At 35.8% G+C, this 57,671-nt stretch carries 62 protein-coding genes, 2 tRNA genes and 1 riboswitch (1 of these 65 running past the window's edge); of the genes, 36 read left to right on the forward strand and 28 right to left on the reverse strand.

From position 1 onward, the window contains the following. Window positions 1-1,434, forward strand: coding sequence for a chromosomal replication initiator protein DnaA (gene dnaA, locus KFE94_00005; protein UTW66530.1), 1,434 nt, complete (start codon window positions 1-3; stop codon window positions 1,432-1,434). A gap of 71 nt (window positions 1,435-1,505) precedes the next feature. On the opposite strand, the gene KFE94_00010 is transcribed toward dnaA, so the two are convergent. The 6 genes from KFE94_00010 to KFE94_00035 all read right to left on the reverse strand — a co-directional run bounded on the left by KFE94_00010 (window position 1,506) and on the right by KFE94_00035 (window position 6,770). After that, complete coding sequence (locus tag KFE94_00010; protein ID UTW66531.1) at window positions 1,506-1,817, reverse strand: heavy-metal-associated domain-containing protein; 312 nt, start codon at window positions 1,815-1,817, stop codon at window positions 1,506-1,508. 10 nt (window positions 1,818-1,827) lie between these two features. Then, entirely contained in the window at window positions 1,828-2,190 is a 363-nt protein-coding gene (locus KFE94_00015) for a hypothetical protein (protein ID UTW66532.1), read from the reverse strand. Between the two features lie 9 nt (window positions 2,191-2,199). Next, window positions 2,200-3,174, reverse strand: coding sequence for a permease (locus KFE94_00020; protein ID UTW66533.1), 975 nt, complete (start codon window positions 3,172-3,174; stop codon window positions 2,200-2,202). A 9-nt stretch (window positions 3,175-3,183) separates the two neighbouring features. Then, on the reverse strand, window positions 3,184-3,423 hold the full coding sequence (locus KFE94_00025; protein ID UTW66534.1) for a thioredoxin family protein: 240 nt from the start codon (window positions 3,421-3,423) through the stop codon (window positions 3,184-3,186). Window positions 3,424-3,519: 96 nt separating this feature from the next. Continuing rightward, window positions 3,520-4,104, reverse strand: coding sequence for a sigma-70 family RNA polymerase sigma factor (locus KFE94_00030; protein ID UTW66535.1), 585 nt, complete (start codon window positions 4,102-4,104; stop codon window positions 3,520-3,522). 17 nt (window positions 4,105-4,121) lie between these two features. Then, complete coding sequence (locus KFE94_00035) at window positions 4,122-6,770, reverse strand: carboxypeptidase-like regulatory domain-containing protein (protein UTW66536.1); 2,649 nt, start codon at window positions 6,768-6,770, stop codon at window positions 4,122-4,124. A 95-nt stretch (window positions 6,771-6,865) separates the two neighbouring features. On the opposite strand from KFE94_00035, the gene KFE94_00040 reads away from it, so the two are divergent. From KFE94_00040 to KFE94_00050, 3 genes are all read left to right on the forward strand, one after another. Then, on the forward strand, window positions 6,866-9,424 hold the full coding sequence (locus tag KFE94_00040) for a T9SS type A sorting domain-containing protein (protein UTW66537.1): 2,559 nt from the start codon (window positions 6,866-6,868) through the stop codon (window positions 9,422-9,424). An 18-nt stretch (window positions 9,425-9,442) separates the two neighbouring features. After that, the gene (locus tag KFE94_00045; GenBank protein UTW66538.1) at window positions 9,443-11,314 is read left to right on the forward strand and encodes a RecQ family ATP-dependent DNA helicase; all 1,872 of its coding nucleotides are present in this window, start codon (window positions 9,443-9,445) and stop codon (window positions 11,312-11,314) included. 166 nt (window positions 11,315-11,480) lie between these two features. Continuing rightward, entirely contained in the window at window positions 11,481-11,846 is a 366-nt protein-coding gene (locus KFE94_00050) for a hypothetical protein (GenBank protein ID UTW66539.1), read from the forward strand. A 1-nt stretch (window position 11,847) separates the two neighbouring features. Here the strand turns inward: KFE94_00050 and moaA are convergent, their stop codons facing one another. The 15 genes from moaA to KFE94_00125 all read right to left on the reverse strand — a co-directional run bounded on the left by moaA (window position 11,848) and on the right by KFE94_00125 (window position 24,353). Beyond that, window positions 11,848-12,840, reverse strand: coding sequence for a GTP 3',8-cyclase MoaA (gene moaA / locus KFE94_00055; protein UTW68178.1), 993 nt, complete (start codon window positions 12,838-12,840; stop codon window positions 11,848-11,850). Then, window positions 12,830-13,744: a bifunctional molybdenum cofactor biosynthesis protein MoaC/MoaB gene (gene moaCB, locus KFE94_00060; GenBank protein ID UTW66540.1), complete on the reverse strand. Its 915-nt coding sequence runs from the start codon at window positions 13,742-13,744 to the stop codon at window positions 12,830-12,832. Before moaCB ends, moaA begins: the two co-directional genes overlap by 11 nt. 11 nt (window positions 13,745-13,755) lie before the next feature. Next, window positions 13,756-14,160: a GNAT family N-acetyltransferase gene (locus KFE94_00065; protein UTW66541.1), complete on the reverse strand. Its 405-nt coding sequence runs from the start codon at window positions 14,158-14,160 to the stop codon at window positions 13,756-13,758. Between the two features lie 71 nt (window positions 14,161-14,231). Beyond that, window positions 14,232-14,678, reverse strand: coding sequence for a molybdenum cofactor biosynthesis protein MoaE (locus KFE94_00070; GenBank protein UTW66542.1), 447 nt, complete (start codon window positions 14,676-14,678; stop codon window positions 14,232-14,234). A 17-nt stretch (window positions 14,679-14,695) separates the two neighbouring features. After that, window positions 14,696-14,935 carry a MoaD/ThiS family protein gene (locus tag KFE94_00075; protein ID UTW66543.1) on the reverse strand — a complete coding sequence of 80 codons (240 nt, stop codon included), beginning with the start codon at window positions 14,933-14,935 and terminating at the stop codon, window positions 14,696-14,698. Window positions 14,936-14,939: 4 nt separating this feature from the next. Next, entirely contained in the window at window positions 14,940-15,515 is a 576-nt protein-coding gene (locus tag KFE94_00080) for a molybdenum cofactor guanylyltransferase (GenBank protein ID UTW66544.1), read from the reverse strand. Continuing rightward, a complete protein-coding gene (locus KFE94_00085) occupies window positions 15,515-15,862 on the reverse strand; it encodes a LysR family transcriptional regulator (protein UTW66545.1) in 348 nt (115 codons plus the stop codon). Before KFE94_00085 ends, KFE94_00080 begins: the two co-directional genes overlap by 1 nt. 133 nt (window positions 15,863-15,995) lie before the next feature. Continuing rightward, the gene (locus tag KFE94_00090; protein UTW66546.1) at window positions 15,996-16,601 is read right to left on the reverse strand and encodes a hypothetical protein; all 606 of its coding nucleotides are present in this window, start codon (window positions 16,599-16,601) and stop codon (window positions 15,996-15,998) included. A 211-nt stretch (window positions 16,602-16,812) separates the two neighbouring features. After that, window positions 16,813-18,087 carry an NAD(P)/FAD-dependent oxidoreductase gene (locus tag KFE94_00095; protein UTW68179.1) on the reverse strand — a complete coding sequence of 425 codons (1,275 nt, stop codon included), beginning with the start codon at window positions 18,085-18,087 and terminating at the stop codon, window positions 16,813-16,815. Window positions 18,088-18,220: 133 nt separating this feature from the next. Then, the gene (gene nrfD, locus KFE94_00100; GenBank protein UTW66547.1) at window positions 18,221-19,432 is read right to left on the reverse strand and encodes a polysulfide reductase NrfD; all 1,212 of its coding nucleotides are present in this window, start codon (window positions 19,430-19,432) and stop codon (window positions 18,221-18,223) included. Window positions 19,433-19,457: 25 nt separating this feature from the next. Continuing rightward, window positions 19,458-20,441, reverse strand: a complete 984-nt coding sequence (locus KFE94_00105; GenBank protein ID UTW66548.1) for a 4Fe-4S dicluster domain-containing protein — start codon at window positions 20,439-20,441, stop codon at window positions 19,458-19,460. A 9-nt stretch (window positions 20,442-20,450) separates the two neighbouring features. Then, on the reverse strand, window positions 20,451-21,098 hold the full coding sequence (locus KFE94_00110; GenBank protein ID UTW66549.1) for a cytochrome C: 648 nt from the start codon (window positions 21,096-21,098) through the stop codon (window positions 20,451-20,453). A gap of 2 nt (window positions 21,099-21,100) precedes the next feature. Continuing rightward, window positions 21,101-21,781 carry a cytochrome C gene (locus KFE94_00115; GenBank protein ID UTW66550.1) on the reverse strand — a complete coding sequence of 227 codons (681 nt, stop codon included), beginning with the start codon at window positions 21,779-21,781 and terminating at the stop codon, window positions 21,101-21,103. Window positions 21,782-21,791: 10 nt separating this feature from the next. Next, window positions 21,792-24,110 (reverse strand): molybdopterin-dependent oxidoreductase, encoded by a 2,319-nt coding sequence (locus KFE94_00120; GenBank protein UTW66551.1) that lies wholly within the window; start codon window positions 24,108-24,110, stop codon window positions 21,792-21,794. Between the two features lie 15 nt (window positions 24,111-24,125). After that, on the reverse strand, window positions 24,126-24,353 hold the full coding sequence (locus KFE94_00125; protein ID UTW66552.1) for a chaperone NapD: 228 nt from the start codon (window positions 24,351-24,353) through the stop codon (window positions 24,126-24,128). Between the two features lie 457 nt (window positions 24,354-24,810). Here KFE94_00125 and KFE94_00130 point away from each other — a divergent pair, with 457 nt between their 5' ends. The 5 genes from KFE94_00130 to KFE94_00150 all read left to right on the forward strand — a co-directional run bounded on the left by KFE94_00130 (window position 24,811) and on the right by KFE94_00150 (window position 30,016). Beyond that, a complete protein-coding gene (locus KFE94_00130) occupies window positions 24,811-25,251 on the forward strand; it encodes a hypothetical protein (GenBank protein ID UTW66553.1) in 441 nt (146 codons plus the stop codon). Window positions 25,252-25,284: 33 nt separating this feature from the next. Beyond that, window positions 25,285-25,659, forward strand: a complete 375-nt coding sequence (locus KFE94_00135; GenBank protein UTW66554.1) for a TIGR03987 family protein — start codon at window positions 25,285-25,287, stop codon at window positions 25,657-25,659. 174 nt (window positions 25,660-25,833) lie between these two features. Further along, complete coding sequence (locus KFE94_00140) at window positions 25,834-26,169, forward strand: single-stranded DNA-binding protein (GenBank protein ID UTW66555.1); 336 nt, start codon at window positions 25,834-25,836, stop codon at window positions 26,167-26,169. Between the two features lie 180 nt (window positions 26,170-26,349). Further along, window positions 26,350-28,212 carry a tetratricopeptide repeat protein gene (locus KFE94_00145; GenBank protein ID UTW66556.1) on the forward strand — a complete coding sequence of 621 codons (1,863 nt, stop codon included), beginning with the start codon at window positions 26,350-26,352 and terminating at the stop codon, window positions 28,210-28,212. A gap of 10 nt (window positions 28,213-28,222) precedes the next feature. After that, window positions 28,223-30,016 (forward strand): tetratricopeptide repeat protein, encoded by a 1,794-nt coding sequence (locus KFE94_00150; GenBank protein ID UTW66557.1) that lies wholly within the window; start codon window positions 28,223-28,225, stop codon window positions 30,014-30,016. Here KFE94_00150 and KFE94_00155 read toward each other — a convergent pair. From KFE94_00155 to KFE94_00175, 5 genes are all read right to left on the reverse strand, one after another. After that, entirely contained in the window at window positions 30,013-30,990 is a 978-nt protein-coding gene (locus tag KFE94_00155) for a hypothetical protein (protein UTW66558.1), read from the reverse strand. The genes KFE94_00150 and KFE94_00155 overlap by 4 nt on opposite strands. 65 nt (window positions 30,991-31,055) lie before the next feature. Beyond that, complete coding sequence (locus KFE94_00160; GenBank protein UTW66559.1) at window positions 31,056-32,993, reverse strand: TonB-dependent receptor plug domain-containing protein; 1,938 nt, start codon at window positions 32,991-32,993, stop codon at window positions 31,056-31,058. 9 nt (window positions 32,994-33,002) lie between these two features. After that, window positions 33,003-34,004 carry a T9SS type A sorting domain-containing protein gene (locus KFE94_00165; protein UTW66560.1) on the reverse strand — a complete coding sequence of 334 codons (1,002 nt, stop codon included), beginning with the start codon at window positions 34,002-34,004 and terminating at the stop codon, window positions 33,003-33,005. 51 nt (window positions 34,005-34,055) lie between these two features. Beyond that, window positions 34,056-35,753, reverse strand: coding sequence for a DUF4465 domain-containing protein (locus tag KFE94_00170; GenBank protein UTW66561.1), 1,698 nt, complete (start codon window positions 35,751-35,753; stop codon window positions 34,056-34,058). Between the two features lie 187 nt (window positions 35,754-35,940). Next, a riboswitch (cobalamin riboswitch) is annotated at window positions 35,941-36,137 on the reverse strand. A gap of 134 nt (window positions 36,138-36,271) precedes the next feature. Beyond that, entirely contained in the window at window positions 36,272-37,024 is a 753-nt protein-coding gene (locus tag KFE94_00175) for a hypothetical protein (protein UTW66562.1), read from the reverse strand. Between the two features lie 216 nt (window positions 37,025-37,240). Here KFE94_00175 and KFE94_00180 point away from each other — a divergent pair, with 216 nt between their 5' ends. From KFE94_00180 to KFE94_00250, 15 genes are all read left to right on the forward strand, one after another. Then, window positions 37,241-37,945: an NRDE family protein gene (locus tag KFE94_00180; GenBank protein UTW66563.1), complete on the forward strand. Its 705-nt coding sequence runs from the start codon at window positions 37,241-37,243 to the stop codon at window positions 37,943-37,945. A 121-nt stretch (window positions 37,946-38,066) separates the two neighbouring features. Next, entirely contained in the window at window positions 38,067-39,761 is a 1,695-nt protein-coding gene (gene ftcD, locus KFE94_00185; protein UTW66564.1) for a glutamate formimidoyltransferase, read from the forward strand. A gap of 28 nt (window positions 39,762-39,789) precedes the next feature. Beyond that, window positions 39,790-40,377, forward strand: coding sequence for a DUF4136 domain-containing protein (locus tag KFE94_00190; GenBank protein ID UTW66565.1), 588 nt, complete (start codon window positions 39,790-39,792; stop codon window positions 40,375-40,377). A gap of 54 nt (window positions 40,378-40,431) precedes the next feature. Further along, a complete protein-coding gene (locus tag KFE94_00195; protein ID UTW66566.1) occupies window positions 40,432-40,992 on the forward strand; it encodes a DUF4251 domain-containing protein in 561 nt (186 codons plus the stop codon). Between the two features lie 92 nt (window positions 40,993-41,084). Next, a tRNA-Asp gene (locus KFE94_00200) sits at window positions 41,085-41,158 on the forward strand. Between the two features lie 46 nt (window positions 41,159-41,204). Continuing rightward, entirely contained in the window at window positions 41,205-41,462 is a 258-nt protein-coding gene (locus tag KFE94_00205; GenBank protein ID UTW66567.1) for a GIY-YIG nuclease family protein, read from the forward strand. A 216-nt stretch (window positions 41,463-41,678) separates the two neighbouring features. Beyond that, window positions 41,679-41,936, forward strand: coding sequence for a GIY-YIG nuclease family protein (locus tag KFE94_00210; protein ID UTW66568.1), 258 nt, complete (start codon window positions 41,679-41,681; stop codon window positions 41,934-41,936). 328 nt (window positions 41,937-42,264) lie between these two features. Beyond that, window positions 42,265-42,768 carry a hypothetical protein gene (locus KFE94_00215; GenBank protein UTW66569.1) on the forward strand — a complete coding sequence of 168 codons (504 nt, stop codon included), beginning with the start codon at window positions 42,265-42,267 and terminating at the stop codon, window positions 42,766-42,768. A 139-nt stretch (window positions 42,769-42,907) separates the two neighbouring features. Then, on the forward strand, window positions 42,908-43,222 hold the full coding sequence (locus tag KFE94_00220) for a hypothetical protein (GenBank protein UTW66570.1): 315 nt from the start codon (window positions 42,908-42,910) through the stop codon (window positions 43,220-43,222). A gap of 289 nt (window positions 43,223-43,511) precedes the next feature. Continuing rightward, entirely contained in the window at window positions 43,512-44,294 is a 783-nt protein-coding gene (locus tag KFE94_00225; protein ID UTW66571.1) for a hypothetical protein, read from the forward strand. Window positions 44,295-44,411: 117 nt separating this feature from the next. Continuing rightward, window positions 44,412-44,723, forward strand: coding sequence for a hypothetical protein (locus KFE94_00230; protein ID UTW66572.1), 312 nt, complete (start codon window positions 44,412-44,414; stop codon window positions 44,721-44,723). Further along, on the forward strand, window positions 44,720-45,106 hold the full coding sequence (locus tag KFE94_00235) for a hypothetical protein (GenBank protein ID UTW66573.1): 387 nt from the start codon (window positions 44,720-44,722) through the stop codon (window positions 45,104-45,106). Before KFE94_00230 ends, KFE94_00235 begins: the two co-directional genes overlap by 4 nt. Before the next feature lie 30 nt (window positions 45,107-45,136). After that, the gene (locus KFE94_00240; GenBank protein ID UTW66574.1) at window positions 45,137-45,589 is read left to right on the forward strand and encodes a hypothetical protein; all 453 of its coding nucleotides are present in this window, start codon (window positions 45,137-45,139) and stop codon (window positions 45,587-45,589) included. Between the two features lie 10 nt (window positions 45,590-45,599). Beyond that, on the forward strand, window positions 45,600-46,091 hold the full coding sequence (locus tag KFE94_00245) for a GNAT family N-acetyltransferase (GenBank protein ID UTW66575.1): 492 nt from the start codon (window positions 45,600-45,602) through the stop codon (window positions 46,089-46,091). Between the two features lie 60 nt (window positions 46,092-46,151). Continuing rightward, entirely contained in the window at window positions 46,152-46,298 is a 147-nt protein-coding gene (locus KFE94_00250) for a hypothetical protein (protein UTW66576.1), read from the forward strand. Window positions 46,299-46,476: 178 nt separating this feature from the next. Here the strand turns inward: KFE94_00250 and KFE94_00255 are convergent, their stop codons facing one another. Further along, a complete protein-coding gene (locus tag KFE94_00255; protein ID UTW66577.1) occupies window positions 46,477-46,821 on the reverse strand; it encodes a helix-turn-helix transcriptional regulator in 345 nt (114 codons plus the stop codon). A 118-nt stretch (window positions 46,822-46,939) separates the two neighbouring features. On the opposite strand from KFE94_00255, the gene KFE94_00260 reads away from it, so the two are divergent. The 3 genes from KFE94_00260 (at window position 46,940) to KFE94_00270 (ending at window position 48,980) form a co-directional block, all read left to right on the forward strand. Next, entirely contained in the window at window positions 46,940-47,467 is a 528-nt protein-coding gene (locus KFE94_00260) for a nuclear transport factor 2 family protein (GenBank protein UTW66578.1), read from the forward strand. Window positions 47,468-47,477: 10 nt separating this feature from the next. Continuing rightward, a complete protein-coding gene (locus KFE94_00265; protein ID UTW66579.1) occupies window positions 47,478-48,362 on the forward strand; it encodes an SDR family NAD(P)-dependent oxidoreductase in 885 nt (294 codons plus the stop codon). Between the two features lie 219 nt (window positions 48,363-48,581). Further along, window positions 48,582-48,980, forward strand: coding sequence for a hypothetical protein (locus tag KFE94_00270; GenBank protein ID UTW66580.1), 399 nt, complete (start codon window positions 48,582-48,584; stop codon window positions 48,978-48,980). Window positions 48,981-49,111: 131 nt separating this feature from the next. On the opposite strand, the gene KFE94_00275 is transcribed toward KFE94_00270, so the two are convergent. Next, window positions 49,112-51,142 (reverse strand): T9SS type A sorting domain-containing protein, encoded by a 2,031-nt coding sequence (locus tag KFE94_00275; GenBank protein ID UTW66581.1) that lies wholly within the window; start codon window positions 51,140-51,142, stop codon window positions 49,112-49,114. 209 nt (window positions 51,143-51,351) lie between these two features. Here KFE94_00275 and KFE94_00280 point away from each other — a divergent pair, with 209 nt between their 5' ends. The 9 genes from KFE94_00280 to KFE94_00320 all read left to right on the forward strand — a co-directional run. Continuing rightward, the gene (locus KFE94_00280; GenBank protein ID UTW66582.1) at window positions 51,352-52,089 is read left to right on the forward strand and encodes a DUF3667 domain-containing protein; all 738 of its coding nucleotides are present in this window, start codon (window positions 51,352-51,354) and stop codon (window positions 52,087-52,089) included. Window positions 52,090-52,166: 77 nt separating this feature from the next. Beyond that, the gene (locus KFE94_00285) at window positions 52,167-53,213 is read left to right on the forward strand and encodes a helix-turn-helix transcriptional regulator (protein ID UTW66583.1); all 1,047 of its coding nucleotides are present in this window, start codon (window positions 52,167-52,169) and stop codon (window positions 53,211-53,213) included. A gap of 118 nt (window positions 53,214-53,331) precedes the next feature. Beyond that, on the forward strand, window positions 53,332-54,981 hold the full coding sequence (locus KFE94_00290) for a beta-lactamase family protein (GenBank protein UTW66584.1): 1,650 nt from the start codon (window positions 53,332-53,334) through the stop codon (window positions 54,979-54,981). A 174-nt stretch (window positions 54,982-55,155) separates the two neighbouring features. Next, window positions 55,156-55,229: transfer RNA gene (locus KFE94_00295), tRNA-Asp, on the forward strand. 43 nt (window positions 55,230-55,272) lie between these two features. Then, window positions 55,273-55,530, forward strand: a complete 258-nt coding sequence (locus KFE94_00300) for a GIY-YIG nuclease family protein (GenBank protein UTW66585.1) — start codon at window positions 55,273-55,275, stop codon at window positions 55,528-55,530. Between the two features lie 100 nt (window positions 55,531-55,630). Further along, window positions 55,631-55,888 (forward strand): GIY-YIG nuclease family protein, encoded by a 258-nt coding sequence (locus KFE94_00305; protein ID UTW66586.1) that lies wholly within the window; start codon window positions 55,631-55,633, stop codon window positions 55,886-55,888. Between the two features lie 103 nt (window positions 55,889-55,991). After that, window positions 55,992-56,330, forward strand: coding sequence for a GIY-YIG nuclease family protein (locus tag KFE94_00310; GenBank protein ID UTW66587.1), 339 nt, complete (start codon window positions 55,992-55,994; stop codon window positions 56,328-56,330). Window positions 56,331-56,460: 130 nt separating this feature from the next. Further along, window positions 56,461-56,718, forward strand: coding sequence for a GIY-YIG nuclease family protein (locus KFE94_00315; protein ID UTW66588.1), 258 nt, complete (start codon window positions 56,461-56,463; stop codon window positions 56,716-56,718). 325 nt (window positions 56,719-57,043) lie between these two features. Next, window positions 57,044-57,671: the 5' portion of an SBBP repeat-containing protein gene (locus KFE94_00320; protein ID UTW66589.1), read on the forward strand. Its footprint extends 1,433 nt past the window's final position; the window shows 628 of its 2,061 coding nt (coding positions 1-628); its start codon is at window positions 57,044-57,046; the stop codon falls past the right edge of the window.

The raw sequence follows: 57,671 nt of genomic DNA on the forward strand, positions 1-57,671 counted from the left end.
ATGGGCAAAATTTATGAAGACGTTTGGAGCAAGTGTTTAGACATTATTCGGGACAACGTAAGTCCTCAAAGTTTTAAAACTTGGTTTGAACCTATTAAAGCGGTTAACTTAAAAGGCGACACATTAACAATTCAAGTTCCTAGTCCCTTTTTCTATGAGTGGCTGGAGGAGCATTATATTACTTTATTAAAGAAGACCATTAAAAAGGAGTTAGGTCCTCGTGGTACTTTAGATTATAGTATTATAATGGAGAACTCTGTGTCTTCCAGTAAGAAGCCAACTCAGGTAACCGTTCCTGCCAGTAACAGGTCAGCTGCACGCAATCCAGCGATCTCAGTTCCTATGGAAATAGGCGCACGTGGAATAAAAAATCCGTTTATTATTCCAGGTTTGAAAAAAGTAGTTGTGGATTCTCAATTAAATCACAATCTTTCTTTTGAGAATTACGTGGAAGGCGAGTGTAACCGTTTAGCACGTTCTGCAGGTTTTGCTGTAGCAAATAAACCGGGAGGAACTTCATTCAATCCATTATTTATATATGGTGGTGTTGGATTAGGTAAAACGCACCTGGCGCAGGCTATTGGTTTGGAGATTAAACACAATCATCCTGAAAAAACTGTACTGTATGTTTCTTCTGAGAAATTTACACAACAGTTTATCGAATCTGTAAGAAACAATACACACAATGATTTCATCCACTTCTATCAAATGATTGATGTGTTAATCATTGATGATGTACAGTTCTTTGCTGGTAAGGAAAAAACACAGGATGTATTCTTCCATATCTTCAACCACTTGCACCAATCAGGTAAACAATTGGTATTAACAGCGGATAAACCACCAATTGAAATGCAAGGTGTAGAGCAACGTTTATTATCTCGTTTTAAATGGGGATTAAATGCGGATTTACAATCTCCGGATTTAGAAACACGTATCGCAATTCTTCAAAAGAAAATGTATACCGAAGGTATTGAATTGCCAAAAGAAGTTGTGGAATACCTGGCTTACTCTATCAACACGAATGTTCGTGAGTTGGAAGGTGCTTTGATTTCTTTGATTGCGCAGTCTTCATTGAACAAAAAGTCAATCACATTAGATTTAGCTAAGCAAATGATTGACAAATTTGTGAAGAATACGGCACGTGAGGTTTCTATTGAGTATATCCAAAAAGTAGTTTGTGATTATTTCAATCTACCAATGGAATTATTGAAATCTAAAACCAGAAAACGTGAAGTTGTTCAGGCAAGACAAATTGCCATGTTCTTCTCTAAACAAATGACTAAAGCTTCTTTAGCAAGTATTGGAGCACATACCGGAGGAAAAGATCACGCAACAGTATTACATGCTTGTAAAACAGTAAACAACCTGATTGATACGGATAAACGTTTTAGAGGTTATATTGATGACTTACAAAAGAAAATTACTTTACAGTAATTTCTCTTCAAGATAAAAGAAAAGCCCGACCAAAATGGTCGGGCTTTTTTAGTTTATAACAATATGGATTACTACTCTACTTCTTCCAATATTTTATACGGAGTTTGATTTATTGCCGCTTTTATTTGTTCTTCTGTGCATTTACTTTCATCATAGAATACTGTAACCTGCTGATGTTTTAACTTGATATATCCTTCTACTTCTTCTAACGAGAAATTGATGATTCCTGAACAACAGGATTGTTTAAACCCTTGTAGACGATAGGTCTTTTGGACTATCTTATTTGAGACTTCTGTTTTTTCTTGAGTTTGGCTCATTCCTATTTCAGGAAATATACACCACATGGCTGTGGCCATAAAAGCTATTGTCTTTAAATTTTTCATTGATTTTAAATTAATTGAATACATATGGAAATATTAAGATGAGAATGGTGAGCACTGCTATACTCCACAAAAAGGCTTTTGACTGAAAAAATGACACAGTTTTTCTTTCAGTTTTATTGAGTTTGGAAAACTCTTCGTATGCATCCAACTCACAACACTCATTTTGTTTTTGAGGGAAATATGCCCGGTACAGGTTATAACTAATGGATAGTAAACTAAATGCTATTAAGTAGTTTTTTATACTCGATAACCATATCAATTGTGAGGCGGTTACACCTAACATTCCTGCCAAAGACATCAATGGCCCAATACAACAGGTACAAGCTGTGAGTGCTACAAAAACTGCACTCACAGATGATATAAATGATTTCATAATTGGGATTTAAAAAATGAGATTAAAGAAAAAACCGGATAAGATCATTCCTATACCGATCGTAGAAAAGAAGGCGATAATCAACTTTTTCTGCATGACCTTTTTAAGTAATAGTGCCTCAGGAAAAGACAAGCCAATGGATGCCATCATAAAAGCAATGGCAGTACCTAAAGGCACTCCCTTATCAACCAAAGATTCTATAATTGGTAACACGCCCACAGCATCAATGTATAAAGGGATTGCCAGTAAAACAGCTAGTGGAACCGCCAATGGATTTGACTTGGATATATAAGTTTCAAAAAACGACTCCGGAACATATCCATGAATAAAAGATCCAATTGCTAAACCAATAAAAATATATGGAACCAACTTTTTTAGTGTGGTTTTGGCTTCAGCATGAATTTCAGGTACATGTTCCACAAAAGATCTTTTGTCTTCAATATTCTCTACTTTATTTTCTCCCAATTGCTTAATCCATTCCGCTACATATTTGGACATTCCTAATTTTTCAAGAACAATTCCTCCTACCACACCTAACACAATTCCTGAAGTGACATATATGACTGTAATTTTCCAACCATATGATACCCAAAAGATCGCAATCGCAATTTCATTTACCAATGGTGAAGTAATCAAATACGATAAGGCAATCCCCAATGGAATTCTTGCCTGCATCATTCCTACAAAAAGAGGAATAGACGAACAAGAACAAAATGGTGTGACTGCCCCCAACAAAGCAGCTAAAACATTACCAAACCCAGATTTTTTGTTTCGCTCCAAATACAAACGAATCCTGTCCATCGGTAAATAGCTCGTTACTATTCCCATAAAATAGGTAACCAAAATGACCAGTACAATAATCTCAGTAAACCCCATTATAAAATAATGAAGTGCATTCCCAAACAAGCTCTGTTCTACAATTCCCAGTAAATCATAAACCAAATAATCAGCCATTTGAGAAAGTAACTCTGTGAACCTTTCCATAGATTTTGATTATATGATAGATAATAATTTTTCTTCTGTCCAGTACTTCTTATAGTCGTATACTTTACCGTTTACCACTATGGAAGGGAATATCATGGTACCATACACCATAGTATCTTCCAACTCAGACAATTCTTCAATTTTAACTTCTAAATTGTTCTTCTTTGCTATTCTCTCAATTTGAGATTTAATCGGAGATCCAACTGCGCAACAAGATGAGTGCAATATTTTTATTTCTGTTGTTTTCATGACTTTAAGATTTTCATTTGTAATGAAGTCTTAAATCAGACACAAAAGACACAGAATTTTAGAGTTATTTTTTCACCAGATACATAAGTGCATGTATCACAATGAATTATTTTTTATTTCTTTTGAGATTTTTTGAAGAGGTTCGCACGAATGTTTAATGGTACATCTGATAAAGTTTCCATTTTTATCGTATTCAATATCGCAACATTCAATAAATAAATTATGAAGTTTTTTTCGACCACGTTGTACACGCATTTTGGTTGCAGAAACGCCTAATCCTAACCGCTCAGCTATTTCTTTCTGTGGCACGCTATCAATATCGCTTAACATTAAAGGAGTTCCATATTCAGCGGGTAATAATTTTATCATTGGAATGATATAATCTGATACCATAATTTTTGAAAAAGCATCATCAACAGCCTCTAATGCATCATCGACTTCTACCACTATTCTACTCTTTTTATAATGATCGTATATGGTATTTCGGCTTACCTGAAAAAGCCATGCTTTGATATTTTCAATCTCAATAGACTTTTCATGAGACTCTACCAATTTTAGCATTACGTCCTGAACGATATCTTCCGCAACATGTTCATCGCCTACTTTCTTCAATACATACGCTTTCAAATAAGTATAGAACTCTTGGACCACATCACCAATATTGCAGCACTCCTCTTTCATACTACAAACTTAAGTAATCAATCAAAAGCAAAATTGGTCGTAATTCCAAATCGTACCGCCCAATTGGTAAACGGATCATCCAATGTATTAGTCACTACCTCTACCCTAAAGATTCTAAATAGATTGTTTAATGTATACCCAAACTCAGCATAATGCAGATCATTGTAATGCGTATAGAGATAGTTGGCAAATAGATTTTCTTTTAATCCGGTCATTCGCACAAAAAAGAGCTGAGTGAGTAATAACTTTCTAAACTCATAATTCAATAATACCGAAGCATATGCATCAGCTGTGCTGTTTCCATAATAAGATAACATTCTATACTGTGTAGCTGGATTTGAATTCACAAATGGTGACTCATTCCCCATAAAATGTACGAAATCAACAAAATCAACATGAGTGGTATCCCCCCTAAAATCTCGAATTCCTCCGTAAGCATTTATACGTAACCTTCTGGCTCCTCTCACTTTCATGTAATGCGTAATTCCTAAACTATAGTCGGAAAATCCACCTAAATCATTTTCGGAACGAATACCGTGCTGATATCTCAACCATAAAGTCGGTGAAGAATGATCTCTTAATCTCTTTTTACCGTTTCTTACATAGATTTTTTGCCAGGGCCTAAATTCCGTTTTAAAGTCCAGATTTAACAATTCCGATTTAGTCACATGGGTATAACCATTATATTCTTCGTTTTGAGGAATATTTGAAGTATATCCTCTATTATGATACTTGATAAAAGTAAAGTCAGTAGTATTTTCTAATTGTTGTCGTTCAGCATATTGAACAGATGCTTCTAGTTTCCATTTGGTTGTGAGGTTTTGCGCCCATCTAAACTTCACATACTGCTTCTGATACAGTTTCATAAAGTTATCTTGCATAAACAAAGAAGTAAATGAATTCAACAACGGACTAATTGGTTCATCACCGTTAATCTGCACATCCATTTTACCACCGCTCAATTCAAAAGAACCTCTCCTCAATCGCTCTCCGTATATGTATCTTAAATGCATTTGTCCCAATAACGTTGTTCTGGAAAAGCCATAATGCGTTTCTCCTGTTACTTGAAGCAAACTGGAATCCTGAAATTTATATCTATACCTTAGATTCGCTCCAACTAAAAAACCATCTACAGTGTTAAAACTTACAGGCACAGAGACATTTAAACTACTGGAATCATTAAATCTAAAAGTATGTCCTCCAAAAAACAGTTCCAAAGGGGAAAAAGTAGCTTTCTTGATCGAATCATTTTTTGCTTCTTCTATATCTGCAATCATGATACTATCTAGCTTTTGATAACCTCTTACTTCATGAGAATCTAATGGAACAGAACGCACTTGCGCCCAATAAGCAGAATCTTTTTTGTTGGCCATCGAATCAATAGTGAAATTATAATCAATGACTACATCTTTCTCTTCTTCAAATTCTTCATCTACCTGTTCTTCATACTCTTTCAGCATTTTCTTGAGCTGCTTCCGGGTCACCTTTGCACTTTTTTTAGTTGATCGTGTTGAATCTGATCCATTTTGCGCATTGGCTTGCGCATCCATTTCCTTATCCAGGCGTTCGATTTCTTTAGCTAAATCCTTGTCTATTTTTTCGTCTATAATCTCAATATCCCAATTCAAATCCGGATTTACTTCTACTACATAATCCCCTACCGTTGCCAAATAATTGTATTCAAAGTCCACTCCGAAATAAGACCCCGTGACGTCAAATTTCAATGTGACCGGAAGCCAAATTTTGGGTTTTATTGGCGCATAAACCCCTCGAATCCACACTTTAATACCTTCCTCATACGTCACGAAATTGATCCTGTAAATATTCCAGTCATTCTCAACCAGATACAGATATCCTTCCACCACGTTGTCTCCACTAGAACGAGGAATCACCTGAATTTTATTAATCGTATAACCACGATCTTCGAATGACTCGATATACTTAAATCGATAATAGCTAAAAGCTTTTTTAGAAAATGGAGATATCATTCCCGCTATCTCAGGTTGATAGAATGAACTGAATATAAAACTATTCTGTGCTGAGTTATTACTGGAGCCACTTGTTCTTGTAGAGATCACCTCTTGCTTGTAGGTGTTCGGTCTTTCGTATCTCACATTAGTTACTGTTTCAGAAATATATGCAGTAGTAGAATCAAATCCTTCTTCCGCTAATTTTTTACGAATAAAAAAAGGTGCATCTATGACTCTACCTGAGCCTTTCATATACACCTGAGCTGTATACCAGTTTAATTCTTGTAAATGTACGGGAGCTTTTGCTATGGCTTTTCGCATCAATGTATACGCAGGATCTTCCTTTCCAGCATATACCGTGGCTGATCTTAATTCCACACTCTTATCCTGCAATATCACATCCAGAGAAACAAATTCACTTCCAACGGTAACACGCTTAGAAATCGTTTGATACCCCAAATATTGAAACACCATATTATATGTTCCTGGAGCTAAAATAATTTCAAAGTATCCACTTTGATTGGTTGTTGTTCCTGACTGAATTTCGTTAATATAAATGGTTGCATAAGGTAATACTTCTCCTCTCGAATTTGATAAAGTTCCGTTGATACCTCCCGCAAACAAAGAGATAGAGCAGCAACATAAGATTGCAGTAAGCAGGATTTTGGTTTGTTTCAGGTAATGTACTTTTTCCAATGAATATTGATTGTGAATTGAATACGCAATGTACTTAAAAATGAATTATGTAAAAGCCATCTAGAATGCTATATTTACCGTTCAAAACAAAATCTATGCTACGATATATTTTACTATTTATTACCGGACTTTCAATTTTATCTGTGAATGCACAGGAAAAAGAAAAATCGGGTGATTTAACTATGGTTAAGGGGCAATACCTCGGGATTGCAAAACCTGATCAGATTTCGGTTCCTGAAAGCCATGTTCCTACTCCACAAGAATATTATGAAATTGAAAACTTTAAAGATAGAAATCGGGTAAGCCCGGTTGAACGTAATATGTATCCTAAGATTGATCCATTATGGAATCCGAATCAGGGAATTTCTACGCAAAGAGTTCCTACTTCATCATTGTTACAATCTTTTAATGGGATAGGTTATACCAATGTCAATCCACCTGATCCTTGTGTAGCAGCAGGAAATCAATATGTGATTCAAATGGTAAATGGTTCCGGTGGCGCAATCTATAATGTGTATGATAAATCAGGAAACTCTGTAACAGGAAACTTAAGCTTTGACAATATGTTCACTGGTTTTTCAGGTTTAGGTGATCCTATCGTAATGTATGATCAACTGGCAGAAAGATGGTTTTTAAGTGAATTCTCAGCTTCTGGTAATCGACTATTGGTTGCAATTTCGGTAACGAATGATCCCATGGGAAATTTCCATACGTATGTTTTCCAGGCAACCAACTTTCCTGATTATCCAAAGTATTCAGTATGGCCTGATGGATATTACTGTACTTCTAACGAAAATACCAGTGCCATTTATGCTTTCCAAAGAGACTCTATGTTGGTAGGAGCACCAGCAAATATGATTCGTCAATCGGTTGCGGATTTATCGGGTTTTGGATTCCAGACATTAACTCCAGTAACTTTTGATGGAGCATCTATGCCTGCTTCAGTAAGTCCTGCTACATTTTGGAGACATGTAGACGATGAAGCACATTATCCCGGAAATGCAGACCCATTCTCAGATTATCTGGAATATTGGGAGTTTACTCCAGATTTTGACAATATAAATAACTCTGTATTTGCAGGTACTAAAACCATTTCGGTCACCGATTTTGATTCTGATTTAAATGGTTATTTCTCTTTCTCTGCCATTACACAAAAAGGTTCTTCTGTTCAATTAGATCCTTTAAGAGAAGTTTTAATGAATCGAATGAATTACAGAAACTTTGGACTTTACGAAGCTATGGTGGCATGTCATGTTACTGATGTTGATGGTAATGACAGAGCGGGAATCAGATGGTATGAATTTAGAAAAACACCAACAACCGATTGGTCCTTGTATCAAGAAGGGACCTACTCTCCTACTTCTGAAAGTCGTTGGATGGCATCCATAGAAATCAACTCCAACGGATCTATTTGTTTAGCTTATTCTGTAGCTGGTACCAACACCTTTCCTTCATTGAGGTATACAGGTCGAAATGTTTCTGATTCCTCAGGCGTCATGACCTTACCGGAACAAACTATTGTGGATGGAACGGCTGCAAATCTGAGCAATCGTTATGGAGATTATGCCGCTATGACGATCGATCCTGCGGATGATTCTACATTTTGGTTTACCGGAGAATACAATGCTGCTTCCAGCTGGAGCACAAGAATTGCGCATATTCAACTATCGGATACTTGTTCCGGACTTACAGGAACTACTGTTCTTACCGGGGCCTTTACTTGCCCGGATGATGCTACTGGACAGGTTATGGTGCAAGCCATTGGTGGAAACACCCCAAATTACAGCTACAAATTAGATCAGGGAGTGTATCAAAACTCAAACATGTTTTCTCAACTAACACCAGGAAACCATTCGGTTTTTATTAAGAATGGCTCCTGCATCGCTGAGGTTCCGTTTAATTTGGTTGGTCCGGATACATTTGCTTTTCAAGAAACCATAATTCCGGTAACCTGTAATGGGAATACGGATGGGATTATTACTCTTACCGCTTCAGGTGGATCTGGGAACTTATTATTGAGTTCTGATAGTATCAATTGGGGTACCAGTAATATTTTCTCATCACTGGATACAGGATATTACACATTCTATGTAAGAGATGATAGCAATTGTATAGGTACTTCTCAACCCATTTATGTATCTGCTCCGGGTGATATCTCCATTGTTGATTCTATTGTTCCAACAACCACAAATGTGTCAAATGATGGCTCAATTGTCTTAAACGTTTCAGGAGGAAATCCGCCTTATGAATACAGTCTGGACAATATCACCTATCAAACGAGTAATATTTATACCGGACTAATTTCCGGTATTTATACGGTTTACGTGAAAGATACAAAGGGTTGTAAAGGGACTTCTCAAGTCAATCTAAAAGTGACATCAGTGAATACCATTACAATCAAAAAGGATATCTCCATTTATCCTAATCCTTCATCCGGAATCGTAAATGTGGTATTTACCAATATCACTACGGGACATCCTGTTCAATTTAGAATTACAGACGTATCCGGAAAAACGATTGCCGAAAAAACTATTCGTGCAACCAGATCCAGAACAAATGTTCCTTTTGATTTAAGCCAACATGCTAAAGGCGTTTATATTTTAAATATTTCTGATCAGAATAGCACACAAACCTTTAAAATTGTATTGGAATAATACATTGAAGGTTTACGCATGATAGATAAAGCACGGGAAGTACTTCAGAAATACTGGAATTACCCGGATTTTAGACCAGATCAAAATAGAGTCATCACGAGTATTTTAAGTGCTCGTGATACTATTGCTTTGCTTCCAACCGGAGGCGGTAAATCCATATGTTATCAAGTTCCTGGGATGACTCTAGATGGCGTCACCATTGTTATCTCTCCTTTGATTGCTTTGATGAATGATCAGGTAAGCCATCTCAAAAAAAACGGAATTTCGGCTATTGCAATCACTTCCGGAATGAGTTATCGAGAAGTAGATATTGCACTGGAAAATGCGGTATATCACAAATACAAGTTTGTTTATGTTTCTCCTGAACGTGTAAATACGGAATTATTCCAACAGCGATTAAAAGTCATGAAAGTCGCTTTATTTGCTATTGATGAAGCGCATTGTATTTCGCAATGGGGCTTTGACTTTCGTCCGAATTATCTCAAATTGTCAAAGCTTCGGGAATTACAACCCAAAGTTCCCATTTTAGCTTTAACTGCGAGTGCTCCACCACAAGTCGTAAAAGATATTGGCACATTTCTACAGCTTTCTGATCATCAGCTTATTCAAGGTAACTTTTCTCGACCAAATCTTTCGTATTACTTTATTAAAACGGATAATAAAACAGATAGAATTCAAAAGATTCTTCGAAAAACTGAAGGTGCAGGAATTGTATATTCACATACCAGAAAAGACACCAAAAAGCTCTCTGATTGGTTACAATCTCAGTCCATTCCTTCTACATTTTATCATGGTGGTCTTTCATATCAAGATCGCGAAAACGCACGTCTATTGTGGATGAAAAACGAAAAACCTTATATATGTGCCACAAATGCCTTTGGAATGGGGATCGACAAACCCGATGTACGTGTTGTCGCACATTATCATCTCCCCCTCTCTATAGAAGCCTATTATCAGGAAGCTGGTAGAGCAGGACGCGATGGTGAAAAAGCCTGGTCAATTGTACTATTCAACAATGCTGATCTAACCGAAATCCGCAACAGATTGGAGCGTTCTTTCCCGGAACTCAAAACAATTAAACATATTTACAAAGTCCTTACGAACTTTTATCTTTTACCTCCCGGAACCGGTGGTGGATCTTCTTTGCCTTTTCAAATTACGGAAATTTGTCAACGCTATAATTTAAAACCTGGTGTGGTTTACAATTCGATAAAATTCCTGGAGAAAGAAGGTTATATTTCTTTAAGCGATGCTGCGCGTACACCTTCCAGAATCATGATTACAGCTTCTCAAAAGACATTGTATAACTATAGATTAAAAGATCGAATTGTCGGAGAAACCATAGAAGTTCTACTCCGCTCATACACTGGTCTATTTGATGATTTTCAAGTAATCAACGAAACCTTATTAGGTCAACGTACCCAACAAAATCGGAGAACTATTGTGCAACATTTCAGACAACTGAAAAAACTGAATTTGATTGATTATCGTGAACAAACGGAAGTTCCCTGGCTGACTTTTACTGAGAATGCGGTTATGGAACAAAATCTACGGATTAGTCCTGAAAACTACCATCTACTCAAAAAAATGGCACATCAACGTTTAGATACTTTTATAGAACTCTTAACCTCAAAAAATGAATGCCGAAACAAAATTATCCTGAGATACTTTGGTATTGATGAGCCAGATGATTGTGGAATTTGTGATGTCTGTATCAAACGTCAAAAAAAACCTATTCCTCAATCTAAAGAAGCAAAAATTGAGCGTATTCTAAATCTAAAATCTAAGGGACAGAAAGATCTTGAAATTATTGATACTTTTCCAGTATCGGATAAAAAAGAGATTATACAACTCATACAATTCCTTAAAGATGAAGGGCGTATAATTTAACTTTAGTCGCATATAATACGTCTACTAATTTGAACGTTTAAACGTCAACTAAAATTATTACAACCTTATGAAACGCTTTGCTTTAATAATTACCGGACTTTTATCCACCCTTTTAATTACCTCTAGTTGCTGCAGAAAAGTAGATTGCTTTGTTCAAAATACTCCAATGCTAGAGATTCATTTTACGAACTTTGAACCTACAGATAAATCATTTGTAAACATTGTAGATTCTAACTCAACAGTTTTGGAACAATATTATCCTGTTACCGGTGATGGAACATTAAATGTTAACCTGGACAAAATCATCAACAATTATTACGGTGAAAACAACCCCGTATTTATAAACATAAAAACAACTAATCGTGAGGATGTTATATCTCAGGTACAAATCTCACAAATTCAGAGTACCATAAACTGTAAGAGTTGTATGTTTTCCACGCATACCCAAGAGGTTACTTTATACGAAAATTGGAAATTTCGCTTAAATGGTGATTTAAAAACGGATACGAAAGAGGTCTTTATAAAAAAATAAACTATCCCCCTATTCGAATCATACTACGGTTCTCCTGATTTTGAACAGGATCGGCAAAATCTTCGAATTGGGTCATACCGCCTCTGGCCTGCTTTTTATTCCAAACGCCATTCAAAATGACTTCCTTTAAGGGTTGACCACTTCGATAGGCCCCAAGAATATCTGTTTCAGAATTTGAAAACAAGCAGTTTTTCATTTTTCCATCTGCGGTTAAACGAATTCGATTACATGTATCACAAAATGGATTGGACACTGTACTAATAACTGCAAACTTTCCAATAGAATCTTTTATTCGATAATTTTTAGAGGTATCATTTGGTGCGTCTGATACACGTTCTACGTTCTCTTCTCCAAAATAATTTTCTGCTTTATGAAGAACATCCTTTAGCGTGATTCCATCTTTATTCCAGTCCCATTTATTCCCGCTAAATGGCATAAACTCAATGAATCTAACGGTTATCGGTAAATTTCTACCCCATTCTATGAAATCAACTATTTCATCATCATTGGTTCCCTTCAGCAATACTACATTGATCTTGACATCAAAACCTCTTCGTATGGTTTCATGGATATTATCCATGATGATCTCAAATTTATTCCGTCTGGAAAGTTGATTCATTTTTTCAGCCTGAAGCGAATCCAAACTGATATTTAACGCAGTACACCCTGTACGTTTTAAAAGGTCCCAATGTTGATTCAATAAAATAGCGTTAGTGGTCATCCCTAAATCTACATTTAAGCTCTGCAATCCTTCCAGAATAAAGTCTAATCCTTTACGCATCAAAGGTTCCCCTCCAGTCAAACGAATCTTACGCACACCTAAATTCACGAATTCACGAGCAATGTCAATGATCTCCTCATTACGCATAATATGCGACTTTGGAAGTAGAGGTATTCCTTCTTCCGGCATACAATATGTACAACGTAAATTACAGCGTTCTATCAGAGAGATCCGCAAATAACTATGAACCCTATCGTATTGATCAATTATCATGTCTGGCACCCTTCATGATTCTAAACAGGTGTAATACAAATGGAAATACCGCATCTACTGATTCCTGAGCTCCTCTGGTAGAACCTGGTAAAGCCATTACCAAAGTCTGTTCTTTTACACCTACCAAACTTCTGGAAAGCATAGCAAATGGCATTCGCTCCTGACCATAACTTCTGATCGCCTCAGCAATTCCCGGAATTTCCATATCCAATAATGGTTGAATAGATTCTGGGGTTACATCTCTTTTTGATAATCCGGTTCCACCGGTATAAATTACCAAATCCAGATTCTGATCCACATATGTATTTAGTCTATCCTGAATGTCTTCTTTTTCATCCGGAATGATCACATAATCTTTAACCTCTACCTGAGAATCTTCCAATTTGGCTATGATCGCTTTTCCTGCTTTATCCTCTTTTTGCCCTGCAGAAATGGTGTCTGAACATACAATCACCGCTGCTGTTAAATCCGTTCTAAAACGGTCTTTAAAATCAGATTTACCACCTTTTTTCTTCAGTAATCTGATGTCTCGAATCTCCACCCCTTTATCAATTGGCTTTAACATATCATACATGGTTAGCGCCACCACACTTGCCCCATGCATCGCCTCTACTTCCACTCCCGTTTTATAGATGGTTTTTACGGTCATCCTGATACGAATTTGCAATCCGTCAATTTCATAATCAATACCAGTATACTCAATAGGTAGCGGATGACAATCAGGCAAAATTAGAGGCGTATTTTTCACCCCTAATAATCCAGCTGCTTTTGCCATTTCAAATACATTCCCCTTAGGCACGGTATTATTCTGAACAGCTGTAATAGTATCTTCTGAACTCACGGTAACTGTGGCCTGTGCTGTTGCTTCTCTTAAAGTATTTATCTTGTGTGTTATATCAACCATTTTCGTCTTTTCTATGCTTCGCATTTCATCACCACAGGATCTCCGTAGCCATGCCATAACTCGCATTGATTGTACTTGGATTCTAATTCTTTGGGAATTTCATTAGATACTTCAAATCCCAGTTTTTTAAAATATTCGGGGATTACTGTAACTAAATATAATTGAGGATATAATTCGCGTAATTTCTCAACAAGCAACATACTCAATCCTTGTCCACGATAAGTTTTAACGACTCCCAATGTAGCCAATTCGTATAACGTCCCTTTCGGAAATATTCTGGCAAAAGCCGCTACATAATTTGAATCTTTGACAATAATAAACTGTTCTCGACTGGCATCGGTCACATCTAATTTCATTGAATTTGCCAATTGAATGACTTGCTCAAATTCCGCCTCAGAAGGCTTTCCTATTTCCATGGTGTTGTTATTTTAAATTCTACATCGGCCCCATCCTTATATCATTCCCTATTTCTAATTTTTATTTCCTACTAATTATTTACTTTCCATTGATGACTCTCGTCTTCAAAGATTTCTTTTCCAAAAATTGGCGCTTTTTGCTTAATCTCTTCTACCAAAAATGCTAAAGCCTCTCGTGACGGCAATCGGTGTGCTGAAGATACAAAAACAAACAAGCAAATTTCTCCAGTTTTTACTTCTCCCAGACTATGGTAGATGTGCATACAACTCAAATCAAACTTTTCAAAAGCTGCTTCTCTAATATCATGCATGATTTGATTGGCCATCTCCTCATGTGCGGTATATTCAATGGCTTTTACTGTTTTATCTTCAATCTGATCTGCACGCACCTGCCCCAGAAAGATTTCATGTGCACCAATTTGTGTTTTTGATTGATGAGCCGCTATCGACTTCGCAATCATATCAGGTGTTATAGCACCTTCTCTAAATACATTTTTAATTTTTTTCGTCTTCTCCATTCTTATATTCTTAAAAATCAGCCTCCGGCAAATGGCGGAAAAAAAGCGATTTCATCCCCATTTTGTAGTTCTATATTCTGCTGAGTCATTTTTTGATTTACCGCTAAAGCAAAATTCATCTCCTTCAACTTCTTGTTAAAAGATTCTAGTTTGTCTTTGAGTTCATACAAATAGGTCTTTTTACCTACTTCCAGCTCTTCAGCTGTTTTTTGCATGATTTCCGCTATTGCTCCGAAGTATAAAATCTTAATTTTCATATTTCTAACTTCTTAAAACTTCTTTATAATCTTTAGGTGTATTGATATTTCTAAGTTGTTTGGTTTGTTCCGCATTTGCTACAACCGTTTTATACTTCATTTGATACACCAATTCTGTAATCTTTAACCTGTTCTCATTCAAAGCCAACCTCCAGGTTTGCTTAGTACTCTTATGATACAACGCTATTAATGGATGGATTTTCCCTTCAGTTTCAAAAACCACTGCTTCATAACCTTCCTTCGTATTCCAAAGCATCTTTAAAACCTCTTCAGTCACCAATGGTGCATCTACTGAAATCACATAAAACCAATCTGTTTGAATGTGATCTAAAACAGAAGTGATTCCGCCCAGAGGACCTAAGTCCACATATTCATCTATGACTAATTGAGACGCATACTTTTTATAATTCACCCTATTGTGTTTTGCAACAGATATCCATATTTGGGATGAAACGCTTTTTAAAGTATGCATTAACTGATCAATGAATGAACGTCCATGCATATTCAAAAGCCCCTTATCTTCACCCATTCGAGAGCTTTTTCCTCCCGCCAAAATCACTATGGAAACATCTTGAATCATTAATCGTTAAAATCCATTTCGGCAAATGCCTGATCCATAAAAGCATTACATTTTTCTTTTAATACCAAATAAGAAGCAATTGCTTTCTTTCCTTCTTTGGTTACTACGGTTCCTCCTCCTTTTTTCCCTCCGGTTTGTCGTTCAACCAATGGAGACTTAGCCTGAGAATTCATTATATCAATCATCTTCCATGCTTTTCTATAAGAGATATTCAACTCCTTTGAAGCCGCACTAATAGAACCATTTTTATCAATCGCTTGAAGCAGTCTTACCCTACCCTCACCCAGATAAGTTCCTTCTTTGGAAGAAATCCAAAATCGTGATTTAATATGATACGTATTCTCCATATTCGTTATGCACACAAATATATAACGATAAATAGGATTAAAAACATGACTTTCATCGTATTCCTGAAAAATTGGTCACAAAAAAAGCCGCTGGAATTATCCAGCGGCCTTCTTTATCAATTTTATTAGGTTCTTATAATTTAATCGCTAATCCTCCATGGATTAAAGCTCCTCCACCTAATCCGAACTCTAAACCTAATCCGATGTTATCCGTGAAGAAGTATCTTCCACCAAGTGCCAATCTAAATGCAATTGGAATTGGGTTTGATAAAGATGAATCATCTACATAGCTTGGGTCATTTGTGGTTACATTCATTTTCCAACTACTATATCCTGCACCTACTGCAGTATATGCATCAAACACATCACTTTGTGCGAAGTGGAAATTAAATTTACCCATTGCTCTGAATCTTGGTACGCTTACTTCATAGTTGTAAGAAGTACTTAGCGTATCTGTCCATTTTGCGGTTGTATTGGTATAATTAATATCCAATCCAAAACCAATTTTATCGGTCAACATATACTCTCCTCGAATTCCAATTGGGCCTGTACCTGTAACTGATACACTTGGTTCGTTGTTGTAAGCAGATTTTAATACTGTGGTATATAGATTAGGGAATCCATAATACACATCGAAAATAGCGGTTCCTTGTTCTACCACCTGGGCATTTAAGTTTGTTTGAGCTGTTCCAAATAGGATTACGGTCAATGCCATTGTTTTTAATACTAGTTTTTTCATATGTCTTAGTTTAATTAGTAATTATTTCGATACGAATTAAAATATCCTATACCTAATAACCATGAAAAAAAAAGACTAATTTTGTTAAAAATTAACAAACACAAAAACCTAAAAAACAATTAGTTAAACCCAAAAAACCAAAACGGCACACTATTTGTTTTTCGCCCCGAACTTTCTCATTAAAATTGAAAAAATGGACGCGTAAAATGTCCTATTTGAGATTTTTTCCTTTAAATTTTCGAATAATCAAACGGGTTCCTTTGTCGTAAAAAATGTAACTCCAAACCCAATTGATAAACACTACCAAGCGGCTTCTGAAATCGACCAGTAACATCAAATGGACAAACATCCACGTAAGCCAACCAAACAACCCTCCGAACTTAATAAACGAAAGATCCACCACAGCTTTATTTCGACCGATGGTAGCCATAGTCCCCTTATCATTGTACACAAAAGGTATCATCTCCTTCCCTCTCGCTTTCAGATTAAAGTTTTTAGCTAAATGTGCTCCCTGTTGCTCAGCAACTGAAGCCAACATAGCATTACCTTTAGGGTATAGATCTGTTTCTATCTGTGCGATATCTCCGATGGCATAAACATCTTCAACGCCCTTCACATCATTACACTCACCAACTACAATACGCTGTCCCCTGGTTTTCTCAATTTTCAACCCCTCAGGAGAGCTTCCCATAATCCCGGCAGCCCAAATTAAGGTTCGCGCTTCAAAGTTCTGTTTATTGGAAATAACTGTCCGTCCATCGTAATCTTTTACCATCGTATTCAACCAAATGTGAATACCACGTTGTTTCAGATACTTTTCAGATTTTGCTGAAGATTCGGCACTCATATTTGCCAGTACCCGATCATTGGCCTCCAAAATATGAATCTGCATTCTCCGAATGTCCAAATCCGGATAATCATTAGGTAAAACCTGCTCTTTAAGTTCCGCCAATGCGCCTGCCAGCTCTATCCCGGTAGCTCCAGCACCAACGATTACAAAATTCATCAGACTTTCGCGCTCAACCAAATCAGTCGTATTCAAAGCTTCCTCAAAATTCTGAATGATCAAACTCCTGAGGTTTAATGCTTCCACCAGACTTTTCATGGGCATGGAATATTTCTCAATATTCTTCATACCAAAATAATTGGAAGTTGCTCCTGTCGCAATGATCAACTGATCATACTTGATCTTCCCAATTGAAGTTTCGATAAATTTACCTTCTGCATCTACACGATGAGTTTCTGCCATCCTAAAAAAGAAATTCTTCTTTCCTTTGAAGATTTTTCGAATCGGATATACAATAGAATCCGGTTCCAAACCACTACTGGCTACTTGATATAATAAAGGTTGAAATGTGTGATAATTATTCTTGTCCAATAATACCACTTGATATTTGGAAGTATCAATTTTTTTACAAAATCGAAGACCTGCAAAACCACTACCAACTACAACGATTCGTGGTAGATCAATGTCAGGGATATTCATATCTGAAACGTTATTAAAACGATTCAAATTTAGGCTTTTTTGACTACTATTTGATTTCTGAAATTACTTTTTTAGATAGTTCTAAATTCATTTTATTGATAGTGGAATAAGTTTAAGCAATCTTAAACAAATACTACTTTTTCAACTTAATATGTCCTAATTCAATCCCAATTCCAACTCTGGCTAAAATGGTAAATACGAATGCGCCCATTGCCCAGATGGCTATGGTAATTGCAATTTCAATAATACTTGGAGTGTACTCTACGATTTTGCCCCATTGTCCAGGAATAAATCCAGGTACTATCAACCCAAATCCTTTTTCTACCCAAATTCCGGCAAAAAGCATTAAACATGCGATGTTTAAGAATCTACCACGCCATTGTTTTACGGTTAGAATTGCAGTAGCTACCACATTCAATAAAATTCCGGTCCAAATCCATGGAACTAATGCATTGTGTCCTTCTAGTCCAAAGAATAGATACTGTGCACTGATACTATGATGAGTAGGGAAATAGAATTCTTTAAACAACTCTGAAATCAACATGATTAAGTTAATCTGAGCTGCTACTGTTACTACCATTGAGATTTTATCAATGGTTTTTTGAGTAATCTCATAAGCTGTCCATCTTCTAATCAATTCTAAAATGATGATGATCAAAGCTGGTCCAGCTGCAAAAGCAGATGCTAAGAATCGAGGCCCTAATAATGCGTTGTTCCAGAATGGACGTGCCATAAGTCCTTGATATAAGAATGCTGTTACCATGTGGATTCCTACCGCCCAAAATACTGATAGAATTACTCCGGGAACATATATGGATTTCTTTGGCGTTTTTCCTTGATATCTACAATATAGGATATATGCAGGAATCGTAAGGTTAATGGTTAAATATCCCAATAATACGATCACATCCCAACTCAACATAGAATTGGGCCAATTCAATGAGCCAATCCCAGGAATCATATGCCACAGATTAGCAGGCCCACCCATATCCACGGTTACAAAAGCCATACACATGATCAAAGCAGCTACAGCCAATCCTTCTCCAATCAATACCGCATTGGCGAAATCAATATCTTTTAAAATATAGGTTGGTAAAACCAGCATCACAGCCGCTGCCGCAACTCCAACCAAGAATGTAAAATTGGAGATATAAAGTCCCCACCCTACATTATCGCTCATTCCTGTTACGATCAAGCCCTGATCGATTTGAACATAATATGCCCAGGTTCCAATAAGCATTACTGCACTGAGCACACTCATCCATATATGATAAGTAGCACTACCTGAAGTAATGAATTTAAAACTATCTTTTATTAACGATGAGGATACCTTTAAAAATTGCATTTTGAATGTTTTACGCGTTATTGAATTAGTCCATGTAATACCAAAACTTAGGTTCCGTACCTAAATCTTCTTTTAAACGAAAAACCTTTTTATTTTCCAGGATATATCTGATTTCACTTTCAGGGTCTAGAATATTACCAAAGGTTCTGGCTCCGGTCGGGCATGCTTCTACACAAGCCGGATTTTTACCATTTCTGGAACGTTGCACACAGAACGTGCATTTCTCCATCACTCCTTTTTTACGTAACCTATTTCCTAAATAGTGCTGTTCTTTGTTCACTTCTTCTTCCGGAACATTAGGTTGTTTCCAGTTAAATCTACGCCCATCATATGGACAAGCTGCCAAACAATATCTACAGCCCACACACCAGTCATAATCAATCACCACGATTCCATCTTCTTCCTGCCAGGTTGCTTCTACCGGACATACCTTAACACATGGTGGGTTTTCACAATGGAAACACTGAGTTCCAATATAGAAATGGCCTTCTGCTGGAACTTCATGCGAAAAGGTATCATCCGCCATTTCAAAATTGATCCCATTTTTTTTATCCATTTCATGGATTCGGATATACTGCATTTGCGTATCCCGATCCTGATTATTCTCTTCTACACAAGCACTAATACAATCACCATATCCCTGACATTTACTCACATTAAAGGCATAGCCAAACAAAGTCCCGGGAATCGCTTTTTTATCACTCAAATTGATTTTATTTCCTGTACGTTGACTATACATTTTGGTTAATCGTTCAATAGTCGCATGACGCTCTTCATCGGTCATCAGCTTGTAATTTCCTTTGAAGTACTCTTGCCACTTGTTATCCGAACAACTGGTTCCAGTTAATGCCGTAGTTGCCAATGCACCTCCAACCAGCGCTTTTAAACTCGATCTTCGGTCTACTTTTTTCTCAAATACCTGACCTATACCATCACTTCCTTCAGAAGCAGGATGTTCAATCCCGTTGTTAAACAATTTCTGAAGCTTCTTTAAATTATCTATTATCATAATACAAGTCTATTTTTTAGCACGTTGCTCCATCATTCTGGTGTTGATTCTACTTGGTTGTTTGTGCGGAAACCCAGGTTCATGTGGGTTATGACAATTTACACAAGTATTCTTCACCACCGGTTTTGCCCATCCGCCAATGCGTTTTCCATGCGCTCCGCCTACCCAATCTTCATATTCCATTTGATGGCATTGTGCACATAATTTATAACTCTCATTAAACGAAATTTTCTGATTGGTAATAGAATGCAATTCATCCATGTTTTCATTGCCATGACAACTGGTACAGTTCATCACCTCATCAGATGCGTGCTTTAATTGAATATTCCAGTGAGATTTTTCTCCAATTTTAGGTTGTATCGCTTTCAAATCAGCCAATGGCTCATTGTGACACTCTGAGCATTTATACGAAGTAATTTCACCAGTACGTTCAGGAATTGCAAAATGTCTTCCATCTAAGTTTACACTTACCGTGTCTAAAGAAGCCAAATGTCTTATAGAACTTACATTTGCTGAATCGTTAAATGCAGTATGCTCAATTTTTTCAAATACTCCATGATGTCCACCATGATGATTATTCATAATAATGGAACTCAGCATAGAACCTGCGACCAATACTACTACGACTATTACGATTGAATATATCCAGGTTTTCATAATTATTTAAGTTCTTTATAAAAGTCTTTAATTTCTTTTGACTGCTCGTTTAATGCGTGACACTGACGACAGTTTACACGATCAGGGTGTGATACTCTGATCTCTTCTGAAGCTGCTGGTCCTGCATGACAAGACAAACAATCTCTACGCATATCCAATTCATGTGGAATAGTTGGAGGACTTCCTTCTAAAGCATGGTTATGGATGCTCACAGGTCTTCTTTTATCCTGATCCCAATTGGTCTCTTTAAATAGTCCATCAGCCAAAACTGCAGCATGACATTGGCGACAATTTACTTTCTCGGGATGCGGAACTACTGGTGCAAATGCATCGTAGGTATTCACATATCCTCCATTTTCATGGCATTTCAGACAGTCTTTCCCGCCCATGGTCATTTCGTTAGAAACAGGATGTGGAATATGAGGAGGTGCTCCATAATATGCTCTATGTGCATAGTAATCATCCAGTTTTTTCTCAGGAACCCATTCTTCAAATGTGTTTTGATAGTATCCGGCTGCATTCCAGGTCTCACTACTCCACTTCTCGGTAGGCACCGGAATAGACTTAAACTCTGTTGACGTTACTTTTGCAAATGAACCGGCACTATCAATAGATTTAGATACAATCATCAATCCACCAGACAATAAAAGCACAAACAACAATAATATTACGACCCTTTTCATAGTTTACAGTTTAAGCTTTTTCAACCTTAATGGCACATTTCTTATAGTCCGGTTGTTTTGAAATCGGACAATACGCATCAATAGTCAGTTCATTGATTTTTAGATCTTCATCGAAGAAAGGAACGAATACCATTCCTTCCGGTGGATTACCTCGACCATTAATCATGGCATCGATCACAATTGAACCTCTTCTGGATGTTAATTTCACCTGATCACCATCCAAAATGTTTAAACGCTTCGCATCCGCAGGATTAATTTCTGCATATGCTTTTGGCATTGCTTTATGTAATACAGGAATTCTTCGAGTCATTGATCCTGTATGCCAGTGTTCTACTACTCTACCCGTATTTAACCAGAATGGATATTCCTGATCCGGCTCTTCTGGAGCAGGCTCATAAGGACGTTGCCAAATAATTGCGCGCCCTTCAGGTTTTCCATAAAAATCGAAACCCTCTTTAGAACAAGCTGGATCATATTTAGAATTATATCTCCATTTAGTCTCTTTTCCATCCACAAACGGCCACATCGCACCGGGTTGATTCTTTAAGACTTCCAATGGTGCCATATTATGTTTCTTCCCTTCGTGGTGTTTACGATATTCATTGTAAATCTCCTCGATGTGGGTTTCATCTTTATACGCAAATTGTTTCTCGAATCCCATTCTACGCGCTACTTCCATAATTTGAACAGTATCACTCATAGACTCTCCGGGAGCATCAACCATTTTCTCAAAATATTGGGTTCTACGCTCTGAGTTTCCATATAATCCTTCACGCTCCACCCACATTGCTGATGGTAAAATCACATCTGCAATTTCAGTAGTTGGGGTTGGGTAAATATCAGATACCACTACAAAACGATCTTCTTTTAATGCGCCATCTCTATAGCGATTTAATTTAGGCATGGTCACCATAGGATTGGTTACCTGAATCCACATAAATCTAATATCGCCTCGATCTAAAGCTCTAAACATATCCACTGTATGATTCGATGGCTTAGGGTCAATATTAGTTACTGGTACCCCCCAAATCTTCGCAGCAAATTCGCGATGTTCTTCTTTCATCACCACACCATGTGGCAACTTATGTGTTAATGTACCAACTTCTCTTACTGTACCACATGCACTAGGTTGACCCGTAAGCGAGAAAGGCCCATTTCCCGGACTCGAAATCTTACCTACTAATAAGTGTACATTATATACCAAATTATTGATCCAGGTACCACGTGTATGCTGGTTCATACCCATACACCATAATGACATCACTTTCTTATTGGCATCACCATACAACGCTGCCATGTATTTTATGTCTTTAACAGATACACCTGATATCTTAGATACTTTTTCAGGAGTATAGTCTTTTAAGAATTCTTTATACTGTTCAAAATCAATTTTGGTAGCCTCATCCTTAAACTTGTAATTTTCTTCCAGTCCGTAACCCATATTGGTTTTACCGCTCATGAAATTCACATGCTGAGCCACAAACTCGGTATTCATCCATCCATTATTAATAATCTCATAACAAATGGCATTTGCAACCGCTAAATCTGTATTTGGTCTGAATAAAATCGAACGATCCGAAGCTCTACTGGTTCTTGTGGTTCTAGTTGCAAAATCAACGATAGTTGCACCATCTTTGATTTTACGGTCCAATAATCTGGAGAACAATACCGGGTGCATTTCTGCCATATTATTTCCCCACAATACAAATACATCAGCATAATCAATATCTTCATAACAGCCCATTGGTTCGTCCAAACCAAATGAGGTTAAAAATCCGGTTACCGCACTGGCCATACATAAACGTGCATTGGCTTCCAGATTATTGGTACCAATACATCCTTTCATAAATTTAGAAGCCACATATCCATCTGGAATAGTCCATTGACCAGATCCATACATAGATACCGCATCTTTACCATGATTCTTAATCGTCTCCTGCATTTTAGAAGCCACTAAATCCAAAGCATCTTCCATGGAAGTTTCTACCAGCTTTCCATTCTTACGTACCCAGGCACTTTTTAAACGGTCCTTTCCATACATAGATATAATGGAGTGATATCCTTTCATACAACAAAGACCTTTATTTACCGAAGATCTTGGATCACCTTTTACAGCAACTGCTTTACCATTTTGTGTTCCTACTAATACACCACACCCTACACCACAGAATCTACACGGTGCTTTTTTCCATTCAATATCACCTTGTAAATCAGAAATCAAATTCTCTTGTTCATAGGCAAACATAATGCCCGGAATCATCGTTGAAGCAGCCATCATTGCCGATGCTGCCGCCATTTTCTTTATAAAACTTCTTCTATCCATTTTCATGATCACAGAATTTATTTAGATGTCAAAACCCGATACCAGGGCCATATTTTTTATTTCAGAAATTGCCTCAAACTTTTGTTCTAATTCTTTCTCTTCAGCAATAGAAGATGTATCTGTTACCAGCACTATAATGTCTTCGTTGGTAGAGGGATTTAATTCGCAAAAAGGAATCTTTTCTAGCTTTTGAATCAGTTGTTCTTTTTGTCCATCCATAGGATGCACCAAGTAGCTTTTAATCGGCATAATCCAATTTTTTTAATTGTCTCTTTCCAAACTTAGCAGGTCATATCTGACGAAAAGATGATATAAATATCCTTTATTAATGATTTAGATCAACCCCTTTCAAATTTAGAAAATCATACACTCTTAAAAAACAGCCAGTTATAAAAACAGGTTAATTTATACCTAAAAATCGGTAATTTTTGTCACGGAAAATTTTGTATAGCAGATGTGACTTTTCTCACAAAACTCATCATATAAAACACCTAAAAATTATCATTATATGATGTCATTAATTTAGCTGTTAGGCATCATATTTCTTAGATTTTGTTCGATTTTGAGTTCCGGATTTTTATAAATTTTAAAGGGGCTTTTGTTGGTCCTTCCATTGTCTGAAAAATGTCATATAAATTATCCCTGATCAATGTCATGAATTCACTTTTTGAACCACCCTAATTTAGACCCGTTCTAAATAAAACACATGAAAAATATATTTGTACTTACACTATCCGGTCTTCTATTCTTAGCTGCTTGTAAAAAAGAAGACCCTGTGCCCACTCCTACTCCTAAAGCTACTATCCCATTTACCGGAATCTGGGAAAGAAGTTTTCAAGCCGGACCAGGAAATATGCAAACTGTGACATATTCAGTCTATCAAGATAGTATAAGATATGTATTAGATGGTCCAATTGGTCAAGCTAACTATGTGCTTCATAGAGACACATTTTTATTAGAAGACAATCGATTTATTGGTCACACCAATGCCAACTTGTATTATCTCATATTCGTTAAAAGCATCACTGCAGACTCTATACATTTATATAAGGAATTAGTGACTAGTGTAAATAATGGCATGACCGTAAACATTCCAAGCGATACCACTACCCAGAATCACGGTTGGGGAACATATTCAAGAAAGTAATCTTTTAAAGTTTAATTCACTAAGTATCTGAAGATGCCAGAGATTGTTTTATACGCCATCATCTATTTCACATTAGCCTTGATTTTCTATAGTATTGGTGTTTGGAGCGAACGTCTTCAAAAAACATTAAAACCCTGGCATCTTCTTTTCTTCTGGCTTGGACTCATTGCTGACACCCTGGGAACCATTTATGTAAAACAACAGGTAGGAATCCTTATTTTCAATCTACATACACTTACAGGGATGCTCGGCCTGATGTTCATGATCATTCATGCCATCTGGGCCACCACAATTATCATTAAAAAAGACCCTAATAAGTTATATACATTTCATAAATTCAGCCTATTGGTATGGTTTATTTGGTTAATTCCGTATTTCACCGGATTAATCAGCGGAATGACTCGTTAACAAAACTTTACACTCCAACCTACTCTTATTTTAACCGACAGCAAACGTTTACAAATGACTAGTAAACGACTAAATACCGAATAAGATTTTGTTCGCATTTCATATTTGCATCATCAAATTATTTCAACAACAACTGGCGAAATACAATTATTAATCTTTTAATCTCAATACGTTATGAATACGCTTAGAAACAAAGTACAATTAATCGGACGCTTAGGTCAGGATCCGGAAGTAAAAACTTTAGAAAATGGAAACAAATTAGCCCGTTTTTCAATGGCTACTAATGAGTCTTACAAAAACAAAAACGGTGAAAAGGTAGATAAAACACAATGGCATCATGTAGTTGCATGGGGAAATACTGCTACAATCATTGAAAAGTATGTCACCAAAGGACAAGAAGTGGCTATTGAGGGTAAGTTAAACAACAAATCATACGATGATAAAAACGGTACCACACACTACATTACGGAAATCATTGCCAATGAAATTCAAATGTTATCCAAACCCTAAATAACACCCCTTAGTATACTTAACCCAACATCTACTTCACCCGACAAGGTCTCTGAAACCCTCAGAGACCTTGTATTGTTCTAGATCGCACGAACTATAAAACAACATAATAATTTAAACATCACTCTTTTTTTTCGTTTGGTTTTATTTATAGTTTTACGAACCTATTATTTGCTATACATGAAAAAATACTTGCCGTATATTATCCTGATTGTTGCCGGTTTAGTTCTTTATGGAAATACACTGCAACATGGCTTTGTTTTAGATGATCATGCGATTATTCTTCAGCATAAACATGTTCAAAACGGGTTTGCAGGAATTTCGGATATTTTATCTTCAAACTATTTAAACGGTGTTCAGGAATTCAATGATGGTTTGTACCGTCCTTTGAGTCCTTTAATTTTTGCATTTCAAAATGAGTTTTGGCCCAACTCTCCTTTTCCGGGCCATTTCTTTAATGTCGTCTACGCGATTATTACCTCCATTTTGATTTTCAGAGTTTTTATTGAAGTTTTTAAAAGTTCCATAAACATAGCCTTATTATTCGGAGTATTATTTCTGGCTATACCCATTCATACTGAAGTCGTTGCCAATATTAAAGGAAGCGATGAAATGTTGGCTTTGATCTTTTTATTAGCCAGTATGCTGTTCTTTAATCGATACTTATTACAATCTCAAATCAAAAACCTAATCATTGGGAGTTTACTCTTCTTTGTTGGCTTATTTGCTAAAGAGAGTACATTTCCTTTTGTTGTAATCATTCCACTTACGTTGTTTTTATTACATCCGGATCAAAAGAAACACCTGATGACTATACAGGGAATCACTGGTGTTTTAGGTGGTGTTTTTTTACTAATTCGAAAATTGGTTTTAGATAACATGCCTAATCCTGTGGATGAAGGAAGTCTTTCTGGACTAAACAACTCTATACTTGCAACAGATGATCTTATTGAAAAATTGGGTACCGCTTTGTCGTTGCAAGTTTTATACCTTTTTAAAACGATTGTTCCCTACTCTTTACAACACGATTACTCATTTAACCAAATTCCAATTGTTCCGATTTGGAGTGTATCTGCACTAATCGGATTGATTCTACTTATTGGAATGCTCTTTTTAATGTGGAAGTACCGAACTACAGCTCCTGTTATTAGCATTGGTTTTATCTGGTATCTGGGTGGATTGATTATCGTATCTAATCTTCTATTCCCAATTGGAGCCACATTTGCAGAACGTTTCTTATATACCCCTTCCCTGGGTTTGTGTGTGGCCGCATTTGGTTTTATTCAATATTATAAGCCCAATCTATTCTCGCACAAGAACTTTTGGATTGCTTCTTCGGTTGTGGTTGCGATTTATGCTTTTATAACGATCAATAGAAACAAAGACTGGAAAGACAATTTCACTTTATACACACAGGATTATCCTAAACTGCAAAACAGTGCACGTGGTAATTATAATTACGGTACTGTTTGTCGTGAAGCTAGTTTAGCGGCCACCAATGTTCCTGAAAAGAACAGATTGTTTAATGAATCGGTAACCGCATTGAAACAAGCTATAAAAATATACCCGGAATACTATGATGCCTATAACAATCTAGGTATCGGATTCAATGAGCAAAAAAGATATAAAGAAGCCACGATAATATTGGAACAATTGGTTAAAATGAATCCAACCTACCGCAAAGGGTGGTTTAATTTGGGAGCCAGTTATTATGAAGCTCAAGATTATGCCAATGCTTTAAGAGCATTCGACTCCTACTCCGCTTTAACTACAGCTAATGCGGATGTATGGTACTTTAAAGGAATGTGTTATGGCTTTATGAATGATTTTGAATCGGCCATAGGGAATTTAAATCAGAGTATTCAACTCAATCCCAATCATGTGGATGCTTTGCTGATGCTGGGAAAAGCACATGGGATTCGAAAAAACTACGATCTTTCAGAACAGTACTTTAATCGTGTATTAAGTATTCAGCCAAACAATCAAGAAGCGTTACAAAACTTACAGATGACACAACAAATCAAAGCGATGTCATCTAATTAAGTTCTTAATTATGAAAGGATACTGGAAAGAACTCGTCATTATAATTTCTGCCTTTATTTTGTATGGAAATACACTACAAAATGGCTTTGTATTGGATGATTATTCTGCAATTGTAGAAAATAGATTTGTACAAAGTGGTACAGATGGTATTTCGGATATTTTCAGCACACATTATCGCAAAGGTTATTGGAGTAGTCCTGGAGACCTATATCGTCCTTTAGTTCTATCCAGTTTTGCCATAGAACATCAATATACACAGGGCGATCCTTTCCTACACCATTTGATTAATATTCTATTCTATGCCGGTATTGGAATCATTTTGTTTCATCTCATTTCAAACTGGTTCCCAAATCAACATTCTCTTTTTCCATTATTGGTTGCTTTGCTGTTTCTGGCACATCCTATTCATACCGAAGTAGTCGCAAATATTAAAAGTAGAGATGAAATCATGAGTTTGTTTTTTGCGCTCTCTGGTTTATTGGCGTTGGATAAATACTTCCGTTCTCAAAAGATCAGCTGGCTCATTGTGATGGGAATCGTTTTTCTTCTTGCTTTGTTATCTAAAGAAAGTAGTTTGGTTTATTTGCTCTTAATTCCGTTAACTGCTGCATTCTTCTATGAACCAAAAAAATCAGACTTTTATAGGATCATTGGTATTTTGGTTGTACCTGCGCTATTGTTCTTAAATCTACGTCATAAAGCATTATCCGAGCAAGCTGAAACTTTGCCCATTAAATTATCACTAACTACAGAAGATCCAATTGCACAGCTGTTGCTATCCGGATATCATCTCATTTTGTATGTATACAAACTTGTTTTTCCTTTTTCATTAGCCAGTCAATATCCAGAGTATACACAAGGTCCTTCCTCCTTTGTTTCGGTTATAGGTATCATAGGACTTATTTTCCATGCAGGCCTGCTCTACTATGGATTTAAATGGTTTAAGAATAAAGACATTAAGGGATATCTCATTCTATTTTATTTAATTACTCACTTTTTACATTCTAACCTGATTTTGGTGATTGGAACTTATTTTGGTGAGCGTCTTTTATTTACTCCGTCAGTAGCATTTAGTATGGCTTCCGGATTGTTTATCGTATATCTCATTTCTAAATTCAACTTTAAAACCGCTCGAATTGTTTCGATCGTCATCTTACTTCTTTATTCTGGTATCACCATCAAGAGAAATAAAGAATGGTTTTCAAATACGACTCTGTATGCGGCTGATGTGGTTAAACAACCCGAAAGTGCTTTGTTAAACTACTGGCAATCTTTAGAACTCACAGAAACAGATTATCTGGCTACACTTTCGGAAGCAGAAAGAAAACAAAATTTAAATGAAGGATTAAAGCACTTAGAAAAAGCACTTGAACTCAATCCCAATTACGGTGAGGCCCTTGCCCAGATTGCATTGGTGTATTACAAATCGGGAGATCATGCAAAAGCATTAGTTGCGTATGAAAAAGCACTGGAAGACGGTAAAGGAAGTGTCAATGCTTTAAACAATGTCGCTGCGATTTACTTTGGACAAGGTGATTTTAACAAAGCCAAATCGTATTACGAACAAACAGTAAAGATCAATCCATATCACAAAGATGCATGGGGAAATTTAGGGATTACTTATGCACAAATTGGTGAATTTAATCAAGCGGAAAATGCTTTCCGAAAGGCTATTGAGATTAATCCCAATAATGCGCAATTGTATTTCTATCTGGGGATGACATTAAATCAACTTGGAAAAACAAACGATGCCACAACCTACTTTGAAAAGGCATTTGAACTTGATCCAAGCCTGAGACGCTAATACAACTCTATATGTTGTGGATTCACCCCTACACTATATACGATTGAATCACTAAAATCTGCATGGTAACGGGTAACTTCTCCAGGCTGCACATAATCTTTTGCATCGGTTAGAAATATCTCTCCAGTTTGCGGGTGTGCCAAAATTCCGTAAAAATTGGATCCTGCCTGTACTTTTACTTTCTCATCAATCTTCTTAGAAGTAAAATCATATTGGAATACATCTTTATCAATAAAGTACATTCTGTTATTCATAAGGTCCAATGTCATTTTTAATGGATTTCTTTCCGGAACAAAATCCACCACTTTTTGCGTTTGATAATTTTGAAGGTTAATTTCCTGAATCCCTTCAGGTAAAATGGTTATCAAAGTATTGTTATCATACAATCCGAAATCCACAACACCTGTAGCAAAATCAAATGTTTGTACCGCATTTTCATTTTGAATATCGATGATTCTAACCACACTATCAGACTTTCTTAATACAATGACCTGATTATTCCATTTCATTATATTCTCGTGCCAACCTGTTGCTGGAATCTCTCCGATGATTTTACCTTCATCCAGATTCACCTTCCATATTTTATCTGCATATAAATCGGTCACCCAGGCAATCAATGGATTTTCGCTTACCACAGTCATATATCTTGGTGAATTGAATCCGGTAATCGTTTTTACCGATGAAAAATCTCTCAAACGAACCACTTCAATTTTTGAAGAATTATTCACGATGATATATCCTAAACTATCGTGAATAAACATGGACTGGGGCACATCGCCTAATGGGAAACCATTTTTGGATTTAAACACTTTCTGAGCCACTTCATCAGTAGTAGAATTTAAAATCGAAATAGAACCATTCCCAAACATAAAATTCCCTTCATTCAAAATCAAAACCTGATTCTTCTGCGGAATTTCTCCTCCCCCACCAGGAGTCTGTGGCCCAAAGTCATCGTAGTTTTTAGTACAACTCATGGAGCCGACCAGCAGAAAGGCAAGTAAACCCACCCTCAAAAACCTGTATGTATGAATCCCAAACATTAATTCAAAATATATCTAATCGTAAATTGTCCATTTACACCCGGCATTGGCCTCCAGGCTACAGACATATATTCTTTGTTGAGAATATTATTGATATCCAATTGGAAATCAAAATTCGGCCATTTGTCTTTTCTAAGCTGATAGGTAAACGTTACATCCACCAAATCATACTCCGGTAAATAAGATGAATTTGAAGTCGTAATGTATCTTCTCCCTACAAAATTATAATTTACAAATGCACCCCAATTCTTATATCCACTGCTTAACAACCAATTAGCTGAATGTTCCGGAGTATAAATTAACTGTTTATCCAAAGAAGCATCGTTCACATCCTTATTGATGGATTTCACATATTGATAGCTTGTAGTAAATCCTAACTTCAATTTTGAAACATCCATAGTCACACCTAACTTAGCTTCCCCTCCATAATGCTCCACCGATTTTAAATTTTGCGCACTCCAATATCCTTTATCCGTAGGTTGCCATAAAATCCAGTTCTCTACATTTCCATAATACCCCGAACCATCTACCTTCCAATTCCATGTATTTTGCTTCTGCCCTTCTACATGAACATTCAATTCCAAATTAGACGCCTGTTCAGGCTTTAAATCCGGATTTCCTCCAGGAACCCAAAACAAATCATTTAATGTAGGATAATGTATGTTTTGTGCGGCATTTAACCCTATCACAAAAGTTTTATTTCCTTTAGGTAAGTAGGCTAAACTGAACATGGGTAAAACATCCATATTCCCCGATTCTGATTCGGTTTGATTCCATGACGGTTGGACAAATGCGCCTACTTCCCAATGAGACGATAAATGTCCGTTAATCCCTACTAAAACAGATGAGATCATCTGTTGGTTATTCCCTGAATAGTTCACATTCTCCGCAGTAGCCCAACTCAAATTTGCAGTGGTATTTAACGCCCAATGCTTTGACAGTTCATAATCATAATCTTCTCGGATCTGGAACTTTTTATTAATGGTAGTAGAATTGATTTGCGCTGATGGATCTTTATATTCCAAAACAGAATAATTATAGCCTAAAACCAAATTCGATTGGCTTCTTTTTCCGTAATTCTTCCACCCTATTTGTAAAATCAAATTTTCATCATCTTGCTTTTGTTCCGATGGTGAGACGTCCGTCATCAAGCCTGGAATTTCACGATTAACAATGGATAAAACTCCATTGAATGAAACCGTATTTTTAGAATTTAAATGGTACTTTAAACTTTGCCTAACTCCATGCGAATTCCATTGGGAATTGGTTTGAGATACTTCCGGATAATTAGGCTGTGCTATATTTCTATAACTGAAATCATTCGCCCCATTTTGGAATACATATTTTGTTACTGATTCCCATTTATTGGTTTTGTAGCCATATTTAAATTGAAGCGATTGATTCCCAAAACTACCAAATGAACCTCCTAGTACCAGACTACTTCCTAGCGGAGTTGATTTGGTATCTGATTTTAACATCACACCCCCGCCAATCGCGCCAACACCTTCGGTAAAAGCGGCATTGCCATACTTCACACCAATTTCATCAAAAAGAAAACCGGGTAAAATACTTAAATCACTTTGTCCTAAACTAGAAGGGCTAATGTCTAATCCATTCAGATATATCTTAGTATGCGATGCTCCCATACCTCTAAATGTTGGAGTTTGAATACCCGGAGAACCGTAGGTCTTAATAGAAATCGCACTGAAGTTTTCTAAAACGTTCCCCAGGCTTCTGGTTTGGGCTAAACTTAAAACCGTAGAATCTAACTCAATGGTTTTTAATGCCGGAATTCCTGTGTTGGTTTCGGCTGAAATAATGATCACTTTTAGATCAAGCGAATCTGCTACCTGACTTTTAAGCTGGTAAGGGATCAAAGCCAATGAAATCAACCACAGTGTGAACCCATAAAAAATCGAATTACCTCCCCTTCTCATCAAAGCCGTTTACAGTTTAATGAATCTGGACTGATATCTTTGAGAGGACGTACTTAATGTTACAAAATAAACGCCTTTTGGAAATTCAGATACATCAATTCTATTCTGTCCAAGTGATTGACTCAAAACCACCTGACCTTGCATGTTCACGATTTGAATCTCTATATCCTGTACCAATAATGAAGGATCGATTAAAACCTCATTTACAGCTGGGTTCGGGTATACATTAAACGACAACGGTTCGATAGCATTCACACCAGTAGCTATAGCAGTGTCCATTAAAGCTATGGCATCTAAATCAAATCCTCCTGAACCAAAATCCGTTGGAAAAGGATCATTTATTTTTCTTCCATCACTATCATAGGTTACATAACTATTGTTTAATGAACCTACCACATCAATAATTTTGATATGTGTAATTTGGGTAATATCCAGTCCTAAAACGGTATCCATTATACTTAAATCAAACGGAGTTCCATAATTCAGAGCATACTTACCAGCCAAACCATCAATGTTTGTTGGCTCTAGTGTTTCAAATGTTTGTACCTGATTATCCACGGGAGTCAATGATTGATTCGGAAACCTGTAAAAATTCACACCATCAGAACTTACTTCTACAAAAGCCAGTTCTAAAAAATATCCGGTTCCATTAACAGCTGCAAAACCATTTTCGAAAATCGCAAAATCATCGCCTGGATGGTCTTTTAAAGGACTATCCAAAATAATCGTTGCACTTCCACCATCACCCAAACTTAAGACATCTCCATCTGCTTTCCCATAAGCACTTTGCTCAGTTCCCACATTGGCCAACGGCCCAAATGAATTTCCAATATACTGTAGTCCTCTATCTACCGTACAATTGCTAATCCACCCTACAATAGCTGTAGAATCTTTATGAACTGCTGTCGTACCAATTGAATCTGCTGCTGGTGCAAAAGGTCCCTGTGCCCATACTTCCAACGAAATGCTGATCACTAAAACACTGAGTAATATTTTAAAAACAACTTTCATATAACTTAAAATAAAGCAGCCCATTCGAAACGAATGGGCTGCAAAAATAACTTATTGGATGATTACTCTTTGAGTATGTAATTTACCGCTTACGTTATAACGTACAACATACACACCAGATCTTAAATCAGTCACATCAATTTGCTGTTGATTCGCTCTATTTGTTACTGATTTTACCAATCCACCACTTAAATCAAAAATTTGAACTTCGCTCACTTCTGAGCTTGAAGCTATATTCAATACATTTTTAGCCGGATTTGGATATACACTTACAAAATCATCTGATCCGAATGGATCCTCAGTAGATAATACGATTCCATTGAAGTCATCCATTGCAAAAAACGCTGGAGTATACATTCCAGCACTTCCTACATCAGAAGAGTTCAATTGAAAACTTACGCTATCAATCGTTCCCAGACTGGTTAAATTTACCCATTCCCATGTCGTTACAATGTAATCTTGAGAATTGTCTGTAAATCTAAAATCTGCTAAATAAAAATCTACACTATCCGCAACCATTACACCATCGTTATATCCTCTAATAGTCAATCTGAACCAATCCGGATCATCTCCGGTAGCCCCACCAAATTTCTTTGCAATAGCATCACCATTAGCCATACTCAATGCCGCAAAAGTGGTATTGGTTACAAACACACCTCTAAGTTCTTTATCTTCCGCATCACCAGTAAGTTTTACACCAGTAAAGTTTTGAGATACCACATAATTTGAAGAACCTTTCACACCAGTAGCTGGTCTTGCACTATATAAGTTACCTGCTCCAGCAGTTGTAGAGTCCGTCATATTAGAATATGCAAATCCATCAGACCAATATCCGCCCCACTGGGTATTCCATACATTTTTAAATTCCGCATCACCATCTACAAATACACTTCTAAAAAGTAAATCATCCGGTGTTCCTGAATAATCATTTCCATTCCATACAGAATCAGCTGTAGTGAATCCTAAATCTTCAAAATCGATTAATGCTGCTCCTGTAGATTTTAAGTCATCAATACAGAAGAATGCCGGAGTATTCATTCCCCAACTTCCTACATCTGATGAAGTTAATTTAAAAGTTAAATCCTTTACACTTCCTAAAGACGTTAAATCTACAAACTCCCATGAGTCTACGATATAATCCTGAGTATTGTCAGAGAACCTATAGTCCGCTAAATAAAAGTTTACAGAATCTGTAGTTAAATTACCTGCTGCATCAACCCCTTTAATTGTTAATAAAAACCAATCCGGATCATTTCCTGTAGCTCCTCCGAATTTCTTTGCAATAGCATCTCCATCTCTCATGCTATTCGCTGCATAAGTCCCATTGGTTACATAAATTCCTGTTACCACAGCATTCTCTGCTCCGTTTTTTAACGCAATCTTAGAGTTGTTTTGCGCGGCCAAGTAAGTCAATGAACCATTGTTTCCACTAGCTGCTTTGGCACTATACAAGTTTCCTGGACCTGATGTTACCGAATCAGTTTGTGTAGATTGTGCAAAACCTGATGTCCAATATCCAGGTCCTCCATAGGTTGTATCCCAAACATTAGTAAATTCAGCATCTCCACTAGTGAATTTTGTGGTGAATTTTTTAGGAGTATTTACTCCTGATAAGTCAGACCCATTCCAAAATGAATTTGGCGCTAAAGTCAAAGACTCAAAGTCAGATACTGCCTGAGCCTCAACAGATGTTGTACTTAACAACATTCCAGATAATAATACACCTGCTAATTTGTAAATTTTCTTCATGTGTAAACGTTTGTCTTTTAGGTCACATGATCACTTGATATAAAAATTGAAATTGAACTCATTTTTTATATCGTCTCATCCTAAAAATTTTAAATAATTAATTAATAAAATATTTAGGGATGCCAGAAGGAAACAAGAATTTGGTAGAACACCTATAGAACTTGCACCCTTGCTTTTATCCCGAAAGCAATAAATGTTCGCTACTGGCAGGTCTTCTGACTTATTTCATTTTTCAACACCTTCCCATCCTTATCAGACAGTGGTTTTGCGTGAAAAAACTAAACGTAAACGTCTATTGAAACTTACAGCTGCGGGAACAGTCTCCGATTTACACGGAATTCCCTTTTAATTCTCATTTGAGAAACCAAAAGCGCTGCAAATGTAATTCAACTTTCGGAATAATATGCATATCTAATAAAAATATGATTTTCAACTTACTATGCGTATCTTATCAAAATAATACGCATAAAAAAAGCACTGCAAATGCAGTGCTTCCCATAGTATTATTTAGCCTTAGCTTAGAAGTTCCATCCTAAACGTAAGTTCGCTCCAGCTGCTGGTTGGAAAAATACGTTAGAACCAGTTTTAGTCTCTACCTCATCAGCACCTGCTTGTTTAGTTTTAACTGCTGCTCTTTTGTTATATGCAAAAGAATAACCTAACTCAAGACCTAAGTATAAATCTTTTGCTACATAGTAATCAAAACCTGCTAATAAACCGATACCTGCAGTAAATCCGTTTACGTAAGTCCAAGGTAAGTTGTTACCCACAAAATCCTGTGTTCCGTTTTTCACATAAGATTCTACAATTGCATCAGAAGCATCTAAAGATTCGGTAGTGTACTTGTTAGAACCGTAACCTAAGATCAATTCAGCACCCATGTATGGAGATAATCTATCAGTTCCAGCGAAGTGACGCTCAATACCTGGCTTGATTTGAACCGCCCATTCAAAATAAGATGTATTCGCATCTACATTCTCACCCGCAGAATTTACTAATACAATTGGATTAGAAATGTTTCTAAAACCTAATAAAAAGGTTCCTCTTGTAGCGACATTGCTACTCATCCAGTTTCTGTATTTTAAACCTTGATTTAAGTTGTAAATTGACGGTAAAGCGAAAGTAGGTCCTCCGTTGTTTGCATTAAAGATAGAAGAAGGATCGAATGTCACCTCTAAAGAACTCATACCTGCAGTAGGCTTATAATCTTGAGAAAAACCAGAAGCAGTAAGTCCGGCAATGGCAGTTAAAGTTAATAGTATCTTTTTCATTTTTGTTTAATTTAATTGGTTATTAGAAAACAAAATTAAAAGCCGCTTCCTAAGTTTAGTTCATAAAGTTAAAGTATTATTCAAATACCGGGTGTTGATAAAATCGAACTCCAATCATTCTTGGAGTTCCTAATAATTGTATTATTCCATAAATTCTTGTTAACCTTTTTTAGATTCATGAATGACTCTTCTTGAATCATTTAAATTTGAACTGCTATGTGTACATTGACTTATATTCCCAATGAAAATGATGTCATTATTACTTCTAATCGTGATGAACACTTTAGTCGTGGAAATAGTGTTTTTCCAGTAGATGTAGAACGTAATGGTCTTTCTATCTTCTTTCCACAGGATCCACAAGCTGGAGGTTCCTGGATCGCTGCAGATGAGGATAGAAGAATAACGGTGTTGCTGAATGGCGCTTTCAAAAAACACCAACATCAACCTCCATACAGAATGAGTCGCGGAATTGTTCTATTAGACTCGTTTGAATACTCTGATTTACTGCATTTCTCTAAAGAATACTCTTTAGACAATATTGAACCTTTTACGATGGTGCAATTTCAAATTGGTGAAAACAAAGTAGCTGAAATGAGATGGGATGGACAAAAAGCACATCATCAAAATATGGATCCCTCTACCCCACATATTTGGTCGTCTACCTCATTATATAGCACCGAGGTGAGATGGGAACGTAGACACTGGTTTAGTGAATGGATTCAAAACCCGCCATTAACGCCTGAATTGATGCTGGAATTCCACAAATTTGGAGGTCAGGGAAACGAACGAAATGGGATTACCATGCACAGATCAAACGGAGTACAAACGGTAAGCATGACTCAACTTCATGGAAATTCAAACAGCCTGGACTTCACACATTTCAATCTGATGCAACACGAAACACAGACCATAAAAATCTAGCGATTTTTAGAATGAGAATTTATTCTTATTTAATCCCCATTATATCTTAATAAATAACCTATAATTAAAACCTTCTGTTTGCATTTGCCGTTTATTTTTGCGAGACTCAATTCAAAATAAAATGACAAAACAACTGATAGAATGCGTTCCAAATATTAGTGAGGGACGTGATATGGATAAGATTAATGAGATTGCACATATTGTTGAAACCGTTGAAGGTGTTAAGCTTTTAGATATTGATCCTGGAGCTGCAACCAATAGAACGGTAATTACGTTCGTTGGAGAACCTCAACCGGTTATTGATGCTGCATTCTTATTGATCCAAAAAGCGGCTGAGCTGATTGATATGAGTCAACACTCCGGAGAACACCCTAGATTTGGAGCTACAGATGTTTGTCCTTTGGTACCTATTTCCGGAATTACTTTAGAAGAAACTGCTGAATATGCTCATAAACTTGGTGCAAGAGTAGGTTCTGAACTTGGAATTCCAGGGTATTTCTATGAGAAAGCCGCTAAAACTGAAGTAAGACAAAACTTAGCTAATTGTCGTTCCGGAGAATATGAAGGTTTAAAAGAAAAATTAGTGAATCCGGAATGGACTCCTGATTTTGGTCCTTCTGAATTCAATGACCGTGTGAAAGGTTCAGGAGCAACTGCTATCTCCGCCAGAGATTTCTTAGTGGCATACAACATCAACTTAAATAGTACTTCTACGCGAAGAGCGAATGCCATCGCATTTGATATTCGCGAAGCTGGACGTGTAAAAAGAGAAGGCAACAAAATCACGGGAAAAATCATCAAAGATGCAGATGGAAATCCGGAAAAAGTACCTGGATTACTTAAAGCGGTAAAAGGTATCGGTTGGTATATTGAGGAGTATGGAATTGCACAGATTTCTTACAACTTAACCAATATTAGTATTACCTCAGTTCATGAAGCATTTGACCAAACGGTAATTGCTGCGCATAAAAGAGGTATCAGAGTAACCGGTTCTGAGTTGATTGGTTTGATTCCTCTACAGGCGATGTTAGATGCTGCAGATTACTTCTTAAAAAAACAACAACGTTCTTTAGGGATTTCGGAAGAGGAAAAAATCAAAATCGCAGTAAAATCATTGGGCTTAGATGACCTAAAGCCTTTTCATCCAAATGAAAAAATTATTGAGTATGTATTAAGAGACAAAACCTCTACTCCATTACTTAATATGAATTTGAGAGAATTTGCTAACGAAACTGCTGGTGAGTCTCCAGCTCCGGGTGGAGGTTCTATTTCTGCTTATGTAGGTGCTCTTGGAGTTTCATTAGGGACTATGGTCGCAAATTTATCTGCACATAAACGTGGATGGGATGATCGTTGGGAAGAATACTCTGAATGGGCAGTTAAAGGTGATTACTTCAAAGAAAGATTATTGGCATTGGTTGATGAAGATACCAACGCATTTAATAAAATCATGGATGCTTTTAAACTTCCAAAAGATACGGATGAAGAAAAAGCTTTACGCCAACAAGCCATTCAAGATGCTACAAAATATGCGATTGAAGTTCCAATTCATGTGATGGAAAATGCTTTAGCTTCTATGGAAGTAATGAATGCGATGGTTGATATGGGATTACAATCATCTTTATCAGATGGCGCGGTAGGTGCATTATGTGCGCGTACGGCAGTAATGGGTGCTTACTTAAACGTAAAAATCAATGCTGCAGATTTGAAGGATGAGACTTTTAAAGCAGAAATGCTCCAAAAAGGTGCAGAAATGGAAAAAACTGCCCTAAATTTGGAACAAGAAATTTTGAATAAAGTCAATAATAAACTTTAACACTTTTATTCACAACCAATTTATAACTATGAAAAAATTAATGTTTTACATGGTGGCCGGGATCCTACTTATAGGTGCTGCCTGTTCAAGTTCTATCACTATTACCACGGATTATGACCGTGAAGTGGATTTTACCAAATACAAAACTTTTGGCTTCCTCGAATGGAATAAAGAAAGTAAACAATTGGTAAATGATATTGATAGAAAACGTTTGGAAGATGCTGTGGCTGCCGAATTAGAAGCCAGAGGTTTAAAACGCGTAGATGGAATTGGTGACAGTATGATTGGATTTCATGTGGTTGTAGAAACTAAAACCGGAACCACTTCTTATACCAATCACTATGGTGGTATGGGATACTATGGCTACGGAGGTTTTGGCTATGGGTATGGTTACCCTTATGGTGGAGCCAGTACGACCACCACATCAACGTACAGCTATAACGTAGGTACCGTGATTATTGACCAATACGATTCCAGTTCTAAAAAACTAGTTTGGGAAGGTGTAGCACAGGGTGAGGTTAATCAGGATCGTAAAAACCGTGAAGAATACATTAAAAAGGATATCCAACGCATGTTTGCAGAATATCCGGTCCCTCTTCCGGAACCAACGAAATAAAATTTCAAACAAAAAGGTGTGGCTTTCGCTACACCTTTTTTTATTTTTAGACCTATGAAAAAGATTGCTACGATATTATTTGTTTCGTTCTTAGCTTTTGGAATTCAAGCGCAGGAGACGAATGATAAAAAGTTAACACGTAAGGAGAAAAAAGAAATTCAAAAGAAAGAGAATAACGAAAAGCTTAAAATGCTTTATACGCTCATGGAAGGGCGTATCTGGGTCATTCGTGCGAATGATGTCAGATCGATCAATGGAAACTCTGTAAACGTATCTCCGGATTTAAATTTCGTATATGCAACCAATACTACAGGCGTGGTACAATTGGCTTTTCAGGAATTGATCGGAATGGGCAATAATAATGTTGGTGGTATTACCATAGAAGGTGAAATTACCCGATATGACCTCAAACAATTCAGGGATAACCAACAAATCGAGTGTAATGTTCAGATCAATAATGTGAATGGAGGTTTTGTTGTACTTAATATTAGCATTATGTCCACAGGAAGTACCACAGTTATGGTATCAACTGATGATGGTGCAAACTTCACATTTTCAGGCTTTATCGAAAAACAAGGCGGAGATTCCATAATTAAAGGAAGTTCAGCCAAATAATTTTTTAATAAAAAGGTTTCTGATTTAAATTATAATATTACTTTTGGCGCACCAAATCGGAAACGATTAGGGGAACAGTCGAAAGACATGTTGGTCCGGTAGTTCAGTTGGTTAGAATATCTGCCTGTCACGCAGGGGGTCGCGGGTTCGAGTCCCGTCCGGACCGCTTAAAGGTTTACAATTTTGTAAGCCTTTTTTTATACCCTAATATCATGAATTATTACGTTTATATCATTCGAAGTATTTCGACAGGAAAGTTTTATAAAGGTTATTCCTTATCCCCTTATAATCGTCTTAAACAACATAATAATGGAGAAAGTAGATATACTCAACATTTTTGTCCTTGGGAACTGGTTTTTATTCAGTCTTTTGATTCTAAAACTGAAGCTTTGAAAAGAGAAAAAGTTCTTAAGAAATATTCAAAGAAACAAATTGATAATCTTATTAAATCTCCTCTAAACGAGATCTAGAATATCTGCCTGTCATCCCCAAAGCTTTGGGGACGGGTTCGAGTCCCGTCCGGACCGCTTAAAATTAGAAGAGTTTCATTAATAAATGAGACTCTTTTTTTATGCCATAAACTTTGATAGGACGAGAAGTATATGCTGAGCGAAGTCGAAGCAAGTCCCGTCCGGACCGCTTAAAGGTTTACAGTTTTGTAAGCCTTTTTTTATGCCCTAAAAATCATGAAACATTACGTTTATATTATTCGAAGTATCTCAACAGGAAAGTTCTATAAAGGCTATTCCTTATCCCCTTATGATCGTCTTAAACAGCATAATAATGGAGAAAGTAGATATACTCAACATTTTTGCCCCTGGGAACTTTTATATCTCCAGTCTTTCACTTCTAAAACTGAAGCCTTGAAAAGAGAAAAAGTTCTTAAAAAATATTCAAAGGAACAAATTGTAAATCTGATTAAATCTCCACTAAACGAAATCTAGAATACCTGCCTGTCATCCCCAAAGCTTTGGGGACGGGTTCGAGTCCCGTCCGGAACGCTTAAAATTAGAAGAGTTTCATTAATAAATGAGACTCTTTTTTTATGCCATAAACTTTGATAGGACGAGAAGTATAGTCTGTCCGGACCGCAAAGCTCAGCATAACGTTGGGCTTTTTTTTATGCCCTAAATTCATGAATCATTACGTTTACATCATTCAAAGCATCTCAACCGGGAAGTTTTATAACGGTTATTCATTATCCTCCTTATTTTGGTATCAAAAACTTCCCTACTTCACTGATCCAAATCAATAATTTATAAATTCGCTTCAATGAAAACCAAGTTAAAGTCTAACATATCCAATTTAATTGCTAGAAGCATTGTTTCACTATTTATCTACGGTCTAACTGTTTTAATCATATTAGATTCGAAAATGCTAATGTCTCAAGACGTGAGCTCCATTTCTATGTATGTCTTCTTATTTGGCGCAAATGCTCTAATCTATTGGTATGGGTACAAAGAACCTAACATAATCAAATTTAAAAATGAGAGTCTAATCTTTTATAGTATTCCACTTATTATTCCCAGAACAATTCACAAAACTGAGATTTCGGGTTTTTCGCTATCCACAAGAACTTATCGTACCGGAAAAGCCAAATCATATATTCTGTATTTAAAATCAGGAAAAAAAATATTCATCGTAGATTACCACTTTAACAATTTTGACTTAATTCAAAGAACTTTTAAAAAACATGGAGTTAGATTCTTCGGAAAAGAGCAGGAAAGATATCGTTGGTTATTAAAAAGGAAGTTTAAATACGATATATCGGAATAAATCTATACTAAGTAAACAGTGAAAAACTATCAAAGACATATCTCTAGTTTTTTAATCAGTTTGATTTTCGCTGTATTGGCAGGTAAATCATAAGCCTGGTCATCTAATAATAGAACTAACAAATAAATAAGAAGACCAAATGAAAATCAAATGTGCGTGTGACAACCTGATCATAGATCAAACCGATTATCTCAGTAATAAAGGGTATTTAATATCAGATCTTGATTGGTTTAACTTTTGGGATTCTATCGATGAAGCTATTGAAAATACAGATAAAACACCTAAAGAAAGAGAAGCGATGTGCATGCAGCTAAGAAAACAACGCATTTTCAAAACTCTTTGGGAATGTGATCGTTGTGGAAATTTATTTGTGAATGGAGATGATGGTAACCTGGTAATTTATATTCCTGATAATAAAAACTATAATCAAGTTCTAAATAAACCATCAAAATAACCTGCTAACAACTTTCCCTACTCTTTTAAAGCCATCAACAACTCCGAATAATATTTTTCCTGGGAACTTTTTCTTTTGACTCTTAAACAAAAGCTTTGAAAAGAGAAAAAGTTCTTAAAAAATATTCAAAAGCAACAAATTACAAACCTGATTAAATCTCCACTAAACGAAATCTAGAATATCTGCCTGTCATCCTCAAGGCTTTGGGGACGGGTTCGAGTCCCGTCCGGACCGCTTAAAATTAGAAGAGTTTCATTAATAAATGAGACTCTTTTTTTTGCCATAAACTTTGATAGGACGAGAAGTATATGCTGAGCGAAGTCGAAGCAAGTCTATCCGGACCGCAAAGCTCAGCATAACGTTGGGCTTTTTTTATGCCCTAAATTCATTAGATAAAAAATGTTATTTAAATAAATCGAAGTACTACCAAAGTACTAAATTTGATAGCTATAATCGTAAAATTGCAATAGTTATGACTATTCCCCAAAAAATATCTAAAACACAAATTAACCAAATCAAAAACAAGCCAAATGAAAGCGGTTTAGTTTTTGACAAGTACGGAAAATCCCAAAACATAAATGATTATTCGGATAGAGAGATTTCTGAAATGGCACTTGGAATTTATAAGTATTCAAAAAATATTTTGGTAGACGGAGATTATTTTGTTGATTTAAATAAAGTGATAAATACGAAATGTCAATTAGAGGAAGTAACTTACTATAAAAAACCTACACTAGAGGATTTTAAAACCAATGCTCACAATAGTATAGGTAATATAAGAACCTTTTATATTAAAGACTATTTTCTAATAACCGAAGACGAGATTTTTGGGTTAAAAGAACACAGAATTACAAAATACCTATTTAAAATAGGGTTCCTCAAAAATGGACGGAATAAATTTCGTGGGCTTTACAGCATCTCTAATGATTATAAAACTTTAATACTGGAGAAATATCCAAAGGACTTATTTCATCCCATAAAAAAATACATCAACGGACTTTTTTTCCTCGATGAGTATTACATTTCTAATTTTGTTGTTGAAAGTAAAATAAACATTCACAAAGGAAAATAGAACTGTTAATTTGTTTTATTCATTTCTCTAATAATTTTTATTGTTGATAAAAATGCCTTGAACTCTTTAATAATAAGCCTTAAACCAACCTTTAACTAACACAATAATTAAAATTATATGATTCTTAGTGAAGGAGTATTTTTAGTCAGCCTATTGGGCATTCAATTCATTTTATATTTTCTCTTAACTTTTAAAATTATTAATTGGGCTGTCGGGAAAAAGACCATATTTATTATTGCAGTTACTCTTTGCATAATTGCTCCTTGGTTATATCCCGGTCAAGGAGGCTTAAATGAAGAAACAGGAGAATATATCTGCGGGCTAGCTAGTTTCTTACCAGTTTTAATCTTCTGGTTTATAGGAAATATTGTAAATGTGATTCTTATTTTATTTTTTTCTGGAATAGATTGGTTTAGGAATTATAAATGAAAATTCAATTTAAAATAGTTTTATTGGGGTTAATCAATTCTATTTTGAGTTGGATCATTGCCTCTATAATAAACGCCCATGATCATGCGGGTATTCACAGCACCGGAATGGTTTCTCTAATAGCAATGCTTACTGCTATTGCTATTTTTATTCTAAACGTATCTTACCTGATTGGTTGGATAGTGAAGAATAGAATTATTATTTTTATTGCTTGCCTCCTACCCTCTACTATAGTTATGATTATGCTTTTAAAAATTTATTACGCTGATCCATCTGATGAAGTTATTAGAATTGTTCTATCAACTGTAGTTATAAATCTCTTATTAAGTCTTTGGCCAGCATATTGGATGGTAAAACTTAAATTCAATGATTCAACTTTATGATAATTCTATTAACATAATTCAGAAAATAAAATGATAATATTAAACGTAAGTTTCGGAATTTATGCTTTTCTTCCTCAAGGTTGGATATTCATGACTTCAATTATTCTAATAGAATGTTTAGGTTTCAGCTATCTCTTGACAGGAAAATGGATAAACGATAAGGCTTATCTGACAATTATTATTTCGAATTTAATCAGTGGTATTATCGGAATAATTAGCTCAATGATATTAAACGGAGGATGGTGGTTAACCATATGGTTTCCATGGGTAGGCTCCAATGAAGTTAAAGGAATAGAAGGATTTAAATGGTTTACTATATACTATGTTATTGCGTTTGTTTTGACTATAATTATTGAAGGTGTTATTAATTATTTGATGTTAAAAAAGAGACATACCAAATCACAAATTCTAAAAAAAACATTTGTAGTGAATAGTATTAGCTACTTATTGGGGAGTTTCGTAATGTATTCTTATAGTTTCTAAAACAAGGTATATGATTCAGTTAAGAACAGCCTCAATAGATGATCTAGAACTCTTAAAGTACTGGGATACTAAGCAACACGTGATAGATTGTGATCCGGATGATGACTGGAACTGGGAAACTGAATTGAATAGAAATCCTGAATGGAGACAACAATATGTAGCTGAACTCAATAACCGACCAATTGGATTTATTCAAATCATTGATCCATATCTCGAAGAAACAAAATATTGGGATAACGTATCTCCCAATAAAAGAGTTATTGATATTTGGATTGGTGAGGAATCAGACTTAAACAAAGGTTATGGAACTGAAATAATGCGTTTAACAATCGAAAAGTGCTTTTCAGAATCTAACGTATCCGGTATATTAATTGATCCATTAAAAACAAATACAAAAGCGCATAGATTCTATAAAAGACTAGGATTTGAATTTATCGAAGAACGACAGTTTGACGGAGTTGATTGTTACGTTTTTGAGTTAAAAAAATTGTATAGACTTTAAGTCGGGAGCACTGGCTCTAATATTAATAAAATAGAAATAGCTTATAAATAAGAAGACCAAATGAAAATCAAATGTGTGTGTGACAACCTGATCATTGATCAAACCGATTATCTCAGTAATAAAGGGTATTTAATATCAGATCTTGATTGGTTTAACTTTTGGGATTCCATCGATGAAGCTATTGAAAGTACAAATAAAAACACCTAAAGAAAGAGAAGCTATTTGTATGCAGTTAAGAAAGCAACGCTTTTTCAAAACTATTTGGGAATGTGATCATTATGGAAATTTATTTGTGAATGGAGATAATGATGATTTGGCACTATACATTCCTAATAATAGAAATTATAATCAAATTCTAAATAAACCATCGAAATAACTTTCCCCACTACTTTAAGGCCATCAACGACTCTGAATAATATTTCCCCCAGTTGGATATACTTTCTATAACCGGGTTTAGACTTTTACCCACCTCGGTTAATGAATATTCCACTTTTGGAGGAACCGTGGCATAGGCTTTTCGAGTAATAATTTTCTTTTCTTCCAGATGCTTTAATTCCTTCACCAACATTCGGGTAGAAATATCAGGAATGGCGCGTTCTAACTCTTTGAAACGTAACGTTCCTTTATCCAAAAGCACATACAATATGGCAAACTTCCACTTCCCTTCCAGAGTATTCATTGCCAAGTGAAAAGGACAGTTTAAATATTCTTCTAAAGTTTTTTCTCTCATAGTCTATTGATTATCAACAATACTCACAAAAATGTTATTACTTCCCATTCATGTAACTACTTTCAAAAGTAAAGTTAAGCATCTAGGTTTGCGGTATAAATCTTAAAAAAAACTCATCATGAACATTCAGAAAATATTCAAATCCTCATTTATTGGAATTCTATTTATTTCCACCGTTTCAAGCTGTAATCAAACTACTCACAAAGAAGCAAATACTACAACACCAAATACACCAACTCCACTTGAAGTAAACATCGAAACGAATAAAAAAGTTGTTGCTGAATTTGTTGAAGCCATGAGAACTTCAAACGTAGCCAAATTAAAAACGATGATTACTGATGATTTTAGTTGGTGGATCATCGGAAAACCCGAATATTTAGCTACAGCCGGAGAACACGACTCTAAATACTTCCTGGGATTTTTCAAAGGAACCGAATTATTTCCTGAGGGTGCAGATTTTAAAACGACTTCAATGATTGCTGAAGGAAATACAGTAGCTGCTGAAGCAGAATTCAAAGCCAAAACCGCCATGGGTTCCTATTACGAAAATTACTATCATTTTATTTTTGTAGTTGAAGATGGAAAAATCAAAAGGATGAAAGAATATATGGACACCTACCACGCAAAAATGACATTTGGACTCTAATAATCTTATCATGAACTGGACACCACAAGACATAAAAGATCTAGACGGAAAAACAATTCTGGTCACCGGAGCCAATACCGGACTGGGATATGAAACTGCATTAGAATTGGCCAGAAAGAATGCTTTGGTCATATTGGCCGGACGAAATACCGATAAAATTAATCAAGCAATATCTAATATTAAGTCAGAGATTCCACACGCAAACCTCGAAGCCGGAGTCGTTGATCTGGCTGATTTAGACTCTGTCTCCACATTCGCTGAATCGATTGTGAAAAAACATAACCGCCTGGATGTTTTAATTAATAATGCTGGAATTATGTTTCCACCTCCAGGACGCACCAAACAAGGATTTGAATCTCAATTTGGAGTAAACTACATTGCCACTTTCCTACTCACTTATAAACTCATGGAATTACTTCAAAAAACACCACAAAGTCGCGTGGTTACCTTAAGTAGTATTGCCCATAGAAATGGAACGATTGACTTTGCTAATCTAAAATTGGAAAAGCCATTTGATAAGTTTAGAGAATATGGACAAAGCAAAGTAGCGGATTTAATATTCACATTAGAATTACAAAGAAGACTGGTTAAAAACAATATCGACTGCATTTCAGTTGGGTGTCATCCCGGAATTAGTAAAACCGAATTATTAAGAACGGATAAACCGGAAATGATCAATGAATTTCCTCATATGAGTGCGAATCAGGGAGCCTACTCTAGTTTATATGCCGCCACAGAAAATATTAAAGGCGGAAATTATATCGGTCCGGACGGAGATGGAGAAATTACCGGTTATCCGGCTCCTGCTGCAATTTCAGAATATGCACAAAACGAAGAAATTGCGACTCAACTTTGGATTTATACAGAAAAGGAGCTCAATATTAAGTTCTTATAAAATATTACGGGTTTGATTTTATTTATCTTTGGGTCAAAAAGGTTACCTTGACTTTTTATCTATGAATAAAATCAAATCCATATAAGAATTGTAGGATAATTTATTTAAAAGACCAATGCCCACACCTAATAACCAACTCTTCACCCACCTTTCAGTTGCCCACTTATCTTTTATTCCAACTTTTAAAATGTACTTTTAGACTCTATGATTAAAAGGCATATGACAATCAAAGAAGCGCAATCATTTGCACATAAATGGCTACCCACTTGGACTGGGAATCAACCTAAGCTATTGGTTGACTTTTATTCAGATGATGTGTTTTATTCTGATCCGGGAATACCAAATGGAGTCAATGGAAAGAACAATTTACTATTATACTTTGAAAAACTACTTGGGCAAAATCCTAAATGGATTTGGGAACAAATTGAAGCCATTCCCATGGAAGGTGGTTTTGTCAACAAATGGAAAGCTCAAATTCCGGTAGGGTTGAAAACCATTACGTGTATTGGAGTTTGCTTCTTACAATTTAACACAGAAGGAAAAATTAAACGTAACGAAGTGTACTTTGATCGAACCGAACTTGTGCAGGAAATTTATCAACTCAAAAAGAGAGATTAACACTCATTTTTACTGATAAAGATCAGATTACCAGCTACTATTGATTAAAAAAAGTATTGAACCTTTAACAAATAACAGATAAACCTGTTGATTACTACTATTACACTACTCTCAGCACACAATTCACTTATCTATCTAGATATAAACACTTTGAAAATTTTATTTTTCTGATTTCCTTTCACTTCTAACATATAAACCCCATTAGGCAAGTCACTTACATCAAACGAAAAACTACCATTACTCTTCTGAGATCTAACGACCATTCCATTAATTGATACCAGATTATACTCAATACTTTCAGTATCATTCTTATTAACTTTTATTTTCAATTGATTCTTAGTAGGGTTTGGATAAACATAAATTTCATGACCAATATCCTCGTGCTCTATTCCGACTGAAGTGAATGTATAACATGATGAAGTATCAATACATCCATTATCTATTATTTCTAATGCATAATTTCCACTTTGAGTGACTAAAAAAGTATCATTTGTTGCTCCATTAATAGGCTGCATTGTATTACAATCAATCCATTGAAATGAACCAGTACTAGATTGTGCAATCATCGTATGACCAATTACAGTTACACCAGAATCAATTGTATTAAATGATAAATCTAAAGTTACTACACTATCACACCCTAATGCATTTGGCAATACATATTCTACTCCATTTGTATCTGAATAATATGTTATTCCATCAATCCATAAAAATGGAAAACAAGTCGTGTGAACATCGGTATAAGTGGTTCTACATGATTCCGCAGCACCAACATCTCTTATCCCATGAATCTGAACATTTTGGGCTGACGAAGTATCTAATGGATTTCCCTGATTAATAGATACTGAAGGAAATAGAGGCTCTTTAGAATATGTTAAGCCTCCGTTATATGCTAAATCTCCTAAATTCAAACTTATAGAATCCACGTTCATTTGATCGGTTAATACAGCCCCGTATAAAATTGAATCTTCAAAAATATTATAGCCATCAGATAATATCATTGTCGAATCCACCGTTCTAATATCCTTTCCAAACTCCTGAGAAACTATACTACTACTTACTTCAACTTTTGAAGGCGTTCCCCAATTGGGGCCTGCAGTAACTGCATTTGCGAAACTATTAGTGCTTATATTTTCTACAGTATTATCTACTATGGTAGAGTTTTTAATCTTAATCTTAGATGCACCAACAGCTGCACCTCCATATCCTGTTGGATTTAAAGCAACGTTCTCTATAATTGAAGATTTTTCAATTTTTATTTTTGATGTAATAGCAGCACCACAACATATGCCACTACATGAATTTGCCTTGTTTCTTGTTATACTTGAGTTTAAAATATTAGCTTCACAATGAGCAACATGACTCCAACCGTGTTGACTATGTAAAGAAATTGCCCCAGCAATCTGACCTTCATTATTATCAAAGATCGAGTTCTCAACGTTTAAAACAAGCTTCGCTCCGCTTGAGGATTGCATAAATAATCCACCTCCTGTATGAGGGACTCCTGGATTATTGCTATGCTCAGACACATTTGACCGAATAATACTATTGGTAATATTACATACTACATTTCTAATGACACTTTGATGAATAAATATCATTATTCCGCCTCCATTCCGTTTGGCTCTATTTTCAGATATGATAGAGTTATTTATATCAATCCTACAATTAGTTTGCTTAAACTTATGCCTAATAAATAATCCCCCTCCATTTCCATCTGTTCTACTATTTCTTATAATACAATTCTCTATTTTGATGCTATCCACATCATCAATTACAACCGCTCCACCAGTTGTTAACCAAATACTTGGATAATATCCATTAACCATTACTAAGGAATCTAAAACCAAATAATTAGTATAATTTGCCACAAAAATCTGATTCAGCCCCCCACCAGATATATATAACGTATCAGTGGTATTCTGTAAACCTATGATGGTTAGATCAACACCTATATAAATCTCAGAATTTAATACAATACTATCACTCCCATTCGCTATCAGACTTTGAGCAAACATGACGGTATCCCCATCAGTTGCCTGTCCAACCTTATGTCTTAGTGATCCCAACCCAGTATTATTGGTATTAGTAACTGTTAATATATTACCTCTTAATATGGATACAGTTAATAAAGCAAAAATTAGTATAAGTAGTTTTTTCATAGAGTTTTATTTTTTGACGCATCTTTTAAAAAATTGGTTGTATCAATTATCTAACTTTACGAATTGTGATGCTTCTCAATACTACAACTGTTTTAATAATTTCGCAATAAATTATTCCATGGCATTACATATAATTAGACATTACGCTTTAAATCTCCTTGTCAGATTTCAAGGGATATCTTTTATTTGGAGGTAAATTACCAGAATAAATGCCGGCACCTGAACACACCGATAATTGTAACCACTGTCAAAACAAACTCATCGGTGATTTTTGTTCTAATTGCGGACGTCCAAGAGAACTTCAACGTATAGATCATCAATACGTCCTAACTGAAATTGGGAGCATTTTAAACTTCGATAAAGGGATTTTATTTACTATTCGCGAACTTCTACTCCGACCTGGATCAAATATCAGAAAATTCCTTCGGGAAGATCGAAATCGTTTGGTTAAACCCATTATATTTCTAATTATTTCCTCATTGATTTATAGTATTAGCATCAAATTAACGGGAATTAAAGATGGGTACATTAATTTTAACTCTTACGATTGGGAAGACTCTGTTTTAGTGGTAATATTTCAATGGATATCAAACAATTATGGCTATGCCAATATCCTAATTGCAGTGTTCATTGCACTTTGGATTAAGATCCTCTTTAAGAAGTATGCTTATAATTTCTACGAAATCTTTATCCTCCTCATCTTTATCATGGGGATGGTAATGCTTTTTTACAGTTTTTTTAGTATTCTCGAAGGACTTACCGGTATAAAAATATTGCAAATTGGTGTGGATTTAGCTTTTCTATATGGTGCCTGGGCCATTGGACAGTTTTTTGACTCATCCAAACATATCAATTACCTCAAAGCACTCATATCTTACATGCTGGGCTTTATTTCATTCGTCATCGCCATATTAATTGTAGGAATAACTATCGATTTGTTTATCTAATCGGTCTAAATCCCCTGGCTGGACCTCCCTTTTATTTATTTCAAAAAGTATTACTTTCAGCGCCTCTATAGAACCAAATGAACATAGCAATAATAAATGATATCGGTAAAATCACAGTCTTTTTGCTTGTGTTGCTTTCGGGCTTCTTAATCACGGCAAAATCCAAACGAAAACTACCCAATTATCTGTTTGCAGCTTTTCTTTTGGTGACCTCCATAGATTTAACCGGGCTGTTCATGCCTCTTGCAGAAAACAACTACATTCGAGGGTTTAAAGTTGCGAGTGTTTTACTTCAGATGCCTCTATATTTCTTATATGTCCGCGCTGTATGTTATTACAATTTCAAGCTTCATAAAAAGCATATTTTACACACTGTTTTATTCTTTGGATTTCTTTTACTTTTTATCATTGAAAATGAAATTGAAGCGTATTTTGAAACATTCCAAACCATCTCTAAGCTACAATACTATGGTTATATTATAGGCATTTTTTATACACTTTATAATTTCAAAAAGGTCTACCAGGAAAACTATTCTAATAACTATAATCTCATATACAAATGGCTATTACAAACGACTATTCTATTTTTAATAGGAAACAGTTTCGTAACGATCAGAGAATTGATATCAGAAAACTCTCCCTTTTTGATCAACCTAAACTTTTTTATTAGTCTATTCGCTTTAGGTGTTATCAGTTGGTTTGTACTCAAAGCACTGTATCAGCCTGTATTGTTTGTTGGAATTGATATGGAAATCAATCCAACTAGACCTGCACCATCCACATCTCAAAACGAACCTGAGGAGCTTCAACAACTTTTGGTTTATATGCAAACAGAAAAGCCTTATTTGGATGATCAACTGACTTTACGAAAACTGGCGCTCGGTGTTGATTTCTCCGAAAAAGAATTATCTCAGTTGATTAACCAACATACCGGTAAACACTTTTTTGATTACGTCAATGCATTTAGAATCCAGGAAGCACAAAAACTTTTAGTGGAATCTTCCAAACTTACAGTACTCGAAATCTTATATCAGGTAGGTTTTAATTCAAAATCATCCTTCTATACAGCATTTAAAAAAGAAACCGGACAGACTCCTACAGAATTCAGAAAATCAAACATTTAAACTGAGTCCGACTAAAAATCGAACTCAAATCCCACCATGAATCAGTTCGATTTTCGATAGTCGGACGTTTAACACCCGCTCTCCTTTCACATTTGCGTCAAACCAAATTTTGATACAAATGAAATACTACATTCAAATGGCATGGACCCTTTTACTAGTTAGTCTTACCATCACAGGTCAATCTCAAAAAACTTTACAACAACAAGCAGATAGTTTGTTTTATCTCGAACAACAACATCAAGGTCCGGGAGTAGCAATATCCGTAAATCAAAACGGAAAAATGCTTTACGAAAACCAAATGGGTTATGCGCATCTCGAACACCGAATTCCCATTTCTGATTCCTCCGTTTTTTTGGTAGGATCTATTTCCAAACAATTCACCACTTTCAGTATTCTACTTCTTGAAAGCGAAGGTAAACTCTCTGTTGACGATCCCATTATCAAATATCTCCCTGAACTTTCTGCTATAGAAAGTAAGATGACCATTCGACATCTGGCCAATCATACCAGTGGGTTTAGGAACAACTATGATCTGAACTATCTGAGAGGTTTTTCGGATGAAGACTTAATGAGTCAGTCGAAAATGGTGGTCCTTTTACTTCAACAAACAGGAGTCAATTTCACACCTGGAGAAAGATTCCAATATTGCAATGCAGGTTATACATTGCTTGCTGAAATTGTCAGTAGAGTTTCCGGAGTATCCTTTTCTGACTTTGTACAAACTAATATATTTCAACCCTTAGAAATGCATAATAGTCAGTTTCTGGAAGACCCAACACATTTGATTATGAATAAAGTAAATTCATATTATTTAAGCGAAGACGGTTATCATTATTACCCAATGAATAGAACAGTTGTTGGTTCTACCGGATTATATACCACTACAGAGGATTTAATAAAGTGGCACAGAAATTTTTCTCACTTCAAAGTTGGTGATCCTAACATGTTTTCCAAAATGATCGCTCCCGGTAAGTTAAACTCCGGAAAACAAATTCCATACGGTTTAGGGTTAGAAACAAAAACATATCGGGGCGTACAAGTCATTTTTCATGGCGGTGGTGATGCCGGATTCAGAGCCTTTCTCCTATCTGTTCCACAATATAATTTCACAGTAGCAATCACTGGTAATTTTGAATCCTTTAATCCTTTAAACATAGCTTATGGAATGATCGATATTTTTTTAAATAATGAACTTATTCCTACTCCACCTTCAGCTCCTCCGGTTATTCCTAAGAAACAACTTCAGAAATTTAGTGGTACATATCAGATCTTTCCGGGATTCTATATCCGGATTATAGCTAAAAATGATTCTCTTTATTTCCAACCCTATGGAGCAACAACCGAACTTGCCTTACCCGTTATTTCTTCAAATGAATTTCTTTTTCCGGATCGACCACATAGCAAGATCGTATTTACGTCTGAAGGTCTTAGATGGCATTTTTCGGACTTCTCCTACCCCGGTAAAAAAGTACGTCTCGATCCTCCCAAATATCATGACATCGAGATAAATCAGTTTCTGGGTTCTTTTTACAGTGCTGAATTAGAAACGATCTACACCTTCGTCCAGCAAAATGGAAAAATTATCGCAACACATCCAATCAATGATGATATTGAACTTCATCCTATTGATGAAGATGCATTTATCACCAACACTTCTTTTTTAGGGCGTGTTACATTTATTCGAGATCAAAGTAAAAGGATTATTGGTTGCAAAATCAGTGGGCAAACCGCATATAACATCTACTTTAAAAAGCTAAATTGCGACTAAATCTATCTAAATTCATATCGCTCTCATTTTTATTTAATTTTTCACAATCTGATAATAAAGAGGTTATGTTTTTATTCTAAAATATTTGATTTTTCTAGCTTTCAGATTAAAAATTAATACTACTTTTGGCGCACCAAATCGGAAACGATTAAGGGAACAGTCGAAAGACATGTTGGTCCGGTAGTTCAGTTGGTTAGAATATCTGCCTGTCACGCAGGGGGTCGCGGGTTCGAGTCCCGTCCGGACCGCAAAGCTCAACATAACGTTGGGCTTTTTTTATGCCCTAAATTCATGAATCATTACGTTTACATCATTCAAAGTATCTTAACTGGGAAGTTTTATAAAGGCTATTCATTATCCCCTTATGATCGTCTTAAACAACATAATAATGGAGAAAGTAGATATACTCAACATTTTTGTCCCTGGGAACTTGTGTTTATTCAATCTTTTGATTCTAAAACAAAAGCCTTGATAAGAGAAAAAGTTCTTAAAAAATATTCAAAGCAACAAATTGCAAATCTTATTAAATCTCCTCTAAACGAAATCTAGAATATCCGCCTGTCATCCCCAAAGCTTTGGGGACGGGTTCGAGTCCCGTCCGGACCGCAAAGCTCAACATAACGTTGGGCTTTTTTTATGCCCTAAATTCATGAATCATTACGTTTACATCATTCAAAGTATCTTAACTGGGAAGTTTTATAAAGGCTATTCATTATCCCCTTATGATCGTCTTAAACAACATAATAATGGAGAAAGTAGATATACTCAACATTTTTGTCCCTGGGAACTTGTGTTTATTCAATCTTTTGATTCTAAAACAAAAGCCTTGATAAGAGAAAAAGTTCTTAAAAAATATTCAAAGCAACAAATTGCAAATCTTATTAAATCTCCTCTAAACGAAATCTAGAATATCCGCCTGTCATCCCCAAAGCTTTGGGGACGGGTTCGAGTCCCGTCCGGACCGCTTAAAGGTTTACAGTTTTGTAAGCCTTTTTTTATGCCCTAAAATCATGAGACATTACGTTTATATCATTCAAAGTATCTCAACCGGAAAGTTTTATAAAGGTTATTCCTTATCTCCATATGATCGTCTTAAACAACACAATAATGAAGAAAGTAGATATACTCAACATTTTTGTCCATGGGAACTGGTATATATTCAGTCTTTTGATTCTAAAACTGAAGCTTTGAAAAGAGAAAAAGCTCTTAAGAAATATTCAAAAAAACAAATTGCTAATCTTATGAAATCTTCATTAACGAGATTTAGAATATCTGCCTGTCATCCCCAAGGCTTTGGGGACGGGTTCGAGTTCCGTCCGGACCGCTTAAAATTAAAAGAGTTTCATTAATAAATGAGACTCTTTTTTTTTGCAATAAACTTTAATAGAACGAGAAGTATATGCTGAGCGAAGTCGAAGCAAGTCCCGTCCGGACCGCAAAGCTCAACACAGTGTTGGGCTTTTTTTATGCCCTAAATTCATGAATCATTACGTTTACATCATTCAAAGCATTTCAACAGGAAAGTTTTATAAAGGCTATTCATTAGCCCCTTATGATCGTCTAAAACAGCATAATAATGGAGAAAGTAGATATACTCAACATTTTTGTCCTTGGGAACTTGTATTTATTCAATCTTTTGATTCTAAAACAAAAGCCTTGATAAGAGAAAAAGTTCTTAAAAAATATTCAAAGCAACAAATTGCAAATCTGATTAAATCTCCACTAAACGAAATCTAGAATATCTACCTGTCATCCCCAAAGCTTTGGGGACGGGTTCGAGTCCCGTCCGGACCGCTTAAAATTAAAAGAGTTTCATTAATAAATGAGACTCTTTTTTTTGCAATAAACTTTAATAGGACGAGAAGTATATGCTGAGCGAAGTCGAAGCAAGTCCCGTCCGGACCGCAAAGCTCATCATAACGTTGGGCTTTTTTCACCTTAATCCAACCACTTTTCATATTTGCTCCTATCTCCCTAAATTCATATATTAGTTACTGATTTTCAACACCAAAAACTACTATATTAATTTCTGGGTCTTTGATCTGATTTTATTACCTATACCATGAAAAGAAAAACTTTACTATTAGCCTTCGTTTTATTTAGTCTATATCAAATTCATCCTATATACGCTCAAAATATAGTTTTTAGCTGGGCCAAAAGTGTTGGAGGGACACACAATGATTTCGGTTTTTCGATGGCCGTTGACCATCAAGATAATATGTATATTACAGGTTCTTTCAATGATACTGTTGATTTCGACCCAGGTCCAGCTGTTGCTAATGCTTCAAGTTTTGGTCATCTGGATATTTTTATTCAAAAGCTAGATCCGAATGGTAATCTCATTTGGTTTAGAAATTTAGGTGGAGCAACTGACGATTTTAGCCACTCAATTGCCGTAGATGATTTAGGATTCATTTATATTACCGGAAGTTTCAGCGGAGTTGTTGATTTTGACCCAGGATCTGGAACTTCAAATTTAACGTCAAACGGATTTAACGATATTTTTATTTTAAAACTAGACCAAAACGGAGATTTCTTATGGGCCAGACAAATAGGTTCCACGCAATCAGATGATGGATTATCTATAGACGTAGATAGTTTTGGAAATGTCTATACTACAGGAAGCTTTCAGGGTATGGTTGATTTTGACCCTGGAGTCGGAACTACCAATCTGACTGCAAATCAAGCCC

The organism is bacterium SCSIO 12643 (assembly GCA_024398135.1).
In the GTDB taxonomy this organism is placed as follows: Bacteria; Bacteroidota; Bacteroidia; order Flavobacteriales_G; family Salibacteraceae; genus CAJXZP01.

Coding starts and splice junctions, on each gene's coding strand:
- dnaA (UTW66530.1), top strand. CDS start 1: ATGGGCAAAATTTATGAAGACGTTTGGAGCAAGTGTTTAGACATTATT.
- KFE94_00010 (UTW66531.1), bottom strand. CDS start 1,817: ATGAAAAATTTAAAGACAATAGCTTTTATGGCCACAGCCATGTGGTGT.
- KFE94_00015 (UTW66532.1), bottom strand. CDS start 2,190: ATGAAATCATTTATATCATCTGTGAGTGCAGTTTTTGTAGCACTCACA.
- KFE94_00020 (UTW66533.1), bottom strand. CDS start 3,174: ATGGAAAGGTTCACAGAGTTACTTTCTCAAATGGCTGATTATTTGGTT.
- KFE94_00025 (UTW66534.1), bottom strand. CDS start 3,423: ATGAAAACAACAGAAATAAAAATATTGCACTCATCTTGTTGCGCAGTT.
- KFE94_00030 (UTW66535.1), bottom strand. CDS start 4,104: ATGAAAGAGGAGTGCTGCAATATTGGTGATGTGGTCCAAGAGTTCTAT.
- KFE94_00040 (UTW66537.1), top strand. CDS start 6,866: ATGCTACGATATATTTTACTATTTATTACCGGACTTTCAATTTTATCT.
- KFE94_00045 (UTW66538.1), top strand. CDS start 9,443: ATGATAGATAAAGCACGGGAAGTACTTCAGAAATACTGGAATTACCCG.
- KFE94_00050 (UTW66539.1), top strand. CDS start 11,481: ATGCTAGAGATTCATTTTACGAACTTTGAACCTACAGATAAATCATTT.
- moaA (UTW68178.1), bottom strand. CDS start 12,840: ATGATAATTGATCAATACGATAGGGTTCATAGTTATTTGCGGATCTCT.
- moaCB (UTW66540.1), bottom strand. CDS start 13,744: ATGGTTGATATAACACACAAGATAAATACTTTAAGAGAAGCAACAGCA.
- KFE94_00065 (UTW66541.1), bottom strand. CDS start 14,160: ATGGAAATAGGAAAGCCTTCTGAGGCGGAATTTGAGCAAGTCATTCAA.
- KFE94_00070 (UTW66542.1), bottom strand. CDS start 14,678: ATGGAGAAGACGAAAAAAATTAAAAATGTATTTAGAGAAGGTGCTATA.
- KFE94_00075 (UTW66543.1), bottom strand. CDS start 14,935: ATGAAAATTAAGATTTTATACTTCGGAGCAATAGCGGAAATCATGCAA.
- KFE94_00080 (UTW66544.1), bottom strand. CDS start 15,515: ATGATTCAAGATGTTTCCATAGTGATTTTGGCGGGAGGAAAAAGCTCT.
- KFE94_00085 (UTW66545.1), bottom strand. CDS start 15,862: ATGGAGAATACGTATCATATTAAATCACGATTTTGGATTTCTTCCAAA.
- KFE94_00090 (UTW66546.1), bottom strand. CDS start 16,601: ATGAAAAAACTAGTATTAAAAACAATGGCATTGACCGTAATCCTATTT.
- KFE94_00095 (UTW68179.1), bottom strand. CDS start 18,087: ATGAATATCCCTGACATTGATCTACCACGAATCGTTGTAGTTGGTAGT.
- nrfD (UTW66547.1), bottom strand. CDS start 19,432: ATGCAATTTTTAAAGGTATCCTCATCGTTAATAAAAGATAGTTTTAAA.
- KFE94_00105 (UTW66548.1), bottom strand. CDS start 20,441: ATGATAATAGATAATTTAAAGAAGCTTCAGAAATTGTTTAACAACGGG.
- KFE94_00110 (UTW66549.1), bottom strand. CDS start 21,098: ATGAAAACCTGGATATATTCAATCGTAATAGTCGTAGTAGTATTGGTC.
- KFE94_00115 (UTW66550.1), bottom strand. CDS start 21,781: ATGAAAAGGGTCGTAATATTATTGTTGTTTGTGCTTTTATTGTCTGGT.
- KFE94_00120 (UTW66551.1), bottom strand. CDS start 24,110: ATGAAAATGGATAGAAGAAGTTTTATAAAGAAAATGGCGGCAGCATCG.
- KFE94_00125 (UTW66552.1), bottom strand. CDS start 24,353: ATGCCGATTAAAAGCTACTTGGTGCATCCTATGGATGGACAAAAAGAA.
- KFE94_00130 (UTW66553.1), top strand. CDS start 24,811: ATGAAAAATATATTTGTACTTACACTATCCGGTCTTCTATTCTTAGCT.
- KFE94_00135 (UTW66554.1), top strand. CDS start 25,285: ATGCCAGAGATTGTTTTATACGCCATCATCTATTTCACATTAGCCTTG.
- KFE94_00140 (UTW66555.1), top strand. CDS start 25,834: ATGAATACGCTTAGAAACAAAGTACAATTAATCGGACGCTTAGGTCAG.
- KFE94_00145 (UTW66556.1), top strand. CDS start 26,350: ATGAAAAAATACTTGCCGTATATTATCCTGATTGTTGCCGGTTTAGTT.
- KFE94_00150 (UTW66557.1), top strand. CDS start 28,223: ATGAAAGGATACTGGAAAGAACTCGTCATTATAATTTCTGCCTTTATT.
- KFE94_00155 (UTW66558.1), bottom strand. CDS start 30,990: ATGAGTTGTACTAAAAACTACGATGACTTTGGGCCACAGACTCCTGGT.
- KFE94_00160 (UTW66559.1), bottom strand. CDS start 32,993: ATGAGAAGGGGAGGTAATTCGATTTTTTATGGGTTCACACTGTGGTTG.
- KFE94_00165 (UTW66560.1), bottom strand. CDS start 34,004: ATGAAAGTTGTTTTTAAAATATTACTCAGTGTTTTAGTGATCAGCATT.
- KFE94_00170 (UTW66561.1), bottom strand. CDS start 35,753: ATGAAGAAAATTTACAAATTAGCAGGTGTATTATTATCTGGAATGTTG.
- KFE94_00175 (UTW66562.1), bottom strand. CDS start 37,024: ATGAAAAAGATACTATTAACTTTAACTGCCATTGCCGGACTTACTGCT.
- KFE94_00180 (UTW66563.1), top strand. CDS start 37,241: ATGTGTACATTGACTTATATTCCCAATGAAAATGATGTCATTATTACT.
- ftcD (UTW66564.1), top strand. CDS start 38,067: ATGACAAAACAACTGATAGAATGCGTTCCAAATATTAGTGAGGGACGT.
- KFE94_00190 (UTW66565.1), top strand. CDS start 39,790: ATGAAAAAATTAATGTTTTACATGGTGGCCGGGATCCTACTTATAGGT.
- KFE94_00195 (UTW66566.1), top strand. CDS start 40,432: ATGAAAAAGATTGCTACGATATTATTTGTTTCGTTCTTAGCTTTTGGA.
- KFE94_00205 (UTW66567.1), top strand. CDS start 41,205: ATGAATTATTACGTTTATATCATTCGAAGTATTTCGACAGGAAAGTTT.
- KFE94_00210 (UTW66568.1), top strand. CDS start 41,679: ATGAAACATTACGTTTATATTATTCGAAGTATCTCAACAGGAAAGTTC.
- KFE94_00215 (UTW66569.1), top strand. CDS start 42,265: ATGAAAACCAAGTTAAAGTCTAACATATCCAATTTAATTGCTAGAAGC.
- KFE94_00220 (UTW66570.1), top strand. CDS start 42,908: ATGAAAATCAAATGTGCGTGTGACAACCTGATCATAGATCAAACCGAT.
- KFE94_00230 (UTW66572.1), top strand. CDS start 44,412: ATGATTCTTAGTGAAGGAGTATTTTTAGTCAGCCTATTGGGCATTCAA.
- KFE94_00235 (UTW66573.1), top strand. CDS start 44,720: ATGAAAATTCAATTTAAAATAGTTTTATTGGGGTTAATCAATTCTATT.
- KFE94_00240 (UTW66574.1), top strand. CDS start 45,137: ATGATAATATTAAACGTAAGTTTCGGAATTTATGCTTTTCTTCCTCAA.
- KFE94_00245 (UTW66575.1), top strand. CDS start 45,600: ATGATTCAGTTAAGAACAGCCTCAATAGATGATCTAGAACTCTTAAAG.
- KFE94_00250 (UTW66576.1), top strand. CDS start 46,152: ATGAAAATCAAATGTGTGTGTGACAACCTGATCATTGATCAAACCGAT.
- KFE94_00255 (UTW66577.1), bottom strand. CDS start 46,821: ATGAGAGAAAAAACTTTAGAAGAATATTTAAACTGTCCTTTTCACTTG.
- KFE94_00260 (UTW66578.1), top strand. CDS start 46,940: ATGAACATTCAGAAAATATTCAAATCCTCATTTATTGGAATTCTATTT.
- KFE94_00265 (UTW66579.1), top strand. CDS start 47,478: ATGAACTGGACACCACAAGACATAAAAGATCTAGACGGAAAAACAATT.
- KFE94_00270 (UTW66580.1), top strand. CDS start 48,582: ATGACAATCAAAGAAGCGCAATCATTTGCACATAAATGGCTACCCACT.
- KFE94_00275 (UTW66581.1), bottom strand. CDS start 51,142: ATGAAAAAACTACTTATACTAATTTTTGCTTTATTAACTGTATCCATA.
- KFE94_00280 (UTW66582.1), top strand. CDS start 51,352: ATGCCGGCACCTGAACACACCGATAATTGTAACCACTGTCAAAACAAA.
- KFE94_00285 (UTW66583.1), top strand. CDS start 52,167: ATGAACATAGCAATAATAAATGATATCGGTAAAATCACAGTCTTTTTG.
- KFE94_00290 (UTW66584.1), top strand. CDS start 53,332: ATGAAATACTACATTCAAATGGCATGGACCCTTTTACTAGTTAGTCTT.
- KFE94_00300 (UTW66585.1), top strand. CDS start 55,273: ATGAATCATTACGTTTACATCATTCAAAGTATCTTAACTGGGAAGTTT.
- KFE94_00305 (UTW66586.1), top strand. CDS start 55,631: ATGAATCATTACGTTTACATCATTCAAAGTATCTTAACTGGGAAGTTT.
- KFE94_00310 (UTW66587.1), top strand. CDS start 55,992: ATGAGACATTACGTTTATATCATTCAAAGTATCTCAACCGGAAAGTTT.
- KFE94_00315 (UTW66588.1), top strand. CDS start 56,461: ATGAATCATTACGTTTACATCATTCAAAGCATTTCAACAGGAAAGTTT.